General features: G+C 74.0%; 51 protein-coding genes, 1 tRNA gene and 7 pseudogenes (2 of these 59 cut by a window edge). 20 read left to right on the top strand and 39 right to left on the bottom strand.

The genetic code is table 11. The features are described from left to right. Positions 1-348, bottom strand: partial view of a protoporphyrinogen/coproporphyrinogen oxidase gene (locus QQK22_RS05915; RefSeq protein WP_284250089.1) — the beginning only. 1053 nt of this gene lie to the left of the window's left edge; only the first 348 of its 1401 coding nucleotides appear in the window; the start codon lies at positions 346-348; its stop codon lies off the left edge, out of view. Further along, the gene (gene hemE / locus QQK22_RS05910) at positions 345-1472 is read right to left on the bottom strand and encodes a uroporphyrinogen decarboxylase (protein WP_284250088.1); all 1128 of its coding nucleotides are present in this window, start codon (positions 1470-1472) and stop codon (positions 345-347) included. The genes QQK22_RS05915 and hemE overlap by 4 nt, the downstream gene beginning before the upstream one ends. A gap of 142 nt (positions 1473-1614) precedes the next feature. On the opposite strand from hemE, the gene QQK22_RS05905 reads away from it, so the two are divergent. Further along, positions 1615-3180 carry a glutamyl-tRNA reductase gene (locus tag QQK22_RS05905; RefSeq protein ID WP_284250087.1) on the top strand — a complete coding sequence of 522 codons (1566 nt, stop codon included), beginning with the start codon at positions 1615-1617 and terminating at the stop codon, positions 3178-3180. A 202-nt stretch (positions 3181-3382) separates the two neighbouring features. Here the strand turns inward: QQK22_RS05905 and QQK22_RS05900 are convergent, their stop codons facing one another. Continuing rightward, on the bottom strand, positions 3383-3904 hold the full coding sequence (locus tag QQK22_RS05900; protein ID WP_284250086.1) for a PH domain-containing protein: 522 nt from the start codon (positions 3902-3904) through the stop codon (positions 3383-3385). A gap of 94 nt (positions 3905-3998) precedes the next feature. Between QQK22_RS05900 and QQK22_RS05895 the strand changes: the two genes are divergently transcribed. After that, positions 3999-4382, top strand: coding sequence for a DUF1304 domain-containing protein (locus QQK22_RS05895; RefSeq protein ID WP_284250085.1), 384 nt, complete (start codon positions 3999-4001; stop codon positions 4380-4382). 10 nt (positions 4383-4392) lie between these two features. Here the strand turns inward: QQK22_RS05895 and QQK22_RS05890 are convergent, their stop codons facing one another. Together QQK22_RS05890 and QQK22_RS05885 are read right to left on the bottom strand one after the other, a co-directional pair. Then, a complete protein-coding gene (locus QQK22_RS05890) occupies positions 4393-4950 on the bottom strand; it encodes a dihydrofolate reductase family protein (RefSeq protein WP_284250084.1) in 558 nt (185 codons plus the stop codon). Between the two features lie 46 nt (positions 4951-4996). Next, on the bottom strand, positions 4997-5611 hold the full coding sequence (locus QQK22_RS05885) for a thymidine kinase (RefSeq protein ID WP_284250083.1): 615 nt from the start codon (positions 5609-5611) through the stop codon (positions 4997-4999). 122 nt (positions 5612-5733) lie between these two features. Here QQK22_RS05885 and QQK22_RS05880 point away from each other — a divergent pair, with 122 nt between their 5' ends. Further along, entirely contained in the window at positions 5734-6999 is a 1266-nt protein-coding gene (locus tag QQK22_RS05880; RefSeq protein ID WP_284250081.1) for an FAD-binding protein, read from the top strand. 13 nt (positions 7000-7012) lie between these two features. Beyond that, entirely contained in the window at positions 7013-7375 is a 363-nt protein-coding gene (locus tag QQK22_RS05875; protein WP_284250079.1) for a DUF2200 domain-containing protein, read from the top strand. Between the two features lie 101 nt (positions 7376-7476). Here QQK22_RS05875 and QQK22_RS05870 read toward each other — a convergent pair whose 3' ends face one another. The 11 genes from QQK22_RS05870 to QQK22_RS05815 all read right to left on the bottom strand — a co-directional run bounded on the left by QQK22_RS05870 (position 7477) and on the right by QQK22_RS05815 (position 18116). Further along, positions 7477-8382, bottom strand: coding sequence for a LacI family DNA-binding transcriptional regulator (locus tag QQK22_RS05870; RefSeq protein ID WP_284250078.1), 906 nt, complete (start codon positions 8380-8382; stop codon positions 7477-7479). Continuing rightward, positions 8364-8648, bottom strand: coding sequence for a hypothetical protein (locus tag QQK22_RS05865; protein ID WP_284250077.1), 285 nt, complete (start codon positions 8646-8648; stop codon positions 8364-8366). The genes QQK22_RS05870 and QQK22_RS05865 overlap by 19 nt, the downstream gene beginning before the upstream one ends. Positions 8649-9570: 922 nt before the next feature. Then, positions 9571-10152, bottom strand: coding sequence for a hypothetical protein (locus tag QQK22_RS05860; RefSeq protein ID WP_284250076.1), 582 nt, complete (start codon positions 10150-10152; stop codon positions 9571-9573). Positions 10153-10705: 553 nt separating this feature from the next. Further along, positions 10706-11260, bottom strand: a complete 555-nt coding sequence (locus QQK22_RS05855) for a sugar isomerase domain-containing protein (RefSeq protein WP_284250075.1) — start codon at positions 11258-11260, stop codon at positions 10706-10708. Continuing rightward, entirely contained in the window at positions 11260-11469 is a 210-nt protein-coding gene (locus QQK22_RS05850; protein WP_284250074.1) for an SIS domain-containing protein, read from the bottom strand. The genes QQK22_RS05855 and QQK22_RS05850 overlap by 1 nt, the downstream gene beginning before the upstream one ends. After that, on the bottom strand, positions 11466-12251 hold the full coding sequence (locus QQK22_RS05845) for a 6-phosphogluconolactonase (protein WP_284250072.1): 786 nt from the start codon (positions 12249-12251) through the stop codon (positions 11466-11468). Before QQK22_RS05845 ends, QQK22_RS05850 begins: the two co-directional genes overlap by 4 nt. Next, positions 12248-13576: an AGE family epimerase/isomerase gene (locus tag QQK22_RS05840; protein ID WP_284250071.1), complete on the bottom strand. Its 1329-nt coding sequence runs from the start codon at positions 13574-13576 to the stop codon at positions 12248-12250. The genes QQK22_RS05845 and QQK22_RS05840 overlap by 4 nt, the downstream gene beginning before the upstream one ends. Next, the gene (locus QQK22_RS05835) at positions 13573-15111 is read right to left on the bottom strand and encodes a sodium:solute symporter family protein (RefSeq protein ID WP_284250069.1); all 1539 of its coding nucleotides are present in this window, start codon (positions 15109-15111) and stop codon (positions 13573-13575) included. Before QQK22_RS05835 ends, QQK22_RS05840 begins: the two co-directional genes overlap by 4 nt. 291 nt (positions 15112-15402) lie before the next feature. Beyond that, entirely contained in the window at positions 15403-16095 is a 693-nt protein-coding gene (locus QQK22_RS18605; protein ID WP_348525515.1) for an alpha/beta fold hydrolase, read from the bottom strand. Between the two features lie 49 nt (positions 16096-16144). Continuing rightward, a complete protein-coding gene (locus QQK22_RS05820) occupies positions 16145-16882 on the bottom strand; it encodes a YqjF family protein (RefSeq protein WP_284250067.1) in 738 nt (245 codons plus the stop codon). Between the two features lie 133 nt (positions 16883-17015). Beyond that, positions 17016-18116: an aminotransferase class V-fold PLP-dependent enzyme gene (locus QQK22_RS05815; protein ID WP_284250066.1), complete on the bottom strand. Its 1101-nt coding sequence runs from the start codon at positions 18114-18116 to the stop codon at positions 17016-17018. Between the two features lie 53 nt (positions 18117-18169). Between QQK22_RS05815 and QQK22_RS05810 the strand changes: the two genes are divergently transcribed. The 3 genes and pseudogenes from QQK22_RS05810 (at position 18170) to QQK22_RS05800 (ending at position 21136) form a co-directional block, all read left to right on the top strand. Then, entirely contained in the window at positions 18170-19159 is a 990-nt protein-coding gene (locus QQK22_RS05810; protein WP_348525630.1) for a LysR family transcriptional regulator, read from the top strand. A gap of 109 nt (positions 19160-19268) precedes the next feature. Beyond that, a pseudogene (locus QQK22_RS05805) lies at positions 19269-20251 on the top strand (beta-galactosidase); the annotation flags it as partial. A gap of 45 nt (positions 20252-20296) precedes the next feature. Then, complete coding sequence (locus tag QQK22_RS05800) at positions 20297-21136, top strand: beta galactosidase jelly roll domain-containing protein (RefSeq protein WP_431310184.1); 840 nt, start codon at positions 20297-20299, stop codon at positions 21134-21136. Between the two features lie 16 nt (positions 21137-21152). Here the strand turns inward: QQK22_RS05800 and QQK22_RS05795 are convergent, their stop codons facing one another. The 3 genes from QQK22_RS05795 to QQK22_RS05785 form a co-directional block, all read right to left on the bottom strand. After that, entirely contained in the window at positions 21153-22136 is a 984-nt protein-coding gene (locus QQK22_RS05795) for a LacI family DNA-binding transcriptional regulator (RefSeq protein ID WP_284252568.1), read from the bottom strand. Between the two features lie 155 nt (positions 22137-22291). Beyond that, positions 22292-23734: a carboxylesterase/lipase family protein gene (locus tag QQK22_RS05790; RefSeq protein WP_284250063.1), complete on the bottom strand. Its 1443-nt coding sequence runs from the start codon at positions 23732-23734 to the stop codon at positions 22292-22294. After that, positions 23731-24714 (bottom strand): alpha/beta hydrolase, encoded by a 984-nt coding sequence (locus QQK22_RS05785; RefSeq protein ID WP_284250062.1) that lies wholly within the window; start codon positions 24712-24714, stop codon positions 23731-23733. Before QQK22_RS05785 ends, QQK22_RS05790 begins: the two co-directional genes overlap by 4 nt. Before the next feature lie 205 nt (positions 24715-24919). Between QQK22_RS05785 and QQK22_RS05780 the strand changes: the two genes are divergently transcribed. Then, complete coding sequence (locus QQK22_RS05780; RefSeq protein WP_284250061.1) at positions 24920-25834, top strand: alpha/beta hydrolase; 915 nt, start codon at positions 24920-24922, stop codon at positions 25832-25834. A 52-nt stretch (positions 25835-25886) separates the two neighbouring features. On the opposite strand, the gene QQK22_RS05775 is transcribed toward QQK22_RS05780, so the two are convergent. Further along, on the bottom strand, positions 25887-26897 hold the full coding sequence (locus QQK22_RS05775; protein ID WP_284250060.1) for a LacI family DNA-binding transcriptional regulator: 1011 nt from the start codon (positions 26895-26897) through the stop codon (positions 25887-25889). Between the two features lie 547 nt (positions 26898-27444). Continuing rightward, the gene (locus tag QQK22_RS05770; protein WP_284250059.1) at positions 27445-27600 is read right to left on the bottom strand and encodes a hypothetical protein; all 156 of its coding nucleotides are present in this window, start codon (positions 27598-27600) and stop codon (positions 27445-27447) included. A 623-nt stretch (positions 27601-28223) separates the two neighbouring features. Here QQK22_RS05770 and QQK22_RS05760 point away from each other — a divergent pair. From QQK22_RS05760 to QQK22_RS05745, 4 genes and pseudogenes are all read left to right on the top strand, one after another. After that, positions 28224-28796, top strand: a complete 573-nt coding sequence (locus QQK22_RS05760) for a TetR/AcrR family transcriptional regulator (RefSeq protein WP_284250058.1) — start codon at positions 28224-28226, stop codon at positions 28794-28796. Positions 28797-28835: 39 nt separating this feature from the next. Further along, positions 28836-30926: a hypothetical protein gene (locus tag QQK22_RS05755; protein ID WP_284250057.1), complete on the top strand. Its 2091-nt coding sequence runs from the start codon at positions 28836-28838 to the stop codon at positions 30924-30926. Between the two features lie 71 nt (positions 30927-30997). Next, positions 30998-31287, top strand: a pseudogene (locus QQK22_RS05750) (DUF4287 domain-containing protein). A gap of 51 nt (positions 31288-31338) precedes the next feature. Further along, complete coding sequence (locus tag QQK22_RS05745) at positions 31339-32409, top strand: sodium:calcium antiporter (protein WP_284250056.1); 1071 nt, start codon at positions 31339-31341, stop codon at positions 32407-32409. 99 nt (positions 32410-32508) lie between these two features. On the opposite strand, the gene QQK22_RS05740 is transcribed toward QQK22_RS05745, so the two are convergent. Together QQK22_RS05740 and QQK22_RS05735 are read right to left on the bottom strand one after the other, a co-directional pair. Then, a tRNA-Pro gene (locus QQK22_RS05740) sits at positions 32509-32582 on the bottom strand. Positions 32583-32691: 109 nt separating this feature from the next. Then, positions 32692-33729 carry an LLM class flavin-dependent oxidoreductase gene (locus QQK22_RS05735; protein WP_348525514.1) on the bottom strand — a complete coding sequence of 346 codons (1038 nt, stop codon included), beginning with the start codon at positions 33727-33729 and terminating at the stop codon, positions 32692-32694. A 109-nt stretch (positions 33730-33838) separates the two neighbouring features. Between QQK22_RS05735 and QQK22_RS05730 the strand changes: the two are divergent. Together QQK22_RS05730 and QQK22_RS05725 are read left to right on the top strand one after the other, a co-directional pair. Beyond that, positions 33839-35325: pseudogene (locus QQK22_RS05730) on the top strand (dihydrolipoyl dehydrogenase family protein). A gap of 78 nt (positions 35326-35403) precedes the next feature. Continuing rightward, positions 35404-36534, top strand: coding sequence for a baeRF11 domain-containing protein (locus QQK22_RS05725; protein ID WP_284250055.1), 1131 nt, complete (start codon positions 35404-35406; stop codon positions 36532-36534). Positions 36535-36635: 101 nt separating this feature from the next. On the opposite strand, the gene QQK22_RS05720 is transcribed toward QQK22_RS05725, so the two are convergent. The 10 genes from QQK22_RS05720 to QQK22_RS05675 form a co-directional block, all read right to left on the bottom strand. Continuing rightward, positions 36636-36917 (bottom strand): hypothetical protein, encoded by a 282-nt coding sequence (locus QQK22_RS05720; RefSeq protein ID WP_284250054.1) that lies wholly within the window; start codon positions 36915-36917, stop codon positions 36636-36638. A gap of 53 nt (positions 36918-36970) precedes the next feature. Next, positions 36971-38011 carry a hypothetical protein gene (locus QQK22_RS05715; protein WP_284250053.1) on the bottom strand — a complete coding sequence of 347 codons (1041 nt, stop codon included), beginning with the start codon at positions 38009-38011 and terminating at the stop codon, positions 36971-36973. A gap of 82 nt (positions 38012-38093) precedes the next feature. Then, on the bottom strand, positions 38094-39665 hold the full coding sequence (gene der / locus QQK22_RS05710; protein WP_431310136.1) for a ribosome biogenesis GTPase Der: 1572 nt from the start codon (positions 39663-39665) through the stop codon (positions 38094-38096). A 142-nt stretch (positions 39666-39807) separates the two neighbouring features. Further along, a complete protein-coding gene (locus tag QQK22_RS05705) occupies positions 39808-40506 on the bottom strand; it encodes a lysophospholipid acyltransferase family protein (RefSeq protein WP_284250052.1) in 699 nt (232 codons plus the stop codon). Further along, on the bottom strand, positions 40503-41198 hold the full coding sequence (gene cmk, locus QQK22_RS05700) for a (d)CMP kinase (protein WP_284250050.1): 696 nt from the start codon (positions 41196-41198) through the stop codon (positions 40503-40505). The genes QQK22_RS05705 and cmk overlap by 4 nt, the downstream gene beginning before the upstream one ends. Further along, positions 41195-42328, bottom strand: a complete 1134-nt coding sequence (locus QQK22_RS05695) for a prephenate dehydrogenase (RefSeq protein WP_284250049.1) — start codon at positions 42326-42328, stop codon at positions 41195-41197. The genes cmk and QQK22_RS05695 overlap by 4 nt, the downstream gene beginning before the upstream one ends. After that, the gene (locus QQK22_RS05690; protein WP_284250047.1) at positions 42325-43062 is read right to left on the bottom strand and encodes a pseudouridine synthase; all 738 of its coding nucleotides are present in this window, start codon (positions 43060-43062) and stop codon (positions 42325-42327) included. Before QQK22_RS05690 ends, QQK22_RS05695 begins: the two co-directional genes overlap by 4 nt. Then, the gene (gene scpB / locus QQK22_RS05685; protein ID WP_284250046.1) at positions 43059-43703 is read right to left on the bottom strand and encodes an SMC-Scp complex subunit ScpB; all 645 of its coding nucleotides are present in this window, start codon (positions 43701-43703) and stop codon (positions 43059-43061) included. Before scpB ends, QQK22_RS05690 begins: the two co-directional genes overlap by 4 nt. Before the next feature lie 9 nt (positions 43704-43712). Further along, a complete protein-coding gene (locus tag QQK22_RS05680; protein ID WP_348525513.1) occupies positions 43713-44537 on the bottom strand; it encodes a segregation and condensation protein A in 825 nt (274 codons plus the stop codon). Positions 44538-44562: 25 nt separating this feature from the next. After that, the gene (locus QQK22_RS05675) at positions 44563-45417 is read right to left on the bottom strand and encodes a ParA family protein (RefSeq protein ID WP_284252563.1); all 855 of its coding nucleotides are present in this window, start codon (positions 45415-45417) and stop codon (positions 44563-44565) included. Positions 45418-45528: 111 nt separating this feature from the next. On the opposite strand from QQK22_RS05675, the gene QQK22_RS05670 reads away from it, so the two are divergent. Next, positions 45529-46395 carry a TerC family protein gene (locus QQK22_RS05670; protein ID WP_284250042.1) on the top strand — a complete coding sequence of 289 codons (867 nt, stop codon included), beginning with the start codon at positions 45529-45531 and terminating at the stop codon, positions 46393-46395. 39 nt (positions 46396-46434) lie between these two features. Here the strand turns inward: QQK22_RS05670 and xerD are convergent. Both xerD and QQK22_RS05660 read right to left on the bottom strand, forming a co-directional pair. Then, positions 46435-47354: pseudogene (gene xerD, locus QQK22_RS05665) on the bottom strand (site-specific tyrosine recombinase XerD). A gap of 46 nt (positions 47355-47400) precedes the next feature. After that, positions 47401-48426, bottom strand: coding sequence for a heme o synthase (locus tag QQK22_RS05660; protein WP_284250041.1), 1026 nt, complete (start codon positions 48424-48426; stop codon positions 47401-47403). A 345-nt stretch (positions 48427-48771) separates the two neighbouring features. Here QQK22_RS05660 and tkt point away from each other — a divergent pair. The 5 genes and pseudogenes from tkt (at position 48772) to QQK22_RS18595 (ending at position 54578) form a co-directional block, all read left to right on the top strand. Beyond that, a pseudogene (gene tkt / locus QQK22_RS05655) lies at positions 48772-50906 on the top strand (transketolase). Positions 50907-51003: 97 nt separating this feature from the next. Further along, positions 51004-52145, top strand: a pseudogene (gene tal, locus QQK22_RS05650) (transaldolase). Next, positions 52142-53683 (top strand): glucose-6-phosphate dehydrogenase, encoded by a 1542-nt coding sequence (gene zwf, locus QQK22_RS05645; protein ID WP_284250040.1) that lies wholly within the window; start codon positions 52142-52144, stop codon positions 53681-53683. Before tal ends, zwf begins: the two are co-directional and overlap by 4 nt. Next, a complete protein-coding gene (locus QQK22_RS18600) occupies positions 53680-54159 on the top strand; it encodes a glucose-6-phosphate dehydrogenase assembly protein OpcA (protein WP_348525512.1) in 480 nt (159 codons plus the stop codon). Before zwf ends, QQK22_RS18600 begins: the two co-directional genes overlap by 4 nt. Further along, positions 54147-54578 carry an OpcA/G6PD domain-containing protein gene (locus QQK22_RS18595; RefSeq protein ID WP_348525511.1) on the top strand — a complete coding sequence of 144 codons (432 nt, stop codon included), beginning with the start codon at positions 54147-54149 and terminating at the stop codon, positions 54576-54578. Before QQK22_RS18600 ends, QQK22_RS18595 begins: the two co-directional genes overlap by 13 nt. A 128-nt stretch (positions 54579-54706) precedes the next feature. Here the strand turns inward: QQK22_RS18595 and QQK22_RS05635 are convergent, their stop codons facing one another. The 4 genes and pseudogenes from QQK22_RS05635 to QQK22_RS05620 all read right to left on the bottom strand — a co-directional run. Further along, positions 54707-55057: an RNA polymerase-binding protein RbpA gene (locus QQK22_RS05635; RefSeq protein WP_284250038.1), complete on the bottom strand. Its 351-nt coding sequence runs from the start codon at positions 55055-55057 to the stop codon at positions 54707-54709. A gap of 9 nt (positions 55058-55066) precedes the next feature. Next, positions 55067-55315, bottom strand: coding sequence for a preprotein translocase subunit SecG (gene secG, locus QQK22_RS05630; protein WP_284250037.1), 249 nt, complete (start codon positions 55313-55315; stop codon positions 55067-55069). A 114-nt stretch (positions 55316-55429) separates the two neighbouring features. Further along, on the bottom strand, positions 55430-56191 hold the full coding sequence (gene tpiA, locus QQK22_RS05625) for a triose-phosphate isomerase (RefSeq protein WP_284250036.1): 762 nt from the start codon (positions 56189-56191) through the stop codon (positions 55430-55432). Between the two features lie 36 nt (positions 56192-56227). Then, positions 56228-56953 (bottom strand): annotated as a pseudogene (locus QQK22_RS05620) (phosphoglycerate kinase); it runs 482 nt beyond the window's last position.

Raw genomic sequence — 56953 nt, 5'->3', positions numbered from 1 at the left:
GGCGCGGGCAGCGTCGCGCGCGCGGACCGGGATGCCCAGGACGCCCGCCGCGGGGAGCGGCCAGGACCGGCCCGACGCGGCGTCGTGCACCCAGGCGGGTGCGGCCGCGGGTGCCACGACGTCGTCGGCCAGGCCGAGGTCGCGCAGCAGCGCGTCGACCACACCGCCGCGGGTGGCGAAGGACTCGGCGCCGACGTCGAGCCGCCGGCCCGCGAGCGCGATCGCCTCGACCTGCCCGCCGAGGCGGTCCGCGGTCTCGAGGACGGTGACGGGCACGCCGGCGCGCGCGAGGTCGTGGGCGGTCACGAGACCGGCCACTCCCCCGCCCACCACGACGACGTGCCTCATGCCGTCGGCGCCTCCTCGCGTACCTGAGCGCCGGCGTGCACCGGGGCGGCGGCGATCGGCGCACCCTGGGCGTGCACGAGCTCGACGATGCGCGTCAGGACGGTCGGGTCGGTCTCGGGCGGGACCCCGTGGCCGAGGTTGAGCACGTGCGCGGGCGCGAAGCGGCCGCGGCGCAGCACGTCGAGGACGTGGGCCTCGACGACCTCCCACGGGGCGCCGAGCACGGCCGGGTCGATGTTGCCCTGAAGCGGCCAGCCCGGGACGATCCGGGCGGCCTCGTCCAGCGGGGTGCGCCAGTCGACGCCCACCGCGTCGGCACCGAGACCGGGGGCGAGGTCGAGGATGCTCGCCGACCCCAGACCGAAGTGGACCCGCGGGACCGACAGACCCTCGAGACCGTCGAGCGCCGCGAACGTGCGCGCCGTGTGGCGCGCGACCGACGTGCGCCAGGTCTCGCGGCTCAGCGACCCGACCCACGAGTCGAACACCTGGGCCGCGCTCGCGCCGGCGGCCACCTGTGCGCGCAGGAACGCGCCGGAGACGCCGGCGCACCAGTCCAGCAGCGCCGACCACGCCTGCGGGTCGGACATCATCAGGGTCCGGGCACGCATCTGGTCCTTGGACGGACCGCCCTCGACCATGTAGGACGCCAGCGTGAAGGGGGCGCCGGCGAACGCGATCAGCGGGGTGGCGCCGAGCTCGGCGACGAGCAGGGCGACCGCCTGGCGGATGGGCTCGAGCGCATCGTCCTCGAGCGTGGGCAGCGCGGCGACGTCGGCGGCGGTGCGCACCGGCGTCGCGAACACGGGACCGCGGCCGGGCACGATGCTGACGTCCACGCCGGCGAGCAGCACGGGGATGACGATGTCGCTGAAGAGGATCGCGGCGTCCACGCCGTGCCGGCGGACCGGCTGCAGGGTGATCTCGGTCACCATCGCCGGGTCGAGGCACGCGGCCAGCATGTCGCCGCCGGCGCGCAGCTCCCGGTACTCCGGCAGCGAGCGACCCGCCTGGCGCATGAACCACACCGGCGTGCGCTGCGGCAGCTGGCCGCGATAGGCGCGCACGAGCGGCGCGTCGGTCGTCCGTCCGTCGAGGATCGGGTGGCTGGGAGGGAGGGTCACCTCGTCAGTCTCGCACCGTTGCGGACGAGCGCGAACATGTCGTGACGAACTGTCGTGACAGGCCGTCATCTACCTCTGACCTGCGGCTTTACTGAGGTTGGCCTTACTGGGAGGGTGCGCCGGAGCGACCTAGCATGGCCGCATGCTCCTGTCCCTGTCGCTGACCCACGCCACGGCGGGCTTCGACGTGCTGGAGCGGATGACGGCGGCGTTCGCGAGCCTGCGGACCCCCGATCTGATCGCCGGGGCGATGGAGCGCGGTGAGGTCGCCGGCGCCGTCGTCCTGTCCACGTGCAACCGGCTCGAGGCCTACCTCGACGTCGAGCCCGCGTCGGGCGACGACGTGACCGCCCGCCTCGTCACGGCGCTCGCCTCGCGCACCGGCGAGGACCCGGCCCGGCTGCTCGACTCGGTGGCCGTGCGTTCGGAGTCCGACGCCGTGAACCACCTCTTCTCCGTCGCGTGCGGTCTCGACTCGCTCGTGGTCGGCGAGCCGGAGATCGCCGGCCAGGTGCGACGCGACTACGACGCGGCGCGCGTGGCGGGCTTCACCACCACCGCCCTGGACCAGGCCTTCCAGCGCGCGATGCACGTCTCGCGCGACGTGCGACGCCGCTCCCCCGGCACGAACGACGCCTCGGTGACGCAGCTGGCGCTCGAGCTCGCGGCCGGTCACCTCACCGACCTGCGGACGGCGCGGGTGCTGCTCGTCGGTACGGGCGCGCACGCCCGTACCGCGGTGGCGGCGCTCGCCGGCCGCGGGGTGCACGACGTCGCCGTCTACTCGGCCTCGGGCCGGGCCGAGGCGTTCGCCGCCCGGCACGGCGTCCGGGCGCTCGCGGCCGCGGACACGCTCGCCGACGGGATCGCGCACGCCGACGTCGTCCTGACCTGCACGGGTCGCGTCGCGATCGGCGAGCACGACGTCGCCGCACGGGCCCACGGCCGCCTGCTCGTGATCGACCTCGGGCTGCCGCGCAACGTCGACCCCGCCGTCGGCGCGCTGGTCGGCGTCGACCTCCTCGACCTCGCGACGATCGCCAAGCACGCCCGCCTGCCCGGCCTCACCTCCGACGCCATCTCGTCCGGCCTCGTGGCCGACGCCGTGTCGGAGTTCACCGCCCAGCAGGACGCCTCGAACGCCGTGGTCGCGTTGCGCTCGCACGTCGGCGGGGTGCTCGACGCGGAGATCGCCCGGGCCCGCCGCCGGGCGACGTCCGAGCAGGAGGCCGACCGGATCGAGGAGGCGCTGCGCCACCTCGCCGGGGTCCTGCAGCACACCCCCTCGGTGCGCGCACGCCAGGCGGCGGCCGACGGTCGCGTCACGGAGTTCGAACAGGCGCTCGAGGTGGTCCTCGGCGTCGAGGTGGCCGCGTCCTCCGACCAGCCCCCGCTCCGACGACCGCCACCCCCTCGTCGCGAGAGGTTTGCTGACCCTCCCCGAGAGGTTTGCCGACCCTCGAAGCAACTCCTCGCTCCGCACCCCGGTGGTTCTGGACGCGTCACCCCTATGGTGTCCGCATGCAGACTGCACGCGATCTCGCCGCGGTCATCGCACTGTGGGCCATCGGCTGCGCCTGCGTCGCCCGGTTCACGGGATCCCGGGTCGAGTGGTGGCCCAGCGGAATCGCCATCCTGGCCGTCGCGGCGCTGGTCGTCATCATCCTTCGCGCGCGGTCAGAGCGACGTGGACGACGGGCGCCGGTGAGCGACCGCTCGTGACGGCCCGGCGCGGAATCGAGTCGGTCGCGCGACGGGACCATCACACCGCATCGCTGCGACCGATCCGGGTACGAGAACCGGCGCAGGCGCCGGCCCTGACGTCGGCCACCGCCACCCTCTGACCGCGAGAGCCTCGTCGCCCCTCCCCGAGAGGTTTGCCGACCCTCCGCGAGAGGATCGCCGTCGGACTAGCGCCGCCCGGCCTCGTCGTCGCCCAGGGTGTCGAACACCTCGTTGTAGAGCATCGAGTGCACGCGCTCGACGTGCGGGATGTGGCTGAACTCGAGCGGGTCGTCCGAGGCCGACTCGATGATCAGCGTGCCGGTCCGCAGGATCCGGTCGATCAGGTGGTGGCGGAACTGCACCGTGTTGATCCGGGCCATCGGGATGTCGATCCCCGTTCGCGTCAGGATCCCGGTGCGGAACATGACCCGCCGGTCGGTGATCACGAAGTGCGTCGTCGACCAGCGCAGCATCGGCCACGCGAACAGGACGAGCACACCGACCAGCCACAGCGACCCGACCGCAATGCCGACGGCGGTGGCCGCCGAGTCCGACACGTCCGCCGTCGTGCTCCACCGCCAGGCGAGGATCGCGGCGGTGGTCAGCACGACCAGCGCCAGGAACGGCAGCACCAGCGTCTTCCAGTGCGGGTGCTTGTGCAGGACGAGCTGCTCGTCGGCCGCGAGCGTGTCCTTCGGGTAGCCCATGCGCGGCACCCTATCCAGTCCCGACGGCGAGCGAGGCTCCCGGCATCGTCCTACCCTGGGCGGGCCCCACCCTCCCGTCAGAACGGACGCCGCGATGATCGCCGTCGGACTCGTGCTCATCGGCCTCGCGGCCCTGATCCACGTCTACATCTTCGTGCTCGAGTCGCTCACCTGGACCTCGCCGCGCACGCGTGCGACGTTCGGCACCACGCTCGAGAGCGCGGAGGCGACCCGCGAGATGGCCTTCAACCAGGGCTTCTACAACCTGTTCCTCGCGATCGCGGCCGGGGCGGGCACCGCCCTCGTCGCGGCGGGTCAGGTCACCGTCGGCGCGACGCTCGCGTTCACCGGCGCCGGCTCGATGGTGCTGGCGGGCCTGGTGCTGCTGCTCAGCTCGACCGCCAAGCGCGGCGCCGCGCTGAAGCAGCTCGTGATCCCGCTGCTCGGTACCGTGGCGCTCGCCGTCGGGCTGCTCTGATCCCGGACCCTCACCCGCGCCGCACCTCGTAGACCAGCCGGGCGAACTGGCCCACCGCCTCCGCGGACACCAGTCGGAGCCGGTCCGCGGAGACGCGCCGGGGAAGCAGCGGCGCCCCGCCCGTGAGAGCGACCGGCGCGACCGAGATGGAGATCCGGTCGAGGAGGTCCGCGTCGAGGAACTGACCGGCGAGGTCGCCGCCACCGACCACCCAGACGTCACCGTCTCCCGCCGCCTCGCGGATCGCGGCGATCGCGCCGGCGACCGGGCCGGCGACGAACCGGACGTCCGCGCCGTCGGGCACCGGGAGCTCGCGCGTGGTGAAGACGAAGGTCGGCTTCGCGCCGTGGAACTCCTGCCACTTCTCGGGGTGGGCGAGTAGATCGTTCTCGCGCAGCAGCCACTCGTAGGTGCTGGACCCCTCGACGAGCACGGTCGCGGAGGCCGGGTACAGGGTCTCCTCCGGCACCTCGCCGCCCTCGACCGCGAACAGCCAGGCGAGCGAGTCGTCCTCGTCGGCGAGGTAGCCGTTCAGCGTCGTGGCGGTGTCGAAGAGGATCCGTCCCATGCGCGCGACGCTAGCGGGCGCCGCCGACATCGGCGACGCAGCGGCGTCAGCCCTTCCCGTCGAGCGTCCCGCCCGACTCGCGCAGGTAGCACTGCGCGCACAGCGACTCGTAGGTGACCTCGCCGTCGTGCGCCTGCGGACCGGCGTCGATCGCGACCTGGTCGCCGTCGAACACGAACCGGCCGTCCAGCACGCGCCCGTTGAAGACCGCCTTGCGACCGCAGCGGCAGATCGTCTTGAGCTCCTCGAGGCTGTGCGCGATCTCGAGGAGGCGACGCGAGCCCGGGAACGCCTCGGTGCGGAAGTCGGTGCGGATGCCGTAGGCGAGCACCGGGATGCCGTCGAGGACCGCGATGCGCAGGAGGTCGTTGACCTGGGCAGGGGTGAGGAACTGGGCCTCGTCGACGAGCAGGCACGCCACCGGACGGTCGCCCGCGCACGACCGGAACGCCGCCCGGGAGGAGTCCTCCGGCCCGATCGCGAAGTCGACCTCGCGCGTCACGCCGAGCCTGCTGCTGATGTGGTTCGCCGCCTTGGTGTCGACCGCGGGCTTGGCCAGCAGCACCTGCTGCCCGCGTTCCTCGTAGTTGTAGGCGGCCTGCAGCAGCGCGGTCGACTTGCCGGAGTTCATCGCGCCGTAGCGGAAGTAGAGCTTGGCCACCGGGCGATTCTAGGAGGAGCGACATCGCGAACCGACCCCGTCATCAATCCAAGCGGATAGATCGTGCATCATCAATGCGAAACGCCTGATCCAGCAGCGCCCGGAGATGGCAGGCTGGGAGCATGCTCCCCGACGTCGCCACCCGCCCCGTGCCCACCGTCTGGGCCGGTCACCGGACCTACGCCTCCGGGGCCCTGCTCGTCCCCGCCTCGCGCGAGCAGCTCGCCTCGATCGTGACCTCGGGGACGCCGGTGCGCACGCTCGGGTCCCGCCACTCCTTCACCGACCTCGTGGACTCCCCCGGCGTCCTCGTGGCCCTCGACGGGCTCGGGGAGGAGCCCGTGCTCGACGCCGACGCCCGCACCGTCACCGTGCCCGGGTCGCTCACCTACGGCACCCTCGGCCCGTGGCTGCACGAGCGCGGCTTCGCGCTCGCGGCGATGGCGTCCCTGCCGCACATCAGCGTCGCCGGCGCCGTCTCGACGGCGACCCACGGCTCGGGCGACGGCGCCACCACGCTGGCGGGCGCCGTCGTCGCACTCGAGATCATGGGCGTCGACGGCGAGGTGCGGCGCGTCGCGCGCGGCGACGCCGCCTTCCACGGCTCCGTCGTCGCCCTCGGCGCGCTCGGGCCGGTGCTCACGGTCACCCTCGCGGTCGAGCCGACCTACGACGTCGCGCAGACCGTGATCGACGACGTCGACCTGGCCGCGATCGTGGCGAACCTCGGCGCGGTGCACGCGAGCGCGAGCAGCGTCAGCGTCTTCACGCGCTGGGACGGATCCGCCTCGATCTGGCGCAAGCACCGCACCGACGCCGCCCCGATGGCCGACCTCTCCGGTCTCGGCGGCCGCCTCGCGGACGGCCCCCGCCACCCCATCGCCGGTGAGGACGCCTCCTCCTGCACGGTGCAGGGTGGCGAGACCGGCCCGTGGTGGGCGAGGCTGCCGCACTTCCGGATCGAGAACCGGCCCTCGGCCGGCGCCGAGCTGCAGAGCGAGCACCTCGTGCCGCAGGCGGTCGCCGGGGAGGCCGTCGCCGCCGCCGCGCAGGTGCTGGGGCGCCACCGCGACCTGGTGCTCGTCTCGGAGCTGCGCTCGATGGCGGCGGACGAGCACTGGCTCTCCTCCGCCCACCGCCGCGCAACCGTCGGGATCCACACGACCTGGCGACAGGACGTCACCGCGGTGACGGACGTCGTCGCCGAGCTCGAGGCCGCGCTCGAGCCGTTCGAGCACCGACCGCACTGGGGCAAGGTCATGGCCACCACCGACCTCGCGCGCCGCTACCCGCGCTGGGACGACGCCGTCGCCCTCGTGCACGCGAGCGACCCGGCGGGCGTGTTCGCCGGTCCGTTCACGCGACGCGTCGGGCTCACCGGCGCCTGACTACCCTCGAGCCATGTCCACCACGCCGCACCGCATCTTCGGCACGAGCTTCGCCAGCATCCACCGGCTCTACGTCGCGAAGGTCGAGCGCAAGGGGCGCACGGCCGCCGAGGTCGACGAGGTCGTCCGCTGGCTGACGGGTCACGACGAGGCCGGCCTCGCCGAGGCGATCGCGGACGAGCGCGACCTCGAGACGTTCTTCGCCACGGCTCCGTCGATGAACCCGAACACCGCGCTCATCACCGGCGTGATCTGCGGCATCCGCGTGGAGGAGGTCGAGGACCCGCTCATGCAGCGGATCCGCTGGATGGACAAGCTCGTCGACGAGGTGGCGCGCGGGAAGAAGATGTCCTCGATCCTGCGCGGGAGCGCCTGACGGCCGTCAGGCTGGCGCCGGCCCCGTCGTCGCGCGCAGCACGAGCTCGCCCTCGAGCACCGTGCGCCCCTCGGGCACGAGCGTGCGGGCGGGAGCGTCGATCAGCAGGTCGACGGCGAGCCGCCCCGCCGGCGCGACCTGCAGCGCGATGCTGGAGAGCGGGGGTGCGTGGTGACGGCGATCGTGTCGTCGCAGCCCAGGACGCTCACGTCGCGGGGCACGTCGAGCCCCTGGGCCACCAGCGAGTCCACCACGCCGTGCGCGACGACGTCGTCGAACGCCACCACCGCCGTCACCTCCGCGGCCGCGAGCGAGGGTCCGAGCGCGACCGCCTCGGCGTAGGTGCCGCCGGTCGTCTCCACCAGGACGAGGCGCTCGACGCCTCCCGCCAGCGCCTCCCGCACCGTGCGCAGCCGCTCCTCCTGCGCCCACGCCAGCCGCGGACCACCCACGTAGGCGAAGCGCCGGTGGCCGGCGGTCAGGAGGTGGGCGACGCCGTCGCGCAGCGCCCGGCCCGCGCTCGCGAGCACCCGCGGGGTCCCCGACACGTCCCGGTTGACGAACAGCACGCGCTGGCGCTGGGCGACGAGCGCGACCTCACGCTCCGGCGCCCGCGGACCGACCACCACCAGCCCCTGCACCTGCGGCGCCAGGCGCTGCACGAGCCGCAGCTCGCGCGCGGGGTCGCCGTCGCTGTCCGCGGAGATGACGGCGTAGCCCAGGTCCTCCGCGCGGCGCTGCGCCGCGCGCAGCAGCGGCGGGAAGAACGGGTTGGCGATGTCGGGCACGACGACGCCGATCGTGTGCTGCAGCCCCGTGCTGAGCGCCCGGGCGTGCGCGTTCGGCACGTACCCGAGGGCGGCCGCCGTGCGGGTCACGCGCTCCACGGTCTCGGGTCGCAGCAGGCGGGGCGCCGTGAACGCCCTCGAGACGGTCGACGGCGAGATCCCGAGCTCGCGCGCGATCTCCGTGATCGTCGGGGCGCGCCTCAGCGGACGATCGGACACGCCAGCACCGCCTCCCGCTCGACGATCGCCGCGGCCTCGGGCGCGAACGGCGCCGGCATCGCGTAGTAGCGGTGCGCGTCGGCCACCTCGTACCCGCCCTCGGGCCACGCGCGCGCCGTCGGCAGGTAGCCGGGAGTACCACCCGAGTACCCGGCCACGACGACGGCGCGCACGTCGTCCGCGCGCGCCTCCGCGGCCGCGAGCACACCGGTCGCGACGGCGTCGCCCGTCTCCAGGAACGGCTCGCCCGGCAGGGCGACGAGCACGACGTCGCCCAGGCGGACCGCAGTGACGCCGCCGCGCCAGGGGGCGGGCGCAGCCGCTCCCCGGGCACGCCGGCACCTCGGTCGACGGCGTCGTCCACCGCGGCGAACGGGAGGGCGACGGGCCGGGTCGTCCGGCGCACGGCGTCGCACACCACGGGCCTGGCGTGCGGACCCGCGACCGCGGCCGCCACACGGAGCCCGAGGCGCTCGGCGTCGGCCGCGGTCCGCCCGGGAGCGGGACCGTCCCCGGTCACCAGCGACGCGCTCGCCGCGTGGCCGGTGTTGACGTCGCCGGCGCACCCCGTGAGGAACAGGCACGGCGCGCCGTCGTCGGCCGCCTCGAGCGCGCGCCGGGTGTGACCGATGTAGTCGGCCGAGTGACCGCGGTTGGTCGCGTCCAGCACGACGGGGTGGCACGGGAAGGAGATTAGGCGCGCGTAGACGGCGCCGTCGCGGCGCCGCCAGAGCAGCGAGTGGGCCGGCGCCAGGGGTCGGCCGCCGCGGCGGCGGTCGTGAACGACGCCCGTCACCTCGGACGCCGCGTGCTCGAGCGTGCACGGCGTGGCCGTCGCGCGCGCCGCGCGCACGGCGGCCCTCGCAGCCGCGATCACGACGTCCTCCAGCCCCGGGGCGGTGCTGCCCAGCGCGTCCTGCATCACCCCCGGCGCCGCGTGCGTGTGGGTCGCGTGGACGACGACGTCCCCGGGCGAGTCGGGCGCCACGTCCCGGGCGATCGCCTCGCACGTCGAGCGGTCCAGACCGCACACGTCGAGCGCGAGGATCACGACGTCGTCGAGCACCAGCGCGCGCACGCTCAGCTCGTCCAGCACACCGGTACTGGGGCCCGAGCGCGCCGCGAACCCCGCCATCGGGCTGCCGACGGGCAGCTCCAGCGGCAGGGTCGCGGCACCCACGAGCACCGTCACGGCACGCGCCGCCCCGCGACCCGGACCTCGCGCACGGCGCCGTCGTCCTCCAGCAGCACGACGTCCGCGGGCGCGCCGACGGCGATCTCCGGCGCGATCCCGGCGATCCGGGCCGGCACGGTCGAGACGAGGTCGATCGCGTCCGCCAGCGTGGTCGCGGTCGCCGCGACCACGTGACCGAGCCCGTCCGCGAGCGATCGTGCGGCACCCGCCAGCAGCGGCGACCCCACCGGGGAGAGTCGCCCCTGGGGCGTCAGCTCCACCTCGCCGCCCACCGGTGCCCGGTAGCGGCCAGGCGGGAGACCGGCCATCGCCGTCGCGTCGGAGACCAGGAACGCGCGACCCGGCCCCTTGGCGCGCAGCATCGCCTGCAGCGTGTCGGCCGGCAGGTGGTGCCCGTCCGCGATGAAGCCGCACGTGAGGTCGTCGTGCGCGAGCTGCGCCCAGATGACGTTCGGGTGCCGCGGCAGGGTGGTCGCGACGCCGTTGCCCAGGTGGGTCGACAGGCTCGCCCCGGCCCGGACCGCCTCGCGCACCTGCGCCCCGCTCGCGTGGGTGTGCCCGACGGCGACCCGCACACCCCCGCCACGATCCTGGCGACGTGCGCGGCGGCGTCGGGCGTGTGCGGGGACAGCGTGACGATCCCGACCGGCCCTGCCTCGTGCCAGCGCGCCACCTCGCCGGAGTCCACCGGGCGGATGTGCGCGGTGTCGTGGACCCCGCGCGCGCCGTCGTGGTCGGAGAGGAAGGGGCCCTCGACGTGCGCGAACGGGACGGCGGCAGCCACCTGCGGCGACTCGCGCCGGGCCCGGGCGACGGCGCGCAGAGCCGCCACGATCCGCTCCTCGGGCGCCGTGATGATCGTGGGCACCCAGGAGGTGACACCGATCCGCGCGAGGGTGGCCGTGATCTCGTGCACGGCCGTCAGCGGGTCCTCGCCGTTGACGTCGTGCCCGCCGTAGCCGTTGACCTGCAGGTCCACCATGCCGCGGGCGAGGACGGGGAGGTCGGCGATCTCCTCGCGCGCGGCGGGCGTGCGGCGCTCGACCCCGGTCACGACCCCGTCCGCGACGGCTACCCGCAGCACGTCACCGGTGCGGGCGCAGCGGCCCGTGATCGTGTCGATCCCGCTCACAGCCACCTCACCCGGTCGCGGAACCGCTCGAGGAACCGCGCGTTGGCCTCATCCCCGCCCGGGGCGTTGCCCGAGCGCCACAGCGGCGGGTCGACCCCCGCGGCCACCAGCGCCTCGACCGTCTCCACCAGCAGCCAGTTGAGCGCGAACGCGTTGGCGAAGGTGGAGATCGCACCGGTGCGCTCCGCGGCGCCGTCGACCTCGACGACGGCGTCCCCCACCGGCACCTTGGTGTCGATGTGGAGGTCGACGACGTCGTGCAGGTCGTGACCGCCGGGATGACGCGCCGGGTGGTCCGGGGCGGTCGCCACGGCGTGCTCCCGGCTCGAGACGCCGATCACCGCGACGCCGCGCTCCCGTGCCGTCAGGGCGGCGTCGATCAGCGCGGCGTTGATGCCGTAGGCGTTCACCAGCACGAGGAGGTCGCCCTCCCCCAGCCGGTTGTCCGCGATCACGAGGCGGCCGTAGCCCGGGGTGCGCTCCACGGCCATCGAGCGCAGCGCGCCGTCGGACAGGAGCGTGCCCGAGTCGAGGATGGCTGAGACGTGCATCAACCCACCCGCACGGAAGAACAGCTCCTGGGCGGCGAGGTTGGAGTGCCCCCCGGACCGTAGACGTGCACGAGCCGGTCGGCCAGCACCTGGTCCCGCAGCAGCTCGGCGGCACTCGCGACGGCGTCGCCCTCCTCCTCGAGGATCCGCTCCAGGAGCGAGGTCACCGCGCCCAGGTAGCGGGCGCCCGCACCCGCGCCGCCGCTCACGCGGCCGCCGGGTCGGAGGCGGGGTCCGAGTCCGGGTCCGACGACGGATCCAGGAACAGGTGCACGTCGGGGTGCGTCCGCAGCGCGGTGCCGGGGTGGGCGCCGGAAACCGGCTCGCCGAGCGTCTGGCGCACGGCCTCGCGCTTGGCGGCGGTGGGCACGGAGGCGACGACGGTGCGGGTGTGCAGCAGCCGCGGGATCGTGACGGTGACGGCGTGCGGCGGCACGGCGTCCAGCTCGGGGAAGTGCCCCTCGTCGACCTGCTGCTGCCGCGAGACCTCGTCGAGCTCGACCACCCGCGCGGACAGCGGGTCGGCCAGGTCGGCCGGCGGGTCGTTGAACGCGAGGTGGCCGTTCACGCCCAGGCCGCAGAGCACGACGTCGAACTCCTCCTCGCCCATGGCCTCACGGTAGGCCGCCGCGGCCTCGTCCGCGGGGCGGGTGGCGTCGATGCGGTGGAACCGGCCCATGCCGACGTGGTCGAGCAGGTGGGTGTGCAGCCACGTGCCGAACCCCTGCGGGGCGGCCGGGTCGAGCCCCACGTAGTCGTCCATGTGGAAGGCCTCCACGCGGTCCCACGCGATGCCGTCGGCGCGCACGAGCCAGCGCAGGGTCGCGCTCTGGCTGGGCGCCGCGGCGAGCATCAGGCGGGCACGGCCGCGCTCGGCGACGGCGGTGCGCAGCCGGTCGGCCGCGACGAGCGCGGCCGCCTCGCCGAGCGCGTCGGCGTCGGCCAGGGTGCGGACGTGGAGCGGGTGCGTCGTGGTCGGTGTCAGGGTCATGCGGGTACCTCGTGGTCGGTCTCGGGTCGGGCGGGTGAGGAGGGTGAGGACGGCATGGTGGCGTCCGGTCGGATGCGGCCGAGCAGCGCGAGGGAGCGCGCCACGTGCATCGGGTCCTTGAGCGGCAGGGCGACGACGGCCTCGAGCGGTGCGCCGGTGCGGTCACGGATCTGGGTCCACTCCGCGCCGCCGGCCGCCGGGAAGGTCGCGAGGGTCCAGTGCCGGACGCGGTCGTACCAGCGTTCCAGCCGGCGGGAGCCGCAGTGCTGCGCGAGCAGCGCGGTCGCGTAGAGCGCCTCGGCGTGCACCCACCAGAGCTTGGTGTCCCAGGTGCGCTCGAGGAGCTCGGTGTACCGGTCCTCACCGGTGCGGCGGCCGCGCGGGCGCCCGCCGTCGCGGTCGGTGTAGCGCAGCAGCCCGCCGTGCTCGGGGTCCCACCCCGTCTCGAGCGCCCGCAGGGCGAGGTGCTCGAGGAGCTCGGGGTCGACGGCGATCTCCGGTGCCGTGCGCGCCGCGTGCACGAGCATCCACAGGCACTCGAGCAGGTGCCCGGGCGTCACGTGGCGCGCGAGCAGGGTGTCGTTCTCCGCGGCGTCGTCCGGGCGCATCTCCCACCAGCGGTCGACGCCGAGCAGGCCGTCCGGCCCCACCAGCGTGTCCGCGGAGCGCACGAGGACGGCACGGACCTCGGGCCCGCCGCCGACGTCGCACAGCTCGGCCGCCGCGTGCAGCAGCGACATCGGACCCGCCAGGTCGCGGTAGCCCGGCGGGACGGGGTACGGCTCGGTCGGGGCGGTGCGGTCGTGGATCGCGCGCTCGGCGGCGACGAGCACACGCTCGGCCGTCGCCAGGTGCTCGGTCGCACCCGCGCGGACCGCGCCGGCCAGCCCGAGCACCGCGAACAGGTCGGCGAAGACGCTGCTGTCCAGGCGGCCGCCCTCCTGCGGGACCGGATCGCCGTCGCGGGTCAGGCAGAAGATCGTCGACCCGCCGGGCAGGACGGCGCGCGCCGCCAGGAGGTCCGCGGCGTGGCGGGCTCGCGCCCGCCACACCGCGGCGTCCCCCGTGAGGGCTCCCGCGTCGATCTCGTCGGCGACGAGGGCGCACAGCCACGCCCACCGGCCCTGCGACCAGGTGTAGCGGTCCTCGCTGAGGACCTCGCCGTCGCCGCCGAGACAGGTGCGCACGCCGCCGTGGACGTCGTCTGCGCCGTACCGCTCCCACCACCCCAGGACGTCCTGGTCGAGGTGCTCCCGCACGGTGCGGGACGGGTCCGCGGCGGTCACCGACGCGGCGGCGTCGACCTCGTGGGGGCCCGCCGTCACGCGGTGACCCCGGCGGTCCGCGTCTCGTCGGCGGGCTTCGGCTCGTCCTCACGACCGAGGGCGTCCACGAGCTCGTCGACCTCGGGGCGCACGGACGGGCGGACGAAGCCGTAGACGATGAACACGATGATCGAGCACGTGACGGGCGCCGCCACCGAGATGGTCTGCGCGTTCGCGGTGCCGAGGGCGGCGATCTCGTCGTTCAGCACGTAGCGGTTGACCGCGAAGACCACGAGGCCCACGGCCCAGGAGGTGATCGCGGCGGCCGAGCCGGAGCGGCGGAACGCGGGCAGCAGACCGAGCAGCATCGGGACGGCGATCGGCCCCACGAGCGCCCCGAACCACAGGATCAGCAGACCCAGCACACCCCCGAAGCTGTCGGAGGCGAGCGCGATCCCCATCGACAGGACGATGAACAGGAACGTGGTCAACCGCGCCATGAAGAGCTCGCGCTTCTCCGGGAGGAACGACTTGTCGCGCCGCAGCGTCGGGATGATGTCGCGCACCACGACCGAGGAGATCGCGTTGGCGTCCGAACCGGTCATCGCCATCGTGTGGGCGAACATGCCGGCGAGCACGAGACCGACGAGTCCCGCGGGCAGGAACTCCTGCGCCATCAGGGCGTAGGACTGCTCGGGGTTGTCCAGGTTCGGGAAGAAGATCGGGGCGGCCCACATCGGCACGAACAGCACGAGCGGCCAGACCAGGTACAGCACGCCGGAGTAGAGCATCGACCGGCGGGCCTCGCGGCCGTCCTTCGTCGCGATGAGGCGCATCGCGAGGTTCCAGGTGCCGCCGTTGTAGGACAGCGTCGAGATGATGCAGTAGGCGATGAAGAACCCGATCGTCAGGTCGTTGTTGAACGCCGAGGAGTGCCCCGCCGGGAGCTGGTCCCACATCGTCCACAGCGAGCTGAACCCGTCGAGGTGCACGATCACGATTCCGAACATCGCCACGGCCGCCACGAGCTGGATCACGAACTGGCCGAGGTCGGTCATGACGTCGGCCCAGATCCCGCCGATGGTGCAGTAGATCATCGTGACGCCGCCGACCACGAGGATGCCCCAGATCAGCGGCAGCCCGGCGAAGACCTCGAGCAGGATGGCGCTCGCGACCCACTTGGCCGCGACGTCGAAGATCTTCAGCGCCGCACCCGACCACGCCAGCAGCTGCTCGGTCGGCACGTTGAAGCGCGTGGCGAGGTACTCCAGCGGCGAGATGACGCCGAGGCGCTGCCGCAGGCGCGGCCAGCGGGGCGCGAACAGCCAGGCGCCGACGGCGCAGGCCACCGTGATGCTCAGCGCCCACCACACGTAGACCGCGAAGCCGGTCGTGTAGGCCAGCGCGGCGTAGCCGACGAACACGGCGGCCGAGTAGCCCGACATGTGGTGGGAGATCCCGACCAGCCAGGCGGGCAGCTTGCCGCCCGCGACGTAGAACTCCGAGGCGTCGGTCACCTTCCGCTTCGACCAGATCCCGATGCCGATCATGACCAGCATGTAGAGGCCGATGACGGCCCAGTCCAGAGCTCCCATGTGCGATGCACCTTCCTGTGGGGCGAGTGCTGGGACGCTTGCATGCAAACGTTTGCACGGCAACGTCGGGAGGGTCAGGTCGTCAAGACGTCACGCACTTGTGACACGGGTGAAACGTGCACCGAGGCCCGCCGGGGCCTGGGACCACCCCGGGTACGACGGCGTCGCGCGCCACCACGACGATCGTGCGGACGAGCGCACCCGGGGGCCGACGTCCCACCCGTCGGAGGTCAGGCCGTGGACCTCCGCTGCCGCGTCGGCGTCAGAGGGCGGCCTCGACGAGCTGCCACGTCACCCAGGGGTCCTCCAGCACCATCGCGTGTCCGAGCGAGTCCTCCCGCACGACGTCCCAGCCGGCCGCGACCAGCTGTTCGGGCAACGGATCGGGGACGACGTAGGTCGCATCCCCCGAGAGGACCACCGTGGACCTGGCCTCCTGGCGGGTGGGGCGGTAGGGGTGGAGCGCGACGTCCTGCAGGACGGACAGGGCCATGCCCCTGTCCCAGAGTCCCTGCGCCGCGTTCTCGAGCACCTTCGCCTCGTGGCTGAGGGTGGGAGTGCGCACCCCCTGCCACGGACGGCGGCGAGCAGCGGGATCGACCAGCGCACGCGGCGGACCAGGAACCCGCCGATCCCGGTGTCGGGCAGCGCGAGCCTGAAGCCGGGGTCGAGGTACACCGCACACACGGGTGCGAGCCGGTGCACCGCTCGCGCGACGACGGCGCCGCCCAGGGAGTGCGAGACGACGCCGTGGACGTTCGCCGGGAGCGTCTCGACCAGGTCGTCGGCGAAGTCCTCGACGGAGTAGGTCGGCGCCCGGTCGGAGCGACCGTGACCACGGAGGTCGACGGTGATGACGGTGTACCGACCGGTCGCGACCGCGAGGTCGACGAGGCCGGCCCAGACGGTGCTGTCGTTCGCGAGGCCGTGGATCAGGGCGACCGTCCGGGGGCCCGATCCGTGGTGCTCCGTGTTCAGCTTCATGCGCGGTCTCCTCCGTGGCACGTCGGGCGGATGTCGGTCCGGTCGGCGTTCACCCGCGCTCCCTGACGAGCCGGGGCACACCGAATGTCGTGTGGACGGGATCGGCCACCATCACCGACGCCGGGGCCCCGGCCGTGACTCCCGGCAGACCGGCCGCGGCCACGAGGTCGTCGTCGAGGTGGAGCAGCTCGCCCCCGCGCAGGCCCCACGGCGCGTGGGTGTTCGGCACCCACCACGTGCGGCCGAGGTGCCGGGTGTGCAGGCCGAACCGCGCACTGACGAACACCGAGAGATCGTCCGGCTCGGCGATCACCCGCCCGCGGCGGACGGTGATGCGGGAAACAGCCCCGCGGGGCGACGGCCACCGACGACGGGTGCGGTAGTCCAGGACGTCCCCCTCGCGGTGCAACGACATTCGTGCCCACGTGTACGGGGTCGCGAACGAGAGCCGCGCTCCCAGAGCGACCGCGAGCCGGTTCGTCTCCAGCGAACGGAACACGACGCCGTGCCGCCCGTCGTCGTCGACGGAGTAGAGCCTGACGTTCGTCTCGAGGAAATCCCCGAACCACGGGATCGCCGGGCCACGACCGAGACCCGCCCGGCGCATCACGAACGGGATCAGTCCGACGTACGTCGCGCCGTCGAGGACGTCGGGGCGCGTGCCGGCCGGCATCAGCGGGGCGACCCGCTCGGGGTCGACCGCCCAGTGCACGAAGGTCAGGTCGGCCCACGTCTGGCTCATGATCCAGGGTCCGGTCAGCTGCGGCGCGAAGGGGGTCACGGTCACGCGACCATCATCGCGGCACCTCGGCGGACAGGTGCGTCCGAACCGACCAGGTCGCACGACTCGACGAGGCGCGGGACCGCCGGGCGGCGCCGGTGTCGTGCCGACCCCTGCGAGGAAGCTCGTGCGGACCGGGTCAGATGACCCCGGTGCCCAGCGAGGCGAGCGCGAGCTCGACGTCCTCGGCGTCGCTCCAGACGTGGAAGGCCAGCCGCACCCCGCCGCCGCGACCGGCCACGCGGCAGCCGGCGGCCTCGAGCCGGGCGCGCGCCGCGCCGTCGGGATCGGGTAGCGAGATGATCGCGCTCTCCCCCGGCGGCAGGTCGACACCGGCCCGGAACGCGTTCGCGAGGGCGACGTCGTGGTCCCGCACCCCCGCGAGGTCGACGGCGGCGTACGCCTCGAGCGCGGGCACGGCACCGACCCAGGCGAGCCACGCGGGTGAGACGTCGAACCGCCGCGCGTCGGGCGCGAGCCGCGGTGTCGTGCCGTAGACCCCGTCCCACGGGCTCTCGCTCGCGTACCAGCCGGCCGACGTCGCGCGGAGGTGGTCGCGTGCCGCGGGGGCGACCGTCGTGACGGCGGTACCGCGGGGGCACGAGAGCCACTTGTAGCCGGAGGTGACGGTGACGTCGAAGCGTTCGGCCGTCACCGGCAGCCACCCGGCCGCCTGGGTGAGGTCGGCGAGCGTGAGCGCCCCGACGTCGTGGGCGGCCTCGAGGACCGCGTCCACGTCGGCGAGGTGGCCCGTGCGCGAGGCGACGAGCGAGAACGCGACGGCGTCGCACCCCCGCGCGACGGCGTCGGCCAGCCCCTCGAGCGGCACGGCGACGACCTCGATCCCGCGGTCGGCGTGCTGCGTGAACGGGTAGGTGACGGAGGTGAAGTCGTCCTCGACGACGACGACGCGGGCGCCGTCGGGCAGCCCGGCCGCCACGGTCCCGACCGCCACGGAGGTCTGGGACCCCGTGGCGACCCACGACGTCGGGACGCCGAGGACGCGCGCGGCCAGACCCCGGGCGCGCTCGACGGTCTCGCCGTAGCGGACCGCGCACGCCGCCCCGTCCTGCCACTCCTGGAGCGCGCGCTGCATCGCCACGACGGTGCCGAGCAGGGGCAGACCGCAGGTCGCGGCGTCGAGGTGACCGCGCACCTGCGGGTAGGCCGCCCGCAGCGCGTCGACCGAGGCCGCCGCGGCGTCGTCCCGGTGGGAGAAGATCGTGGTCGCTGCGGTCATACCTCCAGCCTGGCGACGCCGACGACGTCCATCAAGGCGCACCTCGAGCACCTATCCATCACCGGAGGTTATGGTTCGGCGATGACCGCCCCCTCGACATCGGGTCGCTCCGACTGCTCCAGGCCGTGGCCGAGCACGGCTCGCTCACGGGCGCGGCACACGCGATCGGCATCAGCCAACCCGCCGCGAGCCAGCACGTGCGCCGACTCGAGCGCAGGGTGGGCACGGCCCTGGTCGAGCGCGCGGGGCGCGCGGTGCGACTGACGCCGGCGGGCGCAGCCCTGGCCCGGCACGGCGACACCATCGGGGCGACCCTGCGCGCGGCCCTGCTCGAGGTCGAGGCGCTGGCCGGGATCCGCGCCGGCGTCGTCCGGCTCGCGACCTTCCCGTCCTCGACCGCCACGCTCGTCCCCCGGGCGCTCGCCATGTTGCGGCAGGACCACCCGGGACTCACCGTGCGACTGGTGGAGGCCGAACCGCCCGAGTCGCTGGCGCTCCTGCGGTCGGGCGAGTGCGACGTCGTGCTCGCGTTCAGCTACGCCGGACTCGACGACGACGCGGGCGCCCTCGCCGACGGGGCCGCGGACGCCGCCGACGACGCTCCGGGGCTGGTGCGCACGCCACTGATCGACGACGTCGCCACCGTGGTCCTGGCGCACGACCACCCGCTCGCCGGTCAATCGCGGCTGCACCTGTCCGACCTCGCCCAGGAGGAGTGGATCGCCGGCTGCCCGCGGTGCCGGGACCACCTGCTCCGCGCCGCGCGGGCCGCCGCCTTCTCCCCCGACGTCAGCTTCGCCACCGACGACTACTCCGCCGTGCTGGGGCTCGTGGCCGCGGGCCTCGGCGTCGCGCTCGTCCCCGGTCTCGTCCGGCCGGTCGCCGAACGCCACCCCGGCGTCGCCGTTCGCGACGTGACCGGTGTGTCCGTGCGCCGGGTGCACGCCGCCACGAGCGCCGACCTGATGCGCGTCCCCGCTGTCGCCGCGACCGTCGCGGCTCTGCGAGAGGCGGCAGCGGAGTTCCGCCGGCCCCTCGGGTGATCCGCGGACCGCACGTCCGCTCGTCCGTGGGAGCCGCCGTCGTGGTGATGGCATCGATATCACCCGTGTGCCACGATGGCCCCACCCATCACCCACGAAGGCGCACACGATGACGACGACGCACGCCGGACAGCCGGTCCGCACCGACCCCGGTCCCGGTCCTGCTCGGACCCTGTCCGCACCCTCGCCCACCCTGACGTGGTCGGCGAACCGGTTCCACCGCGACGGCGAGGAGGTCCAGATCCTGTCGGGATCGGTGCACTACTTCCGGGTGCACCCCGACCAGTGGCGCGACCGTCTGCAACGCGTCAAGGACCTGGGTCTGAACACGGTGGACACCTACATCCCGTGGAACTTCCACCAGCCCCACGAGGACCGAGCACCCGACTTCACGGGGTGGCGCGACGTCGAGCGGTTCGTACGGATCGCGGGCGATCTCGGTCTCGACGTCACGGTGCGCCCCGGTCCGTACATCTGCGCCGAGTGGTCCAACGGGGGCCTGCCGGCCTGGTTGACAGGTCGTGGGCTCCCGCTCCGAACTCCGGAGGAGTCGTTCCTCGCCCCGGTGCGGGCCTGGTTCTCGCACCTGGTCCCGCGACTCGCCGCGCTGCAGGCCAACCGCGGCGGTCCGATCGTCGCCGTCCAGGTGGAGAACGAGTTCGGCAGCTTCGGTGACGACCGGCGCTATCCGGTGGCTCTCGCGGAGCTGCTGCGCGAGAACGGGATCACCGAGCTGCTCTTCACGGCTGACGGCGGGACCGAGCTGATGCTCGACGCGGGGGCAGTGGACGGCGTCCTCACCGCTCTGACCCTCGGATCGCGTGCTGGTGCGGCACGCCGCCTCGTACGCGCGCGCCGCGCGGACGAGCCCTTCCTCGTCGCCGAGTTCTGGAACGGTTGGTTCGACCACTGGGGCCGCCCGCACCACGTGCGTTCACCCGCGAGCGCGGCCGAGACCCTGGCGGAGATCGTGGATGACGGGGGAGCGTGTGCCTCTACATGGCTCACGGTGGCACGAACTTCGGCCTGTGGGCGGGGGCGAACCGGGAGGACGGCGAGCTCCTCAGCACCGTGACGAGCTACGACTCCGACGCGCCGATCGCGGAGGACGGCACGCTCACCGAGAAGTTCTTCGCGATGCGGGAGGCGCTGGGCGCGTCGGCCCCGATCGTGTCGCAGCAGCCCCGCACCCTCGCGGCGCGCACGCTCCCGACGACCCCGGGCCGCAACCTCGACGACGCTCTCGACCTGCTCGCCGGCCCGGCTGTCGACGTCGCCACGACCGTCGCGTTCGAGGACCTCTCCCTCGACGCGGGGATGCTCCTGCTCGACGCCGACGTCCTGCTGCCGGGTGACGACGTCTCCCTCGCGTTCCCGCAGGTGGCCGACCGCGCAACGGTGCGTCTCGACGGTCGTCGGCTCGGTGCCGTCCAGGAGTCGGGGTCGATCGATCTGGGTCCGCGGGGCGTGGGCGGAACCGGTCGTCTGCACGTGATCGTGGAGAACCTCGGACGCGTCAACTACGGCTGGTCGCTCGGGGAGCGCAAGGGGCTCCTCGCGCCGGCTCTGCTCGGACGCCGGGCTGTGCAGCGCTGGCGCGCCCGTCCCCTCGACCTCGCCGACGCAGGTCCGGACGACCTCACCCGTCTGCGCGAGCGGTCGCCCGGGGAGTCCGGGTCGCCCGCCGTCGAGCTCGACGGCGCCGGGGTCGCCTTCGCGACGCCGACCCTCACCGAGGTGGCCGACACGCACCTCGCACTCCCAGGGTTCGAACGCGGACTGGTGTGGGTCAACGACTTCCTCCTCGGGCGCTACTGGGAGGTGGGGCCGCAGGAGACTCTGTACGTCCCCGCTCCACTGCTGCACCGGGGCGAGAACGTCATCACGGTGCTCGAGCTGGAGCGCCGGGGCTCTGCGGTCGAGCTGCGCGCCAGGCCGTCGCTCGGACCGGAGGAGAGCTACATCGAGGAGTTCTGAGCGTCGGGGCCGGCCTTCAGCCCGCGGCGGGGCCGGTGCTGCGCCGCACCACGAGCTCGGGTTCCACGAGCAGGTGCTGCCGCTCGACGTCGGGGCGCTCGACCGCGTCGAGGACGAGGCGGACGGCGTCCCGACCCATCTCCTCGAACGGCTGCCGCATCGTGGTCAGCGGCGGGACGCCGAAACGTGCCAGCGGGATGTCGTCCATCCCCACCACCGAGATGTCCTCGGGGACGCGTCGACCGTGCTCGACGAGCGCGCTGACGAGCCCCAGAGCCATCTCGTCGGAGGAGACGAAGACGGCGGTGGCATCGGGCATGCGCGCGAGGATCAACCCGTTGCGGTAGCCCGACTCGGCGGTCCAGTCGCCGTAGAGGACGGGTGGCACCGAGCGTCCGGCGGCGACGAGCTCCTTCTCCCACCCCGTCGAGCGACCCGAGGCGTCCTTCCAGGCCGTCGGCCCCGCGACGTGCCAGACCGTCTCGTGACCGATCTCGAGGAGGTGGCGGGTCGCGATGCGCCCGGCCTCCTCCTGGTCGGCGTTGATGGTCCCGACGGCGGACGGGCTCGACCCGTCGATGGTCACGGTGGGCAGACGGAGGGTGGCCTTCTCGAGAGCCTCCTCGTCCCAGACGGGCAGGGCGACGACGAGCCCGTCGACCCCCTGGTCGCGGAGGTGCTCGATCCCGGCGGAGACGGCCGCAGGGGCGACCGAGGTGGTTCCGGCGGCGCTGACGAAGTACCCCCGCTCGCGAGCGGCGCGCGTGATGCCGAGCATGAGCGCGGCAGCCGAGTGGTGCACCGACTCGTGAGTCATGACGCCGAGCGTCATGCTGCGGCCCGTGACGAGCGCGCGGGCAAGGCCCGTGCGGCGGTAACCCGTCTTGGCGACCGCGCCCTCCACGAGGAGACGGGTCACGTCGGAGACGTTCGGGTGACCGCGAAGCACGCGCGAAACCGTCTGCGGCGACACTCCCGCCTCGGCGGCGACGTCGGCCATCGTCGGCGCCCGGAGTCGCTGGGTGGCCCCCGGGGCCGATGGCGTCCGCACGTCCTTCTCCGCTCCGACCGACCGCCCTGGCCGGCCGGAGCCATGCTAGTGGGTCGACCGGACCCGAGCGGGGCGGTCGCGCACGTCGTACGGTCCGTTCGACGTCAGGCCGGCACGTCGCCCAGCAGTCCCGGCCGACCGGACTCGTCCCAGACTCTCGTCCACCGGTGCGGTGCGTCGAACCGCGGCCACCCCGGGTCGTTGCCGTGGATGAACTCGACGAACGATCCGTGGACGTCGTCGGCGAGGTGCTGCGGCGCACCCTGCAGGTGCTCGCGGGCGTCGTCGGTCAGGTCGTCGACGACGCCGAGCACGTCGCCGCTGAAGGGCAGCTCGATCCCGTGCGCGGCGCCCATCGGCTCCCGCGCGCGCCAGCGGAACTCGTAGAGCCACGACGGCCCCGGCCGCCGCTCGACCGCCTCGCGGGTCGGTCCGCGGAAGGCGTGCTCGGTCCAGGCGGCCTCGATCTGCTCCAGCGGGTCCGTCAGGCGGCGCGGTCCCGTCGACCACGCACGACGCGCCGCGCCGTCGAGCGACAGGGCGTGCCGCAGACCCCGCCGCGCGAGAGACCCGAGAACCGGCACCCCCGCGAGCCCCTCGACGAAGCCCGCCGTCTCGTGCTGGACCGTGCCGGCCAGGAGCGGCACGGTGGAGGCACCGACCGCCTCCCGCACGGGCAGCGGCAGGAGGTCGGTCCCGTGCACCGCCCGGTAGGGCGTGATCATCAGCGACTCCGAGCGCCCGCGGAGCAGCCCCAGCGCGAATCGCGAGGACAGCTTCTGCGCCGCCGCGACCGTGCGGTCGACGGACACCCCGCGGAAGCCCTCCACCGTGGCGGGGACGCGGAGCAGCCGGGCGACGGCTCGCGTCTGGCCCGCCGCGGCGTCCGGGTCGATCGAGGCGATCGTCGATCCGCTCATCGCGATGCCGCGGTGCAGCAGGTCCGCCGAGGCCGGGAGCGCGAGCTGCGTCAGCACACTCACACCGCCCCCGGACTGCCCCATCACCGTGACCCGGTCCGGATCGCCGCCGAAGGCGGCGACGTCCTCCCGCACCCAGGTCAGGGCGGCGACCTGGTCGCGCAGCCCGAGGTTGTCCGGCGCGTCCTCGAGGTGGAGGAACCCCTCGAGCCCGAGCCGGTAGTTGATGCTGACGTGCACGACGCCGCTGCGCGCCCACGGGACGCCGGAGAAGAGCGGAAGGGATCCGGCGCCGGTCACGTAGCCCCCGCCGTGGATGTGGACGACCACGGGGAGCGCTGCGGATCCCGGCTCCGGCGTCGCGACGTCGAGCGTCAGGCAGTCCTCGCCGGTGCGCGACGGCGCGTACAGAGGCGCCCACGAGTCCTGCGGCGACGGGCTCGGCTGGGGTGGCGCGACACCCGCCGTCGTCGCCTCCCGCACGCCGCTCCACGGCTCCGGCGCCACCGGCGCCGCGTACCGCCGGGGGCCGAAGGGCGGGGCGGCGTAGGGGATGCCGCGAAACAGGTGGACGCCGTCGACCACCGCTCCGCGCACGGTTCCGCTGCGCGTCCGCACCCGGGTCACGGCACGTCCTCCTCGCGGTCGGGGTCGAGCAGGGCCACGACCCGGTCCTCCCACTCTCGCGCACCGGGAACCTCGCGCGTGAAGGCCAGGCTCCCGTGGGTCATCCCGGCGAACGCGTGCAGCGTGGCCGGCGTGCCGTGACGCTGCAGCTCGGCGACGTACGCCTCGCCGTCGCCCCGGAAGACGTCGAGCTCGGCCACCAGGACGTCGGCGGGCGGGAGGCCCGACAGGTCCCGGGCGAGCAGCGGGGAGGCCGTGGGCGCCGTCGGGCTCGCGCTGGCGAGGTAGTTCGCGGCGAGCTCCTGCATCATCGGGACGACCGCCTCCCGCGGCATCCCGAGCGACGGCGCGACGTCCACGCTCAGGTGGCCGCCGGTCAGGTCGGTCACCGGCACCTCGAGGACCTGGCGGCGCAGGGGCAGCCGGTCGCCGTCGCGGTTGACGAGCGCGAGCGCCGCCGCCAGGTTGCCGCCCGCGGACATCCCGCCGACCGTGACCGACCCGGGAGGGAAGCCGAGCTCGTCGGCCGCCGCCGCGAGCCACCGGTGGACCGCCACGACCTGCTCCAGCGCGGCCGGGTAGGGGTGCTCGGGCGCCAGGGCGTAGTCCGGGGCGACGACGACGGTGCGGGCCCGCACGGCGCGCGTGCGCAGCAGCGCGTCGACGCTCGGGAAGTCGATCCCGCCCTGCCGGAACGCACCGCCGAACAGGAACAGGTGACCGCCGACCGCCCGCACGCCGCGCGGACGGTAGACCCGGCAGCGCACGTCACCGCGCCCCGGGACCGCGACGGTGACGTCCTCGACGTCGACGTCGGTGGGCGGATCCGCCACCAGCGGCGCGACCACCTCGCGGTCGATGCGCAGCGCGAGGGTGCGCTGCTCCTGCGGCGTGGTGACGACCGTGGCGCTCATGACGGCGCGCATCGCCGCCTCGGCCTCTCGGATGACGGGGTGGAGCGGCTCGGTGTCTGGTGGCATGGAGTCTCCTGCGACTGTCCAGCGGTGGCGGTCGTCCGAAGTGGATAAGTGTCGAAGTGCTTCGAGCAAGCAGTTGACAACGTAGCAGACGCGCGCTGTCATGTCAGAGGCACCAGACGGTGCCGGGGACGGCGTCCGCGCCGGAGGGAGCTGAGTTCACGTGCCATCGCCTGCGCCGCCGCCGTCGGCACCCACGCTGCACCCGGTGATCGAGGCGTGGCTGACCCGCTCGGCCGAGCTCGCCGCCTCGCCGGAGGCGCCGCCCGACGAGCGGGAGCACGCGCGCTGGGTGAGCGACGCGCTGTTCACGGAGTTCGGCGTCGCGCCGCCCGCGGCTCGGCGCACGACCCACGAGGTGCCCACCGACCGCGGTCTCCTGAGGATCGACGTCTACCGGCCTCCCGGTCGTGGCGCCGACGTCGTACCCGCCTACCTGGTGCTGCACGGCGGCGCGTTCCGGTTCGGGCACCCCGACGAGCTGGTGAACGTGGCCTTCTGCAGCGCGCGGGCGGTCGACGCGGGGGTCGCGGTGGTGTGCGTCGACTACGCGCTCGCACCGGAGAACCCGCACCCGGCCGCCACCCTCGACGCACGCGACGCGCTGCGGTGGCTGGTGGAGCGGGCCCGCGACCTCGCGATCGACCCGGACCGGATCGTCGTCGGCGGCGTCTCGGCGGGCGGCGCGCTCGCCGCCGGTCTGTGCGCCTGGGCCCGCGACCACGGCGTCGCCGTGCGCGGGCAGCTGCTGGAGGTGCCGGTCGTCGACCTCTCCCCCGGTGCGCCGTGGCTCGACGAGCACGCGGCGCTGAACGGGCTCGGCGACCTCGAGACGATCCGGGAGGGGTACGCGACGCCCGACGAGGCGCTCACCGCCGAGGTCTCACCCCTGCGGGGCGACCTGGCCGGGCTGCCGCCCACCCACGTGATGACGGCCGAGCTCGACCCGCTGCGGGCGGGCGGCGAGGAGCTCGTCCGGCGGCTGCGTGCGGCCGGGACCGAGGTCACCGCGACGCGCCACCTGGGTGAGGTGCACGCGTCGCAGGCGCTGCTGCGCGGGTGGCGCGGGGCGCGCCTGTGGCACCGCGAGGTGGTGGCGGTGCTCAGAGACCTCGTGGGCTGAGATCTCGTGGGCTGAGGTCGACTCGGACCCGGTCGTCTCAGGCCCGGTGGTCTCAGACCCGGTCCGGCGCGGGCCCGGTCGTCCCGCGCGCCCGGTACAGGAGCGCGAGCTCGGTGCGGCTCGGCGCGCGGCGGGGGTCGGCCAGGACCTCCCGGAGCACCCGGAGCGCGGTGGCCCCGCTCTCGCGCAGCGGGCTCGCGACCGTGGACAGGTCGAGCGCGGCCGCCGCGTCGTCGTCGTCGTACCCGACCACCGAGAGCTCACCGGGGACGTCGACGCCGGCGGCGCGCGCCGCGTGCACGACGCCGAGCGCCACGAGGTCGCGGTAGGCGAAGACGGCGGTGGGGCGCTCGCCGTCGGGCGCGGCGCGCAGCGCCTCGAGCACCTCCTGCCCCGCGCGCGGCGACCTGCTGACGGTGACCTCCCGCACGGCGCCCGGCCCGAGGACCGACCGCAGGCCGTCAACGCGCTGCTGCGCGGGCGAGTCGCTGAGGTAGGACGTCTCGGTCTCGCGCGCGAACAGCACGCGGCGGTGACCGTCGGCCAGCAGGCGGGCGCCGACGAGCTGCCCGCCGGCGAAGTCGTCGACCCACACGCTGGACAGCAGGTCGTGGTGCTGGTCGACGAGCACCGTCGGCAGGCGCTCGGCGAGTCGCCGCCCGACCGCCTCCTGGACCGGGATGCCCATGACGATCACGCCGTCGACGTGCCCGCGGACCGGCAGCGTGGCCAGCAGCGGCGAGTCCGACGTGGCGACGTCCTCGTGGTCGTGCACGACCAGCTGCGTGCCGTCGCGGCCGAGCTCGGTCATCACGCCCGCGAGGCGCTGCGCGAAGCTCGGGTAGGAGGTGAAGGGGGCCACGACGGCGATGCGGCCCACCCCGGCGCGGGCTCGCGCGATCGCGCGCTCCTTGGGGACGAAGCCGAGCTCGTCGGCGGCGGCGAGCACGCGGCGGCGCGTACTCTCGCTGACCCGGCCCGGGTGGTTGATCGCGAGCGAGACGGTCGAGATGCTGACGCCCGCCCGGGTCGCCACCTCGTAGATCGTCGCCGCTGCGGGCACGTCGCTCCTCCGCCTCGCTGCCGGGTTGCCAGGGGTTCACGGCATTCCGAGGGTGCCCCGGTGCCGCCGCCCACGCTACCGCGCGGCGGGTGGGCGCTCGCCCTGGTGCCGTCGGTTCCTACGGGGCGTAGGCTGCGGGCATGGGCGCATTGGAACTGTTCACACCACTGGTGGTCGGGGTCGCGGAGCTCGAGCCGGGGCGGCGCGGCGCCGTCCCCCACCGCCTCCCCGCCCGGGCGCGGACACAGGTGCCGGACCCGCAGCTCCTGATGGCCGAGAGCCAGACCTCGGGTGTGCACCTCCGGCTGCGCACGCACGCCACGTGGCTGGAGCTCACGACCCACCCCTCCCGCACGGTGTTCGCGGGCGTGCCGCGGCCGCGGGGCCGGATCGCCGTCGTGGTCGACGGCGTGGTCGTGCGCGAGGAGGAGCTGACCGGTGGGAGCACCACCGCGATCGACCTCGCGACCGGCGGCGCGTCGCGGGACGAGGGCGAGGACCACGTCACGCGCGTGGACCTGCCGGGCGCCCCGGCGACCGGCGGGCCCTACGGCGGCGCGCACGTCGTCGAGATCTGGTTGCCGCACCAGGAGGCGGTCGAGCTCGTGGACCTCACCGCCGACGCGCCCGTGGAGCCGGCGCCGTCCGACGGGCCGCGGTGGGTGCACCACGGCAGCTCGATCAGCCAGGGGTCGAACGCCACGGGCCCCCTCGACGTCTGGCCGATCCGCGCCGCGGGCGCCCTGGGGATGCGGCTGCGCAACCTCGGGCTGGGCGGGAGCGCGCTGGTCGACCCGTTCCTGGCGCGCGTGGTCCGCGACTCCCCCGCCGACGTCATCAGCCTCGCGCTCGGCATCAACGTCGTGAACCTCGACGGCATGCGGCGGCGCACCTTCGTCTCGGCCGTGCACGGGTTCCTCGACACGGTGCGCGAGGGCCACCCGACCACGCCGATCCTCCTGATCAGACCGCTGCACTGCGAGATCCACGAGCGCACGCCGGGGCCCGGGACCATCGACCCGGCGGCCCTGGCCGCGGGCGAGGTGCGCTTCCTCGCCTCCGGGACTCCCGGTGACACCGCGCTCGGGCGCCTCACTCTCGAGGTGGTCCGGGAGGCGCTCGCGGAGGTGGTGGAGCGGCGATCCGACGACCCGCACCTGCACCTGCTCGACGGCCTCGCGCTCTACGGCGCCGCCGACGAGGCGCGCCTCCCCTGCCCGACGGCCTCCACCCGGACACCGCCACGCACCACCTCGTCGCGGACCGGTTCGTCGCGCACGTGCACGGTGAGCGCGGCCCGTTCGCGCCGGTCCTGGGAGCGCGCGCATGACGCGCGCCGGCGTCACCCCCGACCTGATCGAGCGCACGGCCGCCGACCTCGCGGACCGCGAGGGGTACGACGCCGTGACGGTCGCGGCACTCGCGAGGCTCCTCGGCGTGCAGCCCGCCAGCCTGTACTCGCACGTCGGCGGGCGCGAGGAGCTGCACGCGCGGCTGCACCGCCGCGCGCTGACCACGCTCGCCGACGGGATCGCGACGGCGCTCGCGGGCCGGTCCGGCCGCGCAGCTCTCGCGGGGCTGGCGCGCTCGCACGCGGACCTCGCGAGCGAGCACCCCGGTCTCTGGGAGGCGCTGCAGCGCCCCGCCACCGCGGCGACCGTCGCCTCCGACGGCGCTGCGCGCGTCGCCTCGCTCGTGCTCGCGTCGCTGCACGCCTACGCGCTCGACCCCGCCGAGCAGGTGCACGCGGCCCGGCTGCTGGGCGCCGTGGTCAACGGCATGGTCTCGCTGGAGGGTGCGGGGGCGCTGTCGCACCGCGCACCGTCGACCGCGGAGAGCTGGGAGCGGGCGCTGGACGCGCTCGATCGCGCGCTGCGCACGTGGCCGACCACCGGTTGACCCACCCGGGGCGAGGCCCGCTGCCCTAGCGTGAGCCGCATGACGACGGACACGGCTGCCGGCACGCGCGGGGCGAGCGACCTGACGAGGATCACCCGCTGGTGGAACGGCCTCGGAGGGGCGGGTCTGCTCGTGCTGGCGCCGCCGGACCGCAACCGGTACACGCAGAGCGACGGGCACGACGACGCTGCCGAGCTGGTGTCGACCGATCCTGCTGCGGCGGGCTCCTCCTTCGTCTACTGGCACTGGCAGTCGCACCGGCGCGCCTTCGACCGCTCGGGCACACTCGTCGGCGAGCTGATGCTGCACTGGGGCGGGGAGCACGGCGTCGTCGCCGCCGGGCTCGGGGCGGGGCCGGAGGGGTACCGGCTGACCGACAACGGCCCGGGCGGGGCGTTCGGCCTGGACCGCGTCGTCGTGCGCGACGGCGACGGTCTCGTCGACCCCTCCGACCCGGTCGCCGTCCGCCAGCTGCTCGAGGAGCTCACCGAGCCCGTGAGCCGACGCACGGCGGAGCAGACGTACCGCCCGCTGACCGGCGCCGAGGAGGCGTGGCTGCACGAGCGCGTCGCCGAGGTGACCGAGGGGGACGACCTCGACGGCGTGTCGAGGATCGTGGAGGCGCTGGAGCTGCGCGACGCCGTCACCCCGGAGGAGGCCGCAGAGCTGGGGCGGCTGTGGGAGGAGACGGACGACCCCCGCGAGCTCGCTGGGCGGCACTGGCTGCTGCGGGCGCTGCTGCGGCACGACGACGCCCGGGCCCGGACGTTCGTCGAGGAGCTGGGTGAGCTCGCCTTCGGCCTGCTGGCGGAGTTCCCGAGCCAGCGCGGCGCCGACGTTCTCACGGCCGCGGTGGCGGCAGGTCAGGCTGAGGCGGTCGGACCGCTGCTGCGGCTGCGGTACGCCGAGATCGCCGGCGCGCGCGAGGGGGCCGAGGACGCGACCGGTGACGGCGACGTCGTCGCCGCGACGCTCGCCGTCGCGCGCGTGCTGGAGGCGGCCGATGCCCAGGAGGGTGGTTGGGACGCCCTGCGCACGGCTCTGTTCTCGCTGGACACGGCCGCCGCGGGCCGCGCCGGCGCGCGCGTGGGCCCCGCGCTGGTCGCGGCGGTGCGCTACGCCGTCGACGACCGCCTCCCGCTCGCGCTGCGCACGAGCCTCGCCCGGCGGGCGAATGACCGGCTCGACGTCGTCACCGGCGCGCTCGAGGACCTGGCGGACGACGTCGCGGTGCGGCCGGGGTGGACGACGGCCGACGCCCGCGCCGACCTCGGGCGTTTCCGTGGCGCGGCGCCGGAGCTGCTGCGCAGCAGCGGTCCGGACCTCACGCAGTACGAGGGTGGCCTGACCGACGAGTGGGACCGCTACCGGACGCTCACCGACGGCGACGTGGCGTGGCTGCGACAGCAGGTCGCCGACCCGCGGACCGAGATCCAGGGGCTCGGATTCTGCCTCGAGCTGCTGTACGCGCACGGCGCCGCGACCGCCGAGGATGTCGATGCGCTGAAGCCGCGGTGGCGCAAGGTGCTGACGAAGAAGTACGAGACGACCTACACCGAGTGGCGCCACCCCCTGGTGACGCTGACGTGCCTGGCCCAGGACGTCGAACACCCCCTCGCCCCGACGCTGCTGGCGTGGTGGGCGAAGACGCCGCCGGCGTGGAAGGAAGCCCTCGCACCGCTGACCGGACTCGGAGTACCGGACGAGGCGAAGGCCGCAGTGCTGTGGGAGCGCATCAGCTCGCGAGCCCACGACACGGGCCACCTCCTGACCTGGGCGCTCCTGCGATCGCGGCTGGAGGGCCGGCCGCCGGTCCTCGTGCTCGACGACCTGCTGCGCCAGGAGCCCGCGCCGGTCCGCCCGCACGTGCTCGCGCGCGCCCTGATCGGCTCGGTCGACCCTGCGCAGCCGCTGTGGCACTACTCGATCGGCAACAGCATGGGGTGGTGGTCGCGCATCGTCGAGGTGGTCGAGCACCCGGACCTCTCGCCGCGTACGAAGGAGCTGGCGCTCGAGGCCGCCGCCGAGCACCGGCTGATCACCCTGCCCGAGCACGTGCACCCTCGGCCGTCCGCGGCTGTGGTGGACGAGGCGCAGGCGTGGCTCGCGGCGCGGGTCGGATCGGCGTGAGGACGCGCGCAGCGTCGGTGGTGCATCCTCGATCCTGCTGAGTGCTGCCACCCCCGACGATCGGACTGCGCATGTCGTTCCAGGCCTACCTCGACGCCGTCGAGGACAAGACCGGTCTCACCCCCGCCAGCTCGTGGACCTTGCGGTGCAACGCGGCTACGACGCCCCGGACGTCAAGGCGGGCACGATCCTCGAGTGGCTCAAGACCGACTATGGTCTCGGGCGCGGCCACGGGATGGCCGTCGTCCACGTGATCAAGAAGGGTGCCACGATCGACGCGAGGCACGTCGGCAGCAGCGGGCCGCACCGGGACGAGACGGATGAGCTGTGGCTCGACGGGAGGGCGACCCGGCCGCACTGAGTCGGGATCGTGGAGCGCCGTGAAGGGCGCCGCGAGGTCTAGGGTCGGCCCGTGAGCACGCTGCCGCTCGGACTGCTGGTCGTGATCTTCGTCGCCGCGGCGGCGGTCGTGTGGGTCGCCGGGATCCAGCTCTCGAGAGCGGTCGACGTGCTCGACGCGAGGCTCCACCTCGGTAGCGCGCTGGGCGGGCTCGTGATGCTCGCTGTCGCGACGAACCTCCCGGAGATCGCGATCACCGTCTCGGCCGCGGCGTCCGGCAACCTCGACGTCGCGGTGGGTAACATCCTGGGCGGCATCGCCCTGCAGACCGTCGTGCTCGTGGTCCTGGACGCCTTCGGCAGGCGCGGAAGAGGTGTGAGGTCGCTGACCCACCGGGCGGCGTCCCTCTCGCTCGTCCTCGAGGGGATCGTCGTGGTCTCCGTGCTCGCCGTCGTGATCGTGGGGAGTCAGCTGCCTGGCGGACTCGAGGTCCTGCGCCTGACCCCCGACGTCGTGCTGATCGCCGCGCTGTGGATCGTCGGACTGCTCCTGGTGCGGCGGGCGGGATCACACCTGCCCTGGCACGGGGAGGACAACGCACCCGGCACCGGCCCCCGAGCACCTCGGCAGGGCGGCTCCGGTCCGCGCAGGCGCGGATCGACGACGACGATGAGCACGCGGAGGGCGGCGATCGTCTTCTCCGTCGCCGCCGGCGCGACGCTCGTCGCGGGAGTCGTCCTCGAGCGCGCGGGCGACGCGGCGTCGTCGCAGATCGGGCTCTCCGGCGTGCTCTTCGGCGCGACCGTCCTGGCGCTCGCGACGTCGCTCCCCCAGATCTCGACCGGCCTGCAGGCGATCCGTCAGGGCGACGACACCCTGGCGATCAGCGACATCTTCGGGGGCAACGCCTTCCTCCCGGTGCTGTTCCTCATGGCCACCGTGATCTCGGGCTCGGCAGTCCTGCCGCGAGCCGACGGCGCCGACATCTACCTCACCGCCCTCGCGGCGCTGCTGACGCTGGTGTACGTCGTCGGTCTGATCTTCCGACCGCGGCGGCGCATCCTGGGGATGGGTGTCGACTCGCTCGTCGTGCTCACGCTCTACGTCCTGGGCGTCGGCGGACTGTTCACGATCGCCGCCTGATCGTCGAGGGGCGCGAGGCCGTGCGTCCTGCCCCGGAATGACCAGTGGCCCCACGTCTCCGTGAGGCCACTGTCTCCGATGTCCTGAGACATCACACGGTCGGGCTGACAGGATTTGAACCTGCGACCCCTTGACCCCCAGTCAAGTGCGCTACCAAGCTGCGCCACAGCCCGCCGACCCCGTTCACCCCGGTCTCCCGGCGGCGTTTTGGGCCTCGAGTAGTCTACACAGCCCGCGGACCCCTCCCGACCACGAGCGCCCCGGGGACCGGTGCTAAGCGCCTCAGCCGAGCAGTTTCCGCGCCAGCGCCCGCAGCGTCGCCACACGCGACGGCGCGGCGTCCCGCGGGTCGCCGTCCCGCACCCCGGCCACGGGCGAGAGCATGATCTCGTCCACACCGTGACGCTCCGCGACCTCGCGCAGGCGCGCCGCGACGTCGCCCGCCTCCCCCACGAACCAGCCGGACCGCACCTGGTCGGCGAGGGCGCGCTCGGCGTCGGACCACGGGTAGGCGGCCGCCTCCTCGACGCTCAGCTGCGGCCCGAGCGGCGCACCGGTGCGCAGGCGCACCATCTGCACGAGCTGCGGTCCGGCGAGCTCGACCGCCTCCGCCTCGGTCGGCGCGACCACGACGTTCAGCGGCAGCAGCGTGCGCGGCTCCGGGTACGCCACCGAGGGCTGGTACTCCGCGCGGTAGCGCGCCAGGGCCATCTCCAGCCCGGGCATCCCGAAGTGGTTCGCGAACACGTACGGCAGCCCGAGCCGCGCGGCGAGCGCGGAGCTGTAGTCGCTGGAGCCCAGGAGCCACAGGTCGGGCGAGGACTCACCGCGCGGCGTCGCGCGCAGGTCGTAGGGGCGGCCCGAGATCGAGATGCCGACCGACTCCCCCGGGTCCCCGCCGATGCCGAGCAGCGCCTGCGCGAGCGTCACGTCCTGCTCGAACGTGTCGACTCCGGCCTGCTGCGCGCCGCCCCGCAGCAGGTACGCCGTCACGGGGTCCGAGCCCGGTGCGCGACCGATCCCCAGGTCGATCCGCCCCGGCAGCATCGCCTCGAGCAGCGCGAACTGCTCGGCGATCGCCAGGGCTGCGTGGTTCGGCAACATCACGCCGCCCGAGCCGAAGCGGATCCGGCTCGTCCCCTGCGCGAGGAACGGGATCAGCACCCCGGGCACCGAGCTCGCGACGGCGTTCATGTTGTGGTGCTCGGCCACCCAGTACCGCGTGAAGCCGAGCGCGTCCGCCTCCCGCGCCATCGCGGCGCTCGCCAGCAGCGCCTCCCGCGAGGTCTGGCCGGTTCGGACGGGGATGAGGTCGAGCACGCTGAGCTTCACCCCAGGGACAACCCGCCACCCCGCCGCCGGTGTTCCCATTCCTCCCAGGGCGAACGCGAACCTCGCCGCACCCGCCGCGCGGGCGTACGTTCGGGGCATGACGACGAACCCGACCAGCGCACCCACCTCCACGCACGACGACGAGTTCGACCTCGTCGTCATCGGCGCCGGCCCCGTCGGCGAGAACGTCGCCGACCGCGCCGTCCAGGGCGGCCTGTCCGTCGCGATCGTGGAGTCCGAGCTCGTCGGGGGCGAGTGCTCCTACTGGGCCTGCATGCCGACCAAGGCCCTCCTGCGCCCGGCCCACGCCGTCGCCGCCGCGCGCCGCGTGCCCGGGGCCCGCGAGGCCGTCACCGGAGAGATCGACGTCGAGGCCGCCCTCGCCTTCCGCGACGGCGCCGCCGCACACTGGGACGACAGCGGACAGGTCGAGTGGCTCGTCGGAGCCGGCGTCACGCTCGTGCGCGGCCACGGCCGCCTCGCGGGTGAGCGCACCGTCGTCGTCGAGCACGACGGCCAGGAGCGCACCCTCACCGCGCGCCACGCCGTCGCCGTCGCGACCGGCAGCGTCTCCGTGATCCCGGACGTCCCCGGTCTCGCCGAGAGCCATCCGTGGACCAACCGGGAGGCGATCGCGACGCCGAGCGTGCCCGCGCGCCTCGCCGTCGTCGGCGGTGGTGTGGTCGCCTCCGAGTTCGCCACGATGTTCGCCGCGCTCGGCAGCGAGGTCACCGTGCTGGTGCGCGGTGAGGGTCTGCTCGGCGACCTGGAGCCGTTCGCCGGCGAGCTGGTGGGGGACGCACTCAAGGAGATCGGCGCCGTCGTGCGCGTCGGTACGACGGCGACCCGGGTGGAGCGCGCCGACGCCGACAGCCCCGCCACGCTCACCCTCAGCGACGACTCCACCCTCGTGGTCGACGAGGTGCTCGTCGCCACCGGTCGCCGACCCGCGACCGACGTCCTCGGGCTCGAGACGATCGGTCTCGAGCCGGGCCAGACGCTTGCCACGGACGACGCGCTGCGCGTGCTCGGGACCGACGGCAACCCGGTGGACTGGCTCTACGCCGTCGGTGACGTCAACGGCCGCGCCCTCCTGACGCACCAGGGCAAGTACCAGGCGCGGGCGGTGGGCGACGGCGTCGTCGTGCTCGCGGGGGCGGGACGCTCGACGACGGCCCCTGGGGCGCGCACGTCGCCACCGCCGACCACGGCGCGGTCCCGGCGGTCGTCTTCACCGAGCCCGAGGTGGCCTCGGTCGGGCTGACCGCCGCGCAGGCGCAGGACGACGAGCGCACCACGACCGTCGTCGACTACGACCTCGCCTCCGTCGCCGGGACGAGCGTGCACGCCGAGGGTTACACGGGGCAGGCGCGATTCGTCGTCGACACCGATCGTGGGGTGCTGCTCGGAGCGACGTTCGTGGGGCAGGACGTGGCCGAGCTGCTGCAGGCGGCGACCGTCGCGATCGTCGGCGAGGTGCCGCTGCACCGCCTCTGGCACGCCGTCCCCGCCTACCCCACCATCAGCGAGGTGTGGCTGCGGATGCTCGAGTCGCTTGGTCGGGACACCGCGCTGAGCGCGTAGCCGGCTGGGCTCGCGGTGGTCGGACGGCCGCCGGACGGGAGACTGGATCTTCGCGGAACGATCTGCCTACGGTAAAGAATGCTTCCTGTCGATCTCCCGAAGACCAGTGACCTCGCCACCCTCATGGGGGCCCGCGACGACGCGAGCGTGAGCATCTACCTCACCTCCTCGCCGGTCCCCGCGGATCACGAACGCATCCGCCTCGCCCTGCGCAACGCGGTCGGCGACGCCGCGAAGGAGCTCGCCGAGGCGGGCGTGAGCGACGCCGTCGCCGGCTCCACGCTCGCCCCGATCCGTGAGCTCGACGGCGACCAGGAGTTCTGGCGCCACCAGGGCCGCTCGCTCGCGATCCTCGCCGCCGCCGGTGAGGTGCGCACCTACCGCCTCGCGAACCGCGTCTCGGACTCGGTGCACGTCGGCGACCGTTACGACCTCGGCACCCTGCTGCGGGCGCGCACGTTCCCGCACGGCGGCTACGTGCTCGGTCTTGCCGAGCAGGACGTGCACCTGTGGGCGCTGACCGCCGACTCCCGGGCGCACGAGGTCTCCCTCGACCTCCCGAGCGACCTGCAGTCCGTCCTCGGCCACGCCGAGAACCACGGTCAGGCCGACCGCGGCCGTGCCCGCGGTGACCTCGGCGACCGTCCCGAGCGTGAGCGGTTCGCCCGCGCGGTCCAGGACGCCGTCCTCCCGCACCTGCAGGACGAGCTGCCGCTCATCCTCGCGGCAGGCCCCGAGTTCGACCCGGCCTACCGGGCGATCAACACGCACCCCACCCTCCTGGAGGAGCGGATCGACGTGCACCCCGGCTCGCTCGACGTCGACAGCGTGGACGAGCGGGCGCGCGGCATCCTCGACGCCACCTACGCGCGGCAGCTCGAGGAGTGGCGCGAGCACTTCGGTACGGCGCGCAGCAACGGGCGTGCCACGAGCAAGCTGAAGGAGGTCGCGATCGCCGCGACCATGGGCCAGGTCGACGACCTCCACTTCGACATGGACGACCACACCGAGGGCACGATCGACGACCTCGGCGCTATCACGACGGCGGAGCGCCCCGGTCCTCGCACCTACGCCCTGGTCGACGAGATTGCCGCCCGCGTGCTGAACACCGGCGGCACGGTCCACGCCGTGCGCAACGCCGACCTCATCGACGGCTCGCCGGTCGCGGCCCTCCTGCGCGCGCCGCGCGAGGCGGTCGGGCTCGACTAGTCCGTCCCGGCTCCGCCGAGAACGACACGGCCCGCGTGATCCATCCGGATCGCGCGGGCCGTGTCGTTCTCGGCGTTTGTGTCGAGTGAGGGGTGCTGCGCTCACCCCCGCCCGTGGCGCGGGGCTGTGCGGGGAGCGTCCGTGCCGCCGTGGGGGTCCGGTCCCCGGGTGGGGCGTCGCGACATGCGGTAGGCACGGACGTAGAGCGCCACCCACAGCAGCGCGATCAGGATGTTGCCGAGGCCCAGCCACGGTTCTCCCTGGCCGCCCGCGAGTAGCGTCAGGCGACCCACACCGATCAGGAGGAACACGGACGCGAAGGCCAGGAACCACGTCGGCGGTCGAGCCGTGCGCACGGCCTGGTTCCTGGGCAGCGGCTCCATGCCCCGACCATGGCACGGACCGGCCGCCCCGGCCACCGGAGATCCGAGCGGACCTACGCGGTGGGCATCCGCTCGACGTCGCCGGGGGCGGGCTCGTGCCGCCGCTGCTGCTCCGCCCACAGCACCACGAGGAGCACCAGCCCGAGGATCACGAGCACCGTCGCCTGCCACGGGTCGAACCGGAAGAGCGCGACCTGCGTCAGCAGGAGGTTGACGGCGATCGCCGCGCGCAGCAGGTCGAGCGCCCGACGGCGGACGCGCCCTCCCGCATCGTCGCTGCCGTCCCCGCCACTGCGCTGGGTCCGCCATGCCAGGAACCACAGCGCCCATGCGGCGAGCAGCGACAGCCCGGAGACCGGGATGAGGAAGGCGACACCGCTGTCCAACGCCGCCGGGACGTCGGTGATCGCGACGACCGTCGAGCCGAGCAGGACCGCCGCGCTCCCCCACAGCGCGATGCGCCAGCCGTGCGTCTCCGACACCAGGCGCCGCGCCGCGGCCGAGACCCGGTGGGTCAGCGCCCGGATCGGGTCGGGCAGTTCGTCGTCGTCGGACGGGATCGCGTCGATCAGCGCGCGCACCTCGTCCGCCCCCGCGACGTGCCTGCCCGACGTCGCGCTCGACGCCGCACGCTCGAGCAGCTCGTGCGCGGCCGCGCGCTGGCGCGGCGACAACCCGCCGACCAGACCGGTGACGGCGACGTCGGCCGCCGAGGCGACGTCCTCGGTCGCCACGCGCCGCCGGCGCGAGACCACGAGGTCCGCGGCGACCACGATGAGCACCGAGGTGGCGTAGATGATCGCGAACGCCGGCTCGTAGAAGTAGTCGTTGTCGTCGGTGAGGAACTTGCCGACCTCGTCGATGAACAGCCCGTTGCCGATCCCGCCGACCAGCACGGCCGCCGGCCGCACCACCGGGCCGATGAACAGCAGCAGCATCACGAGCGCCACGATCATGAGGGCGCCGCCCCACAGGACGTGGGCGATGTGCAGGCCGTCACCGCCGACCTGCGGGAACCCGGTCGCCAGGAGGAACAGCCGCGTCAGGAGCACCGTGGCGAGCGTGATCACCACGAACGCGATGACGTGCTCCATCGCGCGGTGGTCGCGCGGAAGGCCCCACCGCAGGAGCGCGGCGGGACGCTTGCGTCCCTCGCTTGGCTCGCCCCCGACTCGCTCACCGCTTGCGCTTCTCGCGCACCCGCACGCTGATCTCGATCGGCGACCCGACGAACCCGAACTCCTCGCGCAGGCGGCGCTCGATGAACCGGCGGTAGCCGGCCTCGAGGAATCCGGTCGCGAACAGCACGAAGCGCGGCGGGCGCGTGTCGGCCTGGGTGCCGAACAGGATGCGGGGCTGCTTGCCCGAGCGCACCGGGTGCGGCGTGGCGGCCGTCAGCTCGCCGAGGAACGCGTTGAGGCGGCCGGTCGGCACGCGCGTCTCCCAGCCGTCGAGCGCGGCGTCGAGGTGCTTGCCGATGCGGTCGACGTGCCAGCGCGTCTTCGCCGAGACGTTGACGCGCGGCGCCCACGGGATCTGCACCAGACCCTGCTCGATCTCGCGCTCGAGGTAGGGACGGCGGTCCTCGTCCATGAGGTCCCACTTGTTGTAGGCCACCACGAGCGCCCGCCCGGCGTCGATGACCTCCTGGATCACCCGGATGTCCTGCTCGGTGATCGTCTGGCTCGCGTCGATGAGGACGACGGCGACCTCCGCCTTCTCGATCGCCGCCTGCGTGCGCAGGGAGGCGTAGAAGTCGGCGCCCTGGGTCTGGTGCACGCGGCGGCGGATCCCGGCCGTGTCGACCAGCACCCACGGCTGGCCACCGATCTCGACGAGCTCGTCGACCGGGTCGCGCGTGGTGCCGGCGACGTCGTCGACCACGACCCGCTCCTGACCCATGATCGAGTTCAGCAGGCTCGACTTGCCGACGTTCGGCTTGCCCACCAGCGCCACGCGGTTCGGGCCGCCGGGCGGGATCGCCCCGCCGACCGCCGAGACCTCGGGCAGCAACGCCATCGCGGCGTCGAGCATGTCGCCGCTGCCACGCCCGTGCAGCGCCGAGACCGGGTAGGGCTCGCCGAGACCGAGCGACCACAGCGTGGCGGCGTCGGCCTCGTCGCGCGGGCTGTCGACCTTGTTCGCGGCGAGCAGCACCGGCTTGCCGGAGCGGCGCAGCACCTCGACCACGCGCTCGTCGGTCGCCGTCGGACCGACCGTCGCGTCCACGACGAAGACGACCGCGTCGGCGAGCGAGACGGCGACCTCGGCCTGGTCGGCCACGCGCGCATTCAGGCCCCGCGCGTCGTGCTCCCAGCCGCCCGTGTCCACGAGGATGAAGGGGCGCCCGCTCCACTCGGCGCGGTAGCGCACGCGGTCGCGGGTGACCCCGGGCGTGTCCTGCACGACGGCCTCGCGGCGGCCCAGCACGCGGTTGACCAGCGTCGACTTGCCCACGTTCGGACGCCCGACCACGGCCAGCACCGGCAGCGCCGAGTCCGGGATCTCGTCGGGCTCGAGCTCGCGCACCCCGGACAGGACGGCGGCGTCGGACTCGTCGAGCTCGTACTCCTCGAGCCCGAGGCGCATGATCTCGGCCTGGCGCACGTCGTCCTGCGTCTCGGCGAGGTCGATGACGATCGTCTCGTCGGCGAGGCCGGCCTCGACCGTCTCGTCGGCGGGCTGCTCGGGGGTGTTGACGTCACTCACCCCACCATCCTCCCAGGTCGCGGCCCGCCCGCGCGCCATCTGGTGAAGCGCAGGGGTGTCCACTGGGAGCGGCTGGCGCGAGCCGCGCGGCGGCGAGTCGCGACGCGAACGGCGCCGTTGCGTCGCCGGGGGTCGATGGCCGTCCGGTCAGCCGCTCCGGGCGGACGCCCGGTCGCCCTGCTCAGGGCGCGACGTCGTCGTCGGGCAGCGCGATGCCCGTCCGCTCCCGCGCGTCTGCCAGCAGCGCCACCATCGCGCGCTGCACCTGGGCCATCGCGACGGCGACGGCGCGCCGCCCGCTCCCCCGCCCGATCTCGACCGGCTCCCCGAACGCGACGTGCAGCCGCGTCCGCGGCGGCGGCACCCAGCCGCGCGAGCGCCCGGGCGGCCGGGTTCCCAGCACCGCGCACGGCACGACCGGCGCCCCGGTGGCCACGGCGAGCCACGCCGTCCCGGCCCGCGCGGCGGCCACGTCGCCCCGGCCGCGGGTGCCCTCGGGGAACACGCCCACGCAGCGGTCCTCCTCGAGCAGCTCGCGAGCGACGGCGAGCGCGGGTCCGCCCCCGGCGCGGTCCACCGGGATCTGGCCGGCCCAGTCCATGAGGAACCCCAGGCGGGAGCTGAAGAACTCCTGCTTCACCAGGAAGTGCGACGGCCGCGGGATCGTGCCGTGCACGAGCGGGCCGTCGATCGCGCCGGTGTGGTTCGGCGCGACCAGCACGCGCCCGGCGGCCGGCACGTGCTCGGCCCCCACGACGTCCGTGCTCCACCAGCCGTGGGCGAGCGCGCGCCCCACGTGCCGCGACCACAGCGGTCCGCCGCGCCGGATCACCTCGGGCGTGACCAGCGCGCCCGATCGCCGCGCGCGGCGGTCGCTCACGGGCGCTGCTCCGCCACGATCCTCTCGGCGGCGGCGAGCGTCTCGGGCAGCGACAGGTGCGAGGAGTCCAGGGTGACGACGCCGTCGGCCGCCGCGTGGAACTGCGAGACCGTGGAGTCGTCGGCGTCGCGACGCAGCACCTGGTCGCGGGTCGCCTCGATGGCACCGGCGTCGGCGGTGCCGTGCAGCTCGAGCGCCCGGCGGGCCAGCCGCGCCTCGGCGCGCGCCACCAGGAGCACGCGCACGTCGGCGTCCGGCGCAACGACGGTCGTGATGTCGCGCCCCTCAGCGACGATCCCCCGGCCGCCGCTCCACCCGTCCGCCGTCGCCTCACGGGCGATGATCGCGCGCTGCCGCGCCTTGAGCTCGGCGCGCACACCGAGGTTGGTGGCGACCTTGCTCACGTGGGTCGAGATCTCGGTGGTGCGGATCGCGTCCGTGACGTCCACGCCGTCGACCGCGACCCGGGTGGAGTCGGGATCGAGGTCCTGCTCCAGCGGGAGCGCGGCGACGGCGGCGGTCACGGCGTCGGCGTCGGTCAGGTCGATCCCGCGGTCGTGGCAGTACCAGGCGGCGGCGCGGAACATCGCGCCGGTGTCGAGGTAGCCGAGTCCGTGCACGCGCGCCAGGTGGCGGCCGACGGTCGACTTCCCCGACCCCGAGGGGCCGTCCAGGGCGATGACGAGGCTCATGCCTGCACCACCCGCCAGCCGCGCTCGTCCAGACCCTGCGTCAGCCGCTCGGCGGCGTCCGGGACCACCGCCAGGGTCGTCATACCGACGCGGTGCTGCGTCGCGTGCTCCATGGTCACGTCCTCGATGTTGACTCCCAGCTCTCCGACCGTGGCGAACAACCTGCCCAGCTCACCGGTGCTGTCGGGCACCAGCACGGTCACCTCGGCGTAGGCGCGGCGCGCCCCGCCGTGCTTGCCCGGCACGCGGGCCACGCCGGCGTTGCCGCGCCGGACGGCGTCGCTCGCCGCCGCCATCGCCCCCGGCGTCAGCGGCCCCTGCTGCGCCGCGCCGTCGAGCGCCGCCACGAGGGCGGTGAGGTCGTCGCGCACCAGCGCCAGCTGGTCGCGCACCGGCGCGGCGTTGCCGACCAGGATCGCGGCCCAGAGCCGCGGGTCGCTCGCGGCGATGCGCGTGACGTCGCGCAGCCCCTGCCCGGCCAGCGCCAGCGCGCCGTCGGGCGCCTCGACCAGGCGCGCCGCCACGAGGGAGGACAGCACCTGGGGCACGTGCGAGACGAGGGCGACGGCGTCGTCGTGCTCCTGGGCACCCATCTGCAGCGGGACCGAGCCGAGGTCGATCGCGAGCGTGCGGACGCGGGCCAGCGCGCCGGCGTCGCTCCCTGCGTGCGGCACGAGCACCCACGGCCGGGAGTGGAACAGGTCGGCGTCGGCCGCCGCCGCGCCGGAGCGCTCGCGCCCCGCCATCGGGTGGCTGCCGACGTAGCGCGCGAGCTCGGCGTCGCTCAGGCCGCCCGCGGCGACCATCTCCTGCAGCTCCGCGAGGATCACGGCCTTCACGCTCGCGACGTCGGTCACGACGGCGTCCGGGTGCTGGCGCAGGGCGCGGGCCACGACGTCGGAGGTCACGTCCGGCGGGACCGCCACGACCACGAGGGTCGGCGTCGGGTCGTCGGGGGCGACGTCGTCCACCAGCGTGCCGGCGCCGAGGTCGCGCGCGAGCGCCCGGGCCGACGGCGAGGTGTCCTGCAGCTGCACCGGCACCCCGCCGATGCTGAGCGCGAGACCGGCGCTCGCCCCGAGCAGGCCCGAACCGACCACCAGGACGGGGCCCGTGGTGGACAGGCTCACAGCCCCACCACCTTCATCAGCTCGCCCAGGTCCGACCCCGTGACGGCGCGGGTCTGCCCCGGGCGCAGCTGACCGAGGCGGATCGGCCCCATCGCGGTGCGCGTCAGGCGCGTGACCGGGTGACCGACCGCCTCGAGCATGCGCCGCACGATGCGGTTGCGCCCCTCGTGCAGCTGGATCTGCACCACGCTGGCGTCGGTGCGGTTCTGCAGCACGGTGAACCGGTCCGCGCGGGCCGGACCATCCTCGAGGTCGACGCCGTCGCGCAGTCGCCGCGAGACCCCGCGCGCGACGTCGCCGCGCACCTCCGCGACGTACACCTTCGAGACCTCGTAGGAGGGGTGGGCGAGGCGGTGCGCGAGCTCGCCGTCGTTGGTCAGCAGGAGGAGACCGTCCGTGTCGGAGTCGAGCCGGCCCACGTGGTACAGCCGCTTGCCGGTCGGGGTCACGTACGGCTCGAGCGTGGGCCGGCCGCGGTCGTCGGACATCGCCGAGAGCACGCCGAGCGGCTTGTTCAGCACGAGCGTGAGGTGGTCGGCGTCGAGCTGCACGCGCAGCCCGTCCACGTGCACGACGTCGCGGGAGGGGTCCACGCGGCGCCCCGGCTCGGTCACGACCTCACCGTTTACGCTGACGCGCCCGGCGGCGATGTAGTCCTCGCTCACGCGCCGCGAGCCGACACCCGCGGCCGCCATCACCTTCTGCAGCCGGACGCCGTCCGGTTCCTCACTCACCTGATGTCCTCCAGCTCGTCCAGCTCGTCCATGCCCGGCAGGTAGGGCGCCAGCGGCGGCAGCTCCTCCAGCGAGGCGAGTCCCATGCGCTCCAGGAACGTGGTCGTGGTGCGGTACAGCGTGGCGCCGCCCTCGCCGTCGCGCCCCGCCTCCTGGATCAGGCCGCGTGTCACGAGCGTGCGCACGACGCCGTCGACGTTGACGCCCCGGATCGCGGCGATGCGGCCGCGCGTGACCGGCTGGCGGTAGGCGACGACGGCGAGCGTCTCCAGCGACGCCTGCGTCAGCCGCGCGGTCTGGCCGTCGAGCACGAGGTCGCGCACGAACGGGGCGAACGCCGGGGCGGAGTAGAGCCGCCACGCACCGTCGACCTCGCGCAGCTCGTACCCGCGCTCCTGCTCCCGGTAGGCGGCCGCGAGGTCGTGCAGGTGGTGCCGCGCGCGCTCGCGCGGGATGTCGAGCACCTGGGCCACGCGGGCCTCGCTCACCGGTTCGTCCACGACGGCGAGGATCGCCTCGACCGCGGCGCGCTCGCCGCCGGGCAGGTCGGCCGCGACCGGCCGCGGAGGTGCTGCGTGGTGCGGTGCGGCGGCCGGGAGCGGTGGGACGTCGACGTCGACGTCACTGCGCTCCTCGGTCACCCCAGGACTTTACCCGGACGCGGTGACGTCCGCCCCGCCGTCGAACTCCGAGGACACGCTGACCTCGCGCGCCCCGCCGAGCCAGCGGACCGTGAGTTCCCCCAGCGCGGTCGGCTGCTCGAAGGCGAGGACGCCCTCGCGGTAGAGGTCGAGCAGCGCCAGGAACCGGGCGATGACCACGGGAGCGCCGCCCGCGTCGTCCGTCAGCGCGCGGAACGTCGTGACGGGGTGGCGCCGGAGCCGCAGCACCAGCAGCGACGCCTGCTCGCGCACGCTCACGGCCGGGGCGTGCAGGTGCCCCACACCGACCTCGGGGGTGGGCCGGGGCGTGAGGGCGCGCGCCGCGATGCGCGCGAGATCCTCCGGACCGACGGCGAGCACGAGGTCCGGCAGCAGTCGGGCGAAGGCCGGTTCGAGACCGACGTCGCGCGGCAGCGAACCCGCCCCGCGCGCCCACCGCCGCTCGAGGTCGGCCGCGACGTCCTTGTACGCCCGGTACTGCAGCAACCGGGCGAACAGCAGGTCGCGCGCCTCGAGCAGCTCCAGGTCCTCGGGGTCCTCGGCCTCCCGCCCGGGCAGCAGCCGCGCGGTCTTGAGGTCCAGCAGGGTCGAGCCGATGAGCAGGAACTCGCTGGCCTGCTCCAGCTCCCAGACGTCCTGCGCACGCAGGAACGCGAGGAAGTCGTCGGTCACGACGGCGAGCGCGACCTCGGTGACGTCCATGCGGTGTTTCGCGATGAGCGACAGCAGCAGGTCGAACGGTCCGGAGAAGTTCTCGAGGTTGACCTCGAACGAGGGCCGCCGGGTGGCCGACCCGGAGTCCGGCGGTGGCACCGGGGGCACCACCGCGGGGGCGGTGTCAGGCGACGTCACCGCGCGCGACGAGCTCGCGCGCGAGCCGGCGGTAGGCCACGGCCCCGGCGTGCGACGGCGCGTAGGAGGTGATCGGTTCGGTCGCCACCGACGCGTCCGGGAACTTGATCGTGCGGCCGATGACGGTGGTGAACACGTCGTCCCCGAACGTCTCCTGCACGCGCTGCAGCACCTCGCGCGAGTGCAGCGTGCGGCCGTCGTACATCGTGGCGAGGATGCCGTCGGTGCGCAGCCGCGGGTTGAGCCGGTCGCGCACCTTCTCGATGGTCTCGAGCAGCAGCGCGACGCCGCGCAGCGCGAAGAACTCCGTCTCGAGCGGGACGATGACGCCGTGGGCCGCCGTGAGGGCGTTGACGGTCAGGAGGCCCAGCGAGGGCTGGCAGTCCACGAGCACGACGTCGTAGTCGTCCATGATCGGGCGCAGCACCCGGGTGAGCGCCTGCTCGCGACCCACCTCGTTGACGAGCTGGAGCTCGGCCGCCGACAGATCGATGTTCGCGGGCACGAGGTCGAGCCCCGGGACGCTGGTGGCCTGGATGATCGTGCGGACGTCGACGCTCGAGTCCATGAGCGCCGTGTAGATCGTGCTGTCGAGCTCGTGCGCGGGGATCCCGAGACCGGCCGACGCCGCGCCCTGGGGGTCGAAGTCCACCAGCAGCACCCGGCGGCCGTACTCCGCGAGCGCGGCTCCCAGGTTGATCGTCGTGGTGGTCTTGCCCACGCCGCCCTTCTGGTTGCACATCGCGATGATGCGCGCGGGGCCGTGGGCCTCCAGCGGGGCCGGGACGGCGAAGTCCTGCGCGTCCGCCGCAGCGGCGGCCGAACTCGGGACCCCGGCCACGTCGAGGGTCGGCTGCACGTCGTTCACGCCCCCACCGTATCGCGGGCACCCTCCCCCGAGGCTGACGACCCGCTCCACCCCGCCGCCGCACCCCACCGCTACCTTGTGCCCATGGATCTCGCCGTCTCCTTCACGCCCGACCTGCTGGTCGCGTTCCTCACCCTGTTCGTGCTGGAGCTGGTGCTCGGCGTCGACAACGTCATCTTCATCTCGATCCTCGCGAGCAAGCTGCCTGTGGCGCAGCAGGCGCGGGCGCGCAACATCGGCCTCACGCTGGCGATGGTGATGCGCATCGGACTCGTCTTCGCCGCCTCCTGGATCGTCTCGCTGAAGGACGACCTGTTCACGATCGGCTCGATGGGCTTCTCCGGTCGGGACCTCATCCTGATCGTCGGCGGCGCGTTCCTCATCTACAAGGCGGCGCACGAGATCCACGTGAAGCTCGAGGGCACCGAGTCCGGGCACGGCGGTTCCGGCGCGGGGACCGCGACGTTCGGGGCGATCCTGATCCAGATCCTCCTGATGGACCTCGTCTTCAGCTTCGACTCGGTGATCACGGCCGTCGGCATGGTCGACGAGCTGCTCGTCATCATCGTCGCGGTCGTGCTGTCGTTCGGGATCATGCTCGTCGCGGCGAAGCACATCTTCACGTTCGTCAACGCCCACCCGTCGGTGAAGATCCTCGCCCTGGCCTTCCTCCTGCTCATCGGCGCCTTCCTCGTGGCCGACGGTTTCGGCTACAAGGCCGACAAGGCCCTGATCTACGGCCCGATGGCGTTCGCGATCCTGGTGGAGGCGTTCAACATGGCCTACCGCCGCCGCCAGCGCGCGGCCCGCGGGGAGGGCGCCTCGACCGCCGTCGAGCTGCGGCACACCCGGCGCGACGCCGACGACTCCGACGCCGTCGCGGCGGCGTCCACCGACAACGCCGGTGCGGTCACGCTCTCGCGACGCCCGGTGACGGCGCCGAAGGACTAGCGCACCGACCGCGGCCGGTGGTCGCGCCCGACTCGCGATTCAGCCGTGGGCGCGCGGGTGGGCCGCGGCGTAGACCTCGCGCAACGTCTGCACGGTCACGTGCGTGTACAGCTGGGTCGTGGTGACCGACGCGTGCCCGAGCAGCTCCTGCACCACCCGGACGTCGGCGCCGCCGGCCAGCAGGTGCGTGGCGAAGGAGTGCCGCAGCGTGTGCGGCGACACCTGGACGTCGAGGCGGGCGCGCGCGGCCGCGTCCTGCAGCACCGCCCAGGCGCTCTGCCGCGACAGCGGCGCGCCGCGCTGCCCGAGAAAGAGCGCCGCCCCGCCACGCCCCCGGGCGGCGAGCTCGGGCCGGGCCCGGACCAGGTACGCGGCCAGCGCGCGGACGGCGTGCGAGCCGAGCGGGACGACGCGCATCCGGCGCCCCTTCCCGAGCACGCGGATGAGCGGGGTGTCGGCGTCGAGGTCGACGTCGTCGACGGCGAGCGAGACGACCTCCGTGATCCGCGCCCCGGTGGAGTACAGCAGCTCGAGCAGGGCGCGGTCGCGCAGGCCGGTGGCGCCCTCCCCGCGCTCGCGGCCTCCAGGAGCGCCTCGACCTCGGCGACGCTGATGGCCTTGGGCAGGCGTCTCGCCGACGACGGCGGTCGGACGTCCGAGGCGGGATCCGCCTCCGTGCGCCCCTCGAGGACGGCGAAGCGGTGCAGGCCGCGCAGCGCGACCACCGCGCGACCGGTGGACGACGGCGAGAGCGCGGACCCGCCGTCGCCACCGGTGCGCAGGACCTCGACGTAGTCCGCGACGTCGCCGTCGGTCACGTCACCCACGTCGCGGCGACCGCGGTCGGCGAGGTAGGCGAGGTAGCGCGTGAGGTCGCGCCGGTAGGCGGAGGCCGTGTGGTCGCTGACGCCGCGCTCGACGCCGAGGTGGGCGAGGTAGTCGCCGAGCAGCTCCGTCAGGGCGGGGGCGACCTCGGAGCGGGGGTGGTGGCGGAGGGGCCGCCGGTCACCACGGGAGGAACGGGTCGACGGCGACGGCCGCGAACACGATCGTGAGGTAGGTGATGGAGCCGTGGAAGACCTTCATCGCGGGCTGGCGCGAGGCCACGCCCCGGCGCTCCGGGTCGACGGCGATCCGGTAGAGGCGGATGCAGGAGATGGTGAACCAGGCACCGGCGACGGTCGCGGCGACGGCGTAGGCCCAGCCCATCCCGGCCACCGGGACCAGCACGAGGCTGCACGCGACCATGGCGACGGCGTAGGCCAGCATCTCGGCGGCCACCCGCCGCTCACCGGCCACGACCGGCAGCATCGGGACACCCGCCGCGGCGTAGTCGTCCTTGAACCGCATCGACAGCGGCCAGTAGTGCGGCGGCGTCCACAGGAAGATGATCCCGAACAGCACCAGGGCGGCCCAGTCGAGACCACCCGTGACGGCCGACCAGCCGATGAGCACCGGCATGCAGCCGGCGGCGCCGCCCCACACGATGTTCTGGGACGTGCGGCGCTTGAGGATCATCGTGTAGCCGACGACGTAGATCGCGATGGCACCGAGCGTCAGGAGCGCCGAGGCCAGGTTCACCACGAGGGCGAACCACACGATGGAGCCGATGCCGAGCGCCGAGCCGAACACGAGCGCCTGGCGGGGTGTGACCTCGCCGGTCACCAGCGGACGGCGCTTGGTGCGCCCCATGACGGCGTCGATGTCGCGGTCGATGTAGCAGTTGAGGACGTTCGCCGACCCTGCCGCGGCGGCGCCGCCCAGCAGCGTCGCCAGGATCAGCCACAGGGAGGGCAGCCCCCGCTCGGCCAGGATCATGGTGGGAACGGTCGTGACGAGGAGGAGCTCGATGACGCGCGGCTTGGTCAGCGCGACGTAGGCACCCAGGGTGCGACGCCAGCCGCTGCGGCGCGGTGCGGACCCTGACGGTGCCGGAGCCGCTGCCGGTGCGGTCGTGGGCGCCGGGGCGTCGTCCGCCTTCGAGGTCGACGGCGTCGCGAGACGTCCCGCGAGCGAGTCGGTCGAGGCCACGGGCGGTGTCCTTCCCCTGGAGGCAGTGATCACCCCATCGTAGGGCAGCATCGCCACCGCCCCGCCGAGCGGCGGCACGCGCCGGACGTGCCGTTCGCCACCGCGGGAGCCACCGACGGCGGGGCCCGGCGCCGTCCGCCACCGCCGCGCCGGGTCCCCGGCACCTCCTCGCCGGCGCTTCTCGCCGCACGGCGTTCAGATGCTGGCTCCCCCGGACAGCGGCGGGGCCCCGCAGTAGGCTGGAGATCGTGCGCCGAGCAGCCTGCGGACCCAGCAGCGCGCCTCCGCACCGACGCGACGAACCGAAGGAGCTCACGTGAACGCACCTGCCCCCGAGCGACCACCCTGGGGTGGAACGACCTGGATCTCGCCGCCGTGGCCACGGCGAAGGCGCTGGCCGCGGACGCCGTGGAGAAGGTCGGCAACGGGCACCCGGGCACGGCGGTGAGCCTCGCCCCCGCGGCGTACCTGCTCTACCAGAACGTGCTGCGCCACGACCCGACGGACACCCACTGGCTGGGCCGGGACCGGTTCGTGCTCTCCGCGGGGCACTCGAGCCTGACGCAGTACATCCAGCTCTACCTGGGCGGTTTCGGGCTCGAGCTCGCCGACCTCGAGGCGCTGCGCACCTGGGGCTCGAAGACCCCGGGCCACCCCGAGTTCCGTCACACCGACGGCGTCGAGATCACGACGGGGCCGCTGGGCACGGGCCTGGCCTCCGCCGTCGGCATGGCCATGGCGGCCCGCCGCGAGCGCGGCCTGCTCGACCCCGACGCCCCCGCCGGCACCAGCCCGTTCGACCACTTCGTCTTCACGATCGCCGGTGACGGCTGCCTCCAGGAGGGCGTCTCCTCCGAGGCCTCTTCGCTCGCCGGCACGCAGGAGCTGGGCAACCTCATCCTGATCTGGGACGACAACCGGATCAGCATCGAGGGCGACACCGACATCTCCTTCACCGAGGACGTCCTCAAGCGCTACGAGGCCTACGGCTGGCACACGCAGCGCGTGGACTGGACGAACGGCGGCACGGAGTACCGCGAGGACGTGGACGCGCTGAACGCCGCCATCGAGGCGGCGAAGGCGGAGACGACGCGCCCCTCGATCATCGACCTGCGCACCGTGATGGCGTGGCCCTCCCCGACCAAGCAGGGCTCGCACGACGCGCACGGCAGCAAGCTGGGCGCGGAGGAGATCGCCGGCCTCAAGCAGGCCCTCGGCCTCGACCCCGAGGCGAGCTTCGCCGTCGCCCCCGAGGTGCTCGCGCACACGCGCTCGCTCGCCGAGCGCGCCGCGGCCGATCGGGCGGAGTGGGAGCAGGGCTACCAGGCGTGGCGCGAGGCGAACCCCGAGCGGGCCGCATTGCTCGACCGCCTCGTCGCCCGCGAGCTCCCCGCCGATCTCGCGGCCGGGCTGCCGACGTTCGAGGCGGGTACGTCGCTGGCCACCCGCGCCGCGTCCGGCAAGGTGCTCGCCGCGCTGGCCGCCCCCTGCCCGAGCTGTGGGGCGGCAGCGCCGACCTCGCCGGTTCGAACAACACCACGATGGCGGGTGAGCCGTCGTTCTTCCCGGCGCACCGCTCCACCAAGGAGTTCGAGGGCAACCCCTACGGCCGCACGCTCCACTTCGGCATCCGCGAGCACGGGATGGGGGCCATCCTCAACGGCATCGCGCTGCACGGCCTCACCCGGCCCTACGGCGGCACGTTCCTGACGTTCTCCGACTTCATGCGCGGCGCCGTGCGCCTCACGGCCATCATGGGGGTCGGTGTCACCTACGTCTGGACGCACGACTCGATCGGTGTCGGCGAGGACGGTCCCACGCACCAGCCGATCGAGCACCTGGCGGCGCTGCGTGCGATGCCGGGCCTCGCCGTCGTGCGCCCCGGTGACGCGAACGAGACCGCCGCCGCCTGGGTGGCGATCCTCGAGCGCGACGCGCCCGCGGGTCTGATCCTGTCGCGGCAGAACATGCCCGTCCTCCCGCGCGGGACCGAGGGCTTCGCGGCGGCGCAGGTCGACCGCGGCGCCTACGTGCTGATCGAGGGTTCGACCGGCACGCCCGACGTCATCCTCGTGGCCACCGGGTCCGAGGTGGGTCTGGCCGTCGCCGCCCGCGAGCAGCTGGAGGCCGACGGCGTCAGCACGCGCGTCGTCTCCGCGCCCTGCCTCGAGTGGTTCGCCGAGCAGGACGCGGACTACCGCGAGAGCGTGCTGCCGCGCGGCGTCCGCGCCCGGGTGAGCGTCGAGGCGGGTGTCGCGATGCCGTGGGCAGGCGTGGTCGGTGACGCCGGACGCAGCGTCTCGATCGAGCACTACGGCGCCTCGGCCGACGCGGCCACGCTGTTCCGCGAGTTCGGCTTCACGCCCGAGGCCGTGGTCGCCGCGGCACGCGAGTCGATCGCCGCCGTCGCCGGCGACGACTCCCCCGGTCCGGCCCAGCCGTCGGGCTCGTCCGGGACGGGGGACCAGGGCGGTCACTGACCGCCCACCCACCCGCACCCACCAGCCGTCCCCGGCCGCCCGCGCGGCCGGGGACGGCGAGCAGGACCGCCACCCGCACCACCCGGAGGAGAACCCCATGAGTGCCGATCAGCCGCTCGCCCGCATCGTTGCCTCCGGGGTGTCCCCGTGGCTCGACGACCTGAGCCGGGCGCGCCTGCGCTCCGGGAACCTCGCCGAGCTGATCCAGTCGGGTCGGGTGCTCGGGGTCACGACCAACCCGACGATCTTCGACAAGGCGCTGGCCGAGGGCGACGCCTACGACGAGTCGGTGGCCGCCCTCGCGGCCGAGGGGGCCGACGTCGAGCAGGCGGTGCGCACGCTCACGACCGACGACGTCCGGGAGGCGGCGGACCTCTTCGCGCGCCTCCTGCCCGGACCGCCGCACGGCGACGGCCGCGTCTCGATCGAGGTGGACCCGCGCCTCGCGCACGACACCGACGGCACGATCGCGCAGGCCCGCGAGCTGTGGCGGCTCGTCGGCCGACCCAACGTCTACATCAAGATCCCGGCGACGCCGGAGGGCTGCTCGCGATCACCGAGGCGATCGCGGAGGGCATCAGCGTCAACGCGACGCTGATCTTCTCGGTCGACACCTACCGCTCGGTGGCCACGGCCTACGTCGACGGTCTCGAGCGCGCGGCCGCCGCGGGGGTCGACCTCGCGCCCATCGCCTCGGTGGCCTCGGTCTTCCTGTCACGCATCGACGCGAAGGTCGACCCGCTGCTCGACGAGATCGGGACCCCAGAGGCCGCCGCGCTGCGCGGGACGGCCGCGGTCGCCGGCGCGCGCGCCAGCTACGAGGCCTTCCGCGAGATCTTCACCTCGCCGCGGTGGAACGACCTGGCGGCCGCGGGCGCACGGGTGCAGCGCCCGCTGTGGGCCTCGACCGGCGTGAAGGACCCGAGCTACCCCGACACGCGGTACGTCGACGAGCTGATCGCGCCCGACGTCGTCAACACGATGCCCGAGAAGACGCTCGAGGCCGTCCTCGACCACGCCCGGCTCCCCGCCGGCGACGGCCCCGTCGACACGCTGACGCCGCACATCGCCACCGCGCACGAGCAGCTCGACGGGCTGCTCCGCCTCGGCGTCCCCTACGAGCAGCTGCTGGCCGACCTGACCCGCGAGGGCGTGGAGTCGTTCATCGACTCCTGGAACCACCTGCTCGAGACCGTCTCCACCGCCCTGACCGACGCGAGGAACACGAGGAACGCATGAGCGACCGCACGATCGCGGCCGGGAAGAACCCGCTGCGGCAGGCCGACGACCGCCGCCTGCCCCGCATCGCGGGTCCGAGCGGACTGGTGATCTTCGGCGTCACCGGCGACCTCTCCCGCAAGAAGCTGCTGCCCGCCGTCTACGACCTGGCCAACCGCGGCCTCCTGCCGCCGGGATTCGGGCTGACGGGCTTCGCGCGACGCGACTGGAACGCCGAGCACTTCGCCCAGATCACGAAGGAGGCGGTGCAGGCCCACGCCCGCACCCCGTTCCGCGAGCGCGTGTGGAAGCAGCTCGAGCAGGGCATCCGGTTCGTCCAGGGCGAGTTCGACGACGACGACGCGTTCGACCGCCTGGCCGCGACGGTCGCCGAGCTCGACACCCAGCGCGGCACGGGCGGCAACCACGCGTTCTACCTCTCCGTGCCCCCGGGAGCCTTCCCGCTCGTGTGCAAGCAGCTCGCGCGCTCGGGCCTGTCGCAGAGCGCCGACGACGCCTGGCGCCGCGTGGTCATCGAGAAGCCGTTCGGCCACGACCTCGCCTCGGCGCTGGAGCTGCAGGAGGTCGTGGAGTCGGTCTTCCCGGGTGACTCGGTGTTCCGCATCGACCACTACCTGGGCAAGGAGACGGTCCAGAACCTCCTGGCGCTGCGGTTCGCCAACCAGATGTTCGAGCCGATCTGGAACAACCACTACGTCGACCACGTGCAGATCACGATGGCCGAGGACATCGGGATCGGTTCGCGCGCCGGCTACTACGACGGTATCGGCGCCGCGCGCGACGTCATCCAGAACCACCTCCTGCAGCTCCTGGCGCTCACGGCGATGGAGGAGCCGGTCTCCTTCGACGCCGGCTCGCTGCGCGCCGAGAAGGAGAAGGTGCTCTCCGCCGTCCGGCTCCCCCGCGACCTGGGGGCGCACACGGCCCGCGGGCAGTACGGCGCGGGGTGGCAGGGCGGCGAGAAGGTGCTGGGCTTCCACGACGAGGACGGCATCCCGCCCGAGTCCGTGACCGACACCTACGCGGCCATCAAGCTCGACATCGACACGCGCCGCTGGGCCGGGGTGCCGTTCTACCTGCGCACGGGCAAGCGGCTCGGCCGCCGCGTCACCGAGATCGCCGTCGTCTTCAAGCGCGCGCCGCACCTGCCGTTCGCGCTCCCCGACACCGAGGAGCTCGGACAGAACGCCCTGGTCATCCGTGTGCAGCCCGACGAGGGCGTCACGGTGCGGTTCGGGGCCAAGGTGCCCGGTACCGCGATGGAGGTCCGCGACGTCACGATGGACTTCGGCTACGGCCACGCGTTCACCGAGAACTCGCCCGAGGCCTACGAGCGACTGATCCTCGACGTGCTGCTCGGCGACCCGCCGCTGTTCCCGCACAGCAAGGAGGTCGAGCTGTCCTGGCGCGTGCTCGACCCGATCCTCGAGTTCTGGGAGCGCGACGGCGCCCCCGACACCTACCGCCCCGGCACCTGGGGCCCCGAGAGCGCCGACGCCATGATGCGCCGCGACGGCCGGACCTGGAGGCGACCGTGATCATCACCCTCAGCTCGACGACGTCGTCGAAGATCGCCGCGCGACTGGTGAAGCTGCGCGAGGAGGGCGGCGCCGTCGCCCTCGGCCGGGTGCTGACCCTCGTGGTCAGCGCGCCGCCCGAGCACGTCGAGCGGGCCGTCGACGCGGCCAACGACGCGAGCCGGGAACACCCGTGCCGGGTGCTCGTGGTCAGCCCGCAGCCCGACGGTGCCGCGGACGGACCCGCGGACGGTCTGGATGCCGAGATCCGCGTCGGAGGCGACGCCGGCGCGAGCGAGGTCATCGTGCTGCGCCCCCGCGGCGGCGCCCGGTCGGAGCTCGACTCGCTCGTCATGCCGCTGCTGCTCCCGGACGCCCCGATCGTCACGTGGTGGCCGGCCTCTCCCCCGCCCTCCCCTCGGCCGACCCCCTCGGGGCCATGGCCCAGCGGCGGATCACCGACGCGCTCGAGTGCAGCGACCCGGTGGACAGGCTGACGCAGCTGGCGCAGGGGTACCACCCGGGCGACACCGACCTGGCGTGGGCGCGCGCCACGCTGTGGCGCGGCCTGATCGCGGCGGCGCTCGACGAGCCGCCGTACACGCCCGTCACGGGCGTCACGCTGCGGGGCAACACCCGCCACCCCTCGCTGGTGCTGCTGGGTGCCTGGCTGCGCGAGAGCCTCGGCGTCCCGGTCGCGATGGAGCACGACGACGCCCCGGCCATCACGGGAGCGGTGCTCCACCGGGAGAACGGCGACGTCCTCATGGAGCGCCCCGTGGACTCGACCATCCTGCGGATCTCCGAGCCCTCCGGTGTCAGCCACCGGGTCTCGCCCCGCTGCGCACGCTGTCGGACAGCCTCATCGAGGACCTGCGACGCCTCGACCCCGACGACGTCTACGGCCAGGTCCTGACCTCGGCGCTGCCCGCGATGCTGGCGGACGCCCCCGCCTGACGCCCGCCGCACGAGTGACGACGACGGCCGCCGACCCTCAGGGGTCGGCGGCCTTCGTCGTGGTGCGGTTGACGTGCGCGGGGCGGGTCAGCGCCCGCGACGTGCGCGCAGCGCGCTCAGCGCCTCCTCGAGGAGCTCGGCGCCCTCGGCGTCGCTGCGACGCTCCTTGACGTACGCCAGGTGCGTCTTGAACGGCTCGTTGCGCGGGGCCGACGGCGGGTTCGCCCGGTCCTGCCCGGCCGGGAGCCCGCAGCGCGGGCAGTCCCACGTCTCGGGCGGCAGCGTCCCGGCGCTGTCCGCGAAGCTCGGACGGGTCTCGTGCCCGCCACCGCACCAGTAGGAGACCCAGACCCGCGGGGCGGCGTCGCCACGCTCCGCCTCGCCCATCGGACCTGCCCCCACGCGCGACCCGCGGATCGCGCTGCCTCCACCTGCCATGTGCTCCCCCTAGACCACGACGAACTTCTGGATCAGCCCCAGCAGCAGCACCACGACACCCCAGAGGACGGCGGTGCCGATCGTGATGCGGTTGAGGTTGCGCTCGGCGACACCCGAGGAGCTCACGCTCGAGGACAGGCCGCCGCCGAACATGTCGGACATGCCGCCGCCCTTGCCCTTGTGCATGAGGATGGTGAGCACCAGCAGTGCACTCGTGAGCACGAGCAGCACCTGCAGTCCGATCCGGAGCGCGTCCACGTCGTTCGTTCCTTCGTTCGGTGTCGAGCCACCGTCGTGGTGGCCGGTCCCAGGATAGGCGATGGGGTGCGGTGCCTCACACCGCACCCCGTCGCCGCACCTGCGTGTCGCGCCTCAGAGGCGCTGGAAGCCCGCGATCGCCGCGAACTGCTCGAGCACGAGGCTCGCGCCGCCGACCAGCGCGCCGTCGACGTCGGGCTTCGCCATGATCTGCGCGACGTTGTCGGCCTTGACGCTGCCGCCGTAGAGGATGCGCAGCCCGGCCGCGACGTCCGCGTCGACCGTCTCGGCCACGCGCGCACGGATCGCCTCGGCGATCTCCTGCGCGTCCTCGGGCGTGGCGACCTCGCCGGTGCCGATGGCCCAGACGGGCTCGTAGGCGACGACGAGCGAGGCGACCTGCTCCGGCGTGAGGTCGGCGAGCGCGCCGTCGACCTGCGCGAGCGTGTGCGCGACGTGCTCGGAGGCCTGACGGACCTCGAGCGGCTCGCCGACGCACACGATCGGCGTGATGCCGGCGCCCAGCGCGGCGCGGATCTTCGCGTTCACGAGGGCGTCGGACTCGGCGTGGTACTCGCGCCGCTCGGAGTGGCCGACGATCGCGTAGCTGACGCCGAGTGCGGACAGCTGGGCGGCCGAGACCTCACCGGTGTAGGCGCCCTTCTCCTGCGCGGAGATGTCCTGGGAGGCGTACTTCAGACCCAGCTTGTCGCCGTCGACCAGCGTCTGCACGGAGCGGAGGCTGGTGAACGACGGCGAGACGACGACCTCGACCGCGTCGTAGTCGTGCTTGGCGTCGCCCAGGGTCCAGGCGAGCTTCTGGACGAGCTGGATCGCCTGGTGGTGGTCCAGGTTCAGCTTCCAGTTGCCGACCATCAGGGGGTGCGTGAGTTGCTCATCTTCGGGTCCTCCTCAGTTCTCGAGCACGGCGAGGCCGGGCAGGGTCTTGCCCTCGAGCAGCTCGAGGAGGCTCCACCGCCGGTGGAGATGTGGCTGAAGCCGGCCTCGTCGAAGCCGAGCGTGCGCACGGCGGCGGCGGAGTCGCCGCCCCCGACGATGGTGAAGGCGCCGCGGGCGGTCGCGTCCACGAGGGCCTGCGCGACGGCACGGGTCCCGCCGGCGAACGCGTCCATCTCGAAGACGCCCATGGGGCCGTTCCAGACGATGGTGCGCGAGGCGGTGATCGCCTCCGCGAAGGCCTTCGCCGACTCCGGGCCGATGTCCAGGCCGAGCGAGTCGGCGGGGATCGCGTCGGCGGCCACGACCTCGTGCGCGGCGTCGGCGGCGAACGCCTCCGCGGCGACGATGTCCGTGGGCAGGACGATGGTGACGCCCTTCTCCTCCGCCCGGGCGAGGTAGCCCCTGACGGTCTCGATCTGGTCGGTCTCGAGGAGCGACTTGCCGACCTCGTGGCCCTGGGCCGCGAGGAACGTGAAGACCATGCCGCCGCCGATGAGCAGCGTGTCGGCCTTCTCGAGCAGGTTGGCGATGACTCCGAGCTTGTCCGAGACCTTCGAGCCGCCGAGGACGACGGCGTAGGGACGCTCCGGGTCGGAGATGGCGCGGTCGAGCGCGCGCACCTCGCCCTCGACCAGGGTGCCGGCCGCGTGCGGGAGGATCTGCGCGACGTCGTACACC

Origin of the sequence: Litorihabitans aurantiacus, assembly GCF_030161595.1 — a bacterium.
Lineage (GTDB): Bacteria > Actinomycetota > Actinomycetes > Actinomycetales > Beutenbergiaceae > Litorihabitans > Litorihabitans aurantiacus.
The sequence above is the reverse complement of the archived record's forward strand: the minus strand, read 5'-3'. Positions and strand labels throughout refer to the sequence as shown.

Coding starts and splice junctions, on each gene's coding strand:
- cmk (WP_284250050.1), bottom strand. CDS start 41,198: ATGAGCCTCGTCATCGCCCTGGACGGCCCCTCGGGGTCGGGGAAGTCG.
- QQK22_RS05720 (WP_284250054.1), bottom strand. CDS start 36,917: ATGGAGCCGCTGCCCAGGAACCAGGCCGTGCGCACGGCTCGACCGCCG.
- QQK22_RS05895 (WP_284250085.1), top strand. CDS start 3,999: ATGATCGCCGTCGGACTCGTGCTCATCGGCCTCGCGGCCCTGATCCAC.
- QQK22_RS05890 (WP_284250084.1), bottom strand. CDS start 4,950: ATGGGACGGATCCTCTTCGACACCGCCACGACGCTGAACGGCTACCTC.
- QQK22_RS05815 (WP_284250066.1), bottom strand. CDS start 18,116: ATGACCGCAGCGACCACGATCTTCTCCCACCGGGACGACGCCGCGGCG.
- QQK22_RS05880 (WP_284250081.1), top strand. CDS start 5,734: ATGCTCCCCGACGTCGCCACCCGCCCCGTGCCCACCGTCTGGGCCGGT.
- QQK22_RS05835 (WP_284250069.1), bottom strand. CDS start 15,111: ATGGGAGCTCTGGACTGGGCCGTCATCGGCCTCTACATGCTGGTCATG.
- QQK22_RS05800 (WP_431310184.1), top strand. CDS start 20,297: ATGCGGGAGGCGCTGGGCGCGTCGGCCCCGATCGTGTCGCAGCAGCCC.
- QQK22_RS05900 (WP_284250086.1), bottom strand. CDS start 3,904: ATGGGCTACCCGAAGGACACGCTCGCGGCCGACGAGCAGCTCGTCCTG.
- tpiA (WP_284250036.1), bottom strand. CDS start 56,191: ATGGTCGGCAACTGGAAGCTGAACCTGGACCACCACCAGGCGATCCAG.
- QQK22_RS05905 (WP_284250087.1), top strand. CDS start 1,615: ATGCTCCTGTCCCTGTCGCTGACCCACGCCACGGCGGGCTTCGACGTG.
- QQK22_RS05755 (WP_284250057.1), top strand. CDS start 28,836: ATGACGACGGACACGGCTGCCGGCACGCGCGGGGCGAGCGACCTGACG.
- der (WP_431310136.1), bottom strand. CDS start 39,665: ATGGCGCGCGGGCGGGCCGCGACCTGGGAGGATGGTGGGGTGAGTGAC.
- QQK22_RS05855 (WP_284250075.1), bottom strand. CDS start 11,260: ATGCACGTCTCAGCCATCCTCGACTCGGGCACGCTCCTGTCCGACGGC.
- QQK22_RS05785 (WP_284250062.1), bottom strand. CDS start 24,714: ATGCCACCAGACACCGAGCCGCTCCACCCCGTCATCCGAGAGGCCGAG.
- QQK22_RS05715 (WP_284250053.1), bottom strand. CDS start 38,011: ATGGAGCACGTCATCGCGTTCGTGGTGATCACGCTCGCCACGGTGCTC.
- QQK22_RS18605 (WP_348525515.1), bottom strand. CDS start 16,095: ATGAAGCTGAACACGGAGCACCACGGATCGGGCCCCCGGACGGTCGCC.
- QQK22_RS05875 (WP_284250079.1), top strand. CDS start 7,013: ATGTCCACCACGCCGCACCGCATCTTCGGCACGAGCTTCGCCAGCATC.
- QQK22_RS05760 (WP_284250058.1), top strand. CDS start 28,224: ATGACGCGCGCCGGCGTCACCCCCGACCTGATCGAGCGCACGGCCGCC.
- QQK22_RS05670 (WP_284250042.1), top strand. CDS start 45,529: ATGGATCTCGCCGTCTCCTTCACGCCCGACCTGCTGGTCGCGTTCCTC.
- QQK22_RS05795 (WP_284252568.1), bottom strand. CDS start 22,136: ATGGCCGACGTCGCCGCCGAGGCGGGAGTGTCGCCGCAGACGGTTTCG.
- QQK22_RS05635 (WP_284250038.1), bottom strand. CDS start 55,057: ATGGCAGGTGGAGGCAGCGCGATCCGCGGGTCGCGCGTGGGGGCAGGT.
- QQK22_RS05725 (WP_284250055.1), top strand. CDS start 35,404: ATGCTTCCTGTCGATCTCCCGAAGACCAGTGACCTCGCCACCCTCATG.
- QQK22_RS05845 (WP_284250072.1), bottom strand. CDS start 12,251: ATGACCCTGACACCGACCACGACGCACCCGCTCCACGTCCGCACCCTG.
- zwf (WP_284250040.1), top strand. CDS start 52,142: ATGAGCGACCGCACGATCGCGGCCGGGAAGAACCCGCTGCGGCAGGCC.